General features: G+C 43.0%; 62 protein-coding genes, 1 rRNA gene and 1 pseudogene (1 of these 64 running past the window's edge). 3 read left to right on the forward strand and 61 right to left on the reverse strand.

Features of this window, described 5'->3' with window-relative positions; translation table 11 throughout:
• Both F9B85_RS14645 and F9B85_RS12340 read right to left on the reverse strand, forming a co-directional pair.
• Nucleotides 1-82 (reverse strand): 16S ribosomal RNA (locus tag F9B85_RS14645); the annotation flags it as partial.
• A 615-nt stretch (nucleotides 83-697) separates the two neighbouring features.
• The gene (locus tag F9B85_RS12340; protein ID WP_151621401.1) at nucleotides 698-2,251 is read right to left on the reverse strand and encodes a phytoene desaturase family protein; all 1,554 of its coding nucleotides are present in this window, start codon (nucleotides 2,249-2,251) and stop codon (nucleotides 698-700) included.
• 273 nt (nucleotides 2,252-2,524) lie between these two features.
• On the opposite strand from F9B85_RS12340, the gene F9B85_RS12345 reads away from it, so the two are divergent.
• Both F9B85_RS12345 and F9B85_RS12350 read left to right on the forward strand, forming a co-directional pair.
• Nucleotides 2,525-3,805 (forward strand): DUF2157 domain-containing protein, encoded by a 1,281-nt coding sequence (locus F9B85_RS12345; protein ID WP_151621403.1) that lies wholly within the window; start codon nucleotides 2,525-2,527, stop codon nucleotides 3,803-3,805.
• Complete coding sequence (locus F9B85_RS12350; RefSeq protein ID WP_170270520.1) at nucleotides 3,798-4,394, forward strand: GDYXXLXY domain-containing protein; 597 nt, start codon at nucleotides 3,798-3,800, stop codon at nucleotides 4,392-4,394. Before F9B85_RS12345 ends, F9B85_RS12350 begins: the two co-directional genes overlap by 8 nt.
• A gap of 125 nt (nucleotides 4,395-4,519) precedes the next feature.
• Here F9B85_RS12350 and F9B85_RS12355 read toward each other — a convergent pair whose 3' ends face one another.
• From F9B85_RS12355 to argC, 9 genes are all read right to left on the reverse strand, one after another.
• Entirely contained in the window at nucleotides 4,520-6,106 is a 1,587-nt protein-coding gene (locus F9B85_RS12355; RefSeq protein WP_151621407.1) for an exo-beta-N-acetylmuramidase NamZ domain-containing protein, read from the reverse strand.
• Nucleotides 6,107-6,272: 166 nt separating this feature from the next.
• Nucleotides 6,273-7,484, reverse strand: coding sequence for an argininosuccinate synthase (locus F9B85_RS12360; RefSeq protein ID WP_151621409.1), 1,212 nt, complete (start codon nucleotides 7,482-7,484; stop codon nucleotides 6,273-6,275).
• A 29-nt stretch (nucleotides 7,485-7,513) separates the two neighbouring features.
• Entirely contained in the window at nucleotides 7,514-8,482 is a 969-nt protein-coding gene (gene argF / locus F9B85_RS12365) for an ornithine carbamoyltransferase (protein WP_151621411.1), read from the reverse strand.
• 28 nt (nucleotides 8,483-8,510) lie between these two features.
• Complete coding sequence (gene carB, locus F9B85_RS12370; protein WP_151621413.1) at nucleotides 8,511-11,771, reverse strand: carbamoyl-phosphate synthase large subunit; 3,261 nt, start codon at nucleotides 11,769-11,771, stop codon at nucleotides 8,511-8,513.
• Nucleotides 11,772-11,785: 14 nt separating this feature from the next.
• Nucleotides 11,786-12,997 carry a glutamine-hydrolyzing carbamoyl-phosphate synthase small subunit gene (gene carA, locus F9B85_RS12375; protein WP_243138208.1) on the reverse strand — a complete coding sequence of 404 codons (1,212 nt, stop codon included), beginning with the start codon at nucleotides 12,995-12,997 and terminating at the stop codon, nucleotides 11,786-11,788.
• Nucleotides 12,998-13,003: 6 nt separating this feature from the next.
• Nucleotides 13,004-14,203 (reverse strand): aspartate aminotransferase family protein, encoded by a 1,200-nt coding sequence (locus tag F9B85_RS12380; RefSeq protein WP_151621415.1) that lies wholly within the window; start codon nucleotides 14,201-14,203, stop codon nucleotides 13,004-13,006.
• Nucleotides 14,204-14,253: 50 nt separating this feature from the next.
• On the reverse strand, nucleotides 14,254-15,141 hold the full coding sequence (gene argB, locus F9B85_RS12385) for an acetylglutamate kinase (RefSeq protein WP_151621568.1): 888 nt from the start codon (nucleotides 15,139-15,141) through the stop codon (nucleotides 14,254-14,256).
• 22 nt (nucleotides 15,142-15,163) lie between these two features.
• On the reverse strand, nucleotides 15,164-16,384 hold the full coding sequence (gene argJ, locus F9B85_RS12390) for a bifunctional glutamate N-acetyltransferase/amino-acid acetyltransferase ArgJ (protein WP_151621417.1): 1,221 nt from the start codon (nucleotides 16,382-16,384) through the stop codon (nucleotides 15,164-15,166).
• 82 nt (nucleotides 16,385-16,466) lie between these two features.
• The gene (argC, locus tag F9B85_RS12395; RefSeq protein WP_151621419.1) at nucleotides 16,467-17,522 is read right to left on the reverse strand and encodes an N-acetyl-gamma-glutamyl-phosphate reductase; all 1,056 of its coding nucleotides are present in this window, start codon (nucleotides 17,520-17,522) and stop codon (nucleotides 16,467-16,469) included.
• Nucleotides 17,523-17,769: 247 nt separating this feature from the next.
• Between argC and F9B85_RS12400 the strand changes: the two genes are divergently transcribed.
• Complete coding sequence (locus tag F9B85_RS12400) at nucleotides 17,770-19,173, forward strand: hypothetical protein (RefSeq protein ID WP_151621421.1); 1,404 nt, start codon at nucleotides 17,770-17,772, stop codon at nucleotides 19,171-19,173.
• An 86-nt stretch (nucleotides 19,174-19,259) separates the two neighbouring features.
• Here the strand turns inward: F9B85_RS12400 and F9B85_RS12405 are convergent, their stop codons facing one another.
• From F9B85_RS12405 to rpoB, 50 genes and pseudogenes are all read right to left on the reverse strand, one after another.
• Nucleotides 19,260-20,270 (reverse strand): S-layer homology domain-containing protein, encoded by a 1,011-nt coding sequence (locus F9B85_RS12405; RefSeq protein WP_151621423.1) that lies wholly within the window; start codon nucleotides 20,268-20,270, stop codon nucleotides 19,260-19,262.
• Nucleotides 20,271-20,358: 88 nt separating this feature from the next.
• Complete coding sequence (locus tag F9B85_RS12410; RefSeq protein WP_151621425.1) at nucleotides 20,359-21,117, reverse strand: N-acetylmuramoyl-L-alanine amidase; 759 nt, start codon at nucleotides 21,115-21,117, stop codon at nucleotides 20,359-20,361.
• A 105-nt stretch (nucleotides 21,118-21,222) separates the two neighbouring features.
• Nucleotides 21,223-22,857, reverse strand: coding sequence for a chaperonin GroEL (gene groL / locus F9B85_RS12415; protein ID WP_151621427.1), 1,635 nt, complete (start codon nucleotides 22,855-22,857; stop codon nucleotides 21,223-21,225).
• Nucleotides 22,858-22,882: 25 nt separating this feature from the next.
• On the reverse strand, nucleotides 22,883-23,167 hold the full coding sequence (gene groES, locus F9B85_RS12420) for a co-chaperone GroES (RefSeq protein WP_151621429.1): 285 nt from the start codon (nucleotides 23,165-23,167) through the stop codon (nucleotides 22,883-22,885).
• A 453-nt stretch (nucleotides 23,168-23,620) separates the two neighbouring features.
• On the reverse strand, nucleotides 23,621-25,207 hold the full coding sequence (locus F9B85_RS12425) for a methyl-accepting chemotaxis protein (RefSeq protein ID WP_170270523.1): 1,587 nt from the start codon (nucleotides 25,205-25,207) through the stop codon (nucleotides 23,621-23,623).
• A gap of 147 nt (nucleotides 25,208-25,354) precedes the next feature.
• A complete protein-coding gene (locus F9B85_RS12430) occupies nucleotides 25,355-26,941 on the reverse strand; it encodes a methyl-accepting chemotaxis protein (RefSeq protein ID WP_151621433.1) in 1,587 nt (528 codons plus the stop codon).
• A 71-nt stretch (nucleotides 26,942-27,012) separates the two neighbouring features.
• Nucleotides 27,013-27,345 (reverse strand): STAS domain-containing protein, encoded by a 333-nt coding sequence (locus F9B85_RS12435; protein WP_170270524.1) that lies wholly within the window; start codon nucleotides 27,343-27,345, stop codon nucleotides 27,013-27,015.
• 31 nt (nucleotides 27,346-27,376) lie between these two features.
• On the reverse strand, nucleotides 27,377-29,407 hold the full coding sequence (locus tag F9B85_RS12440; protein ID WP_151621437.1) for a chemotaxis protein CheA: 2,031 nt from the start codon (nucleotides 29,405-29,407) through the stop codon (nucleotides 27,377-27,379).
• Between the two features lie 234 nt (nucleotides 29,408-29,641).
• The gene (rpsI, locus tag F9B85_RS12445; RefSeq protein WP_151621439.1) at nucleotides 29,642-30,034 is read right to left on the reverse strand and encodes a 30S ribosomal protein S9; all 393 of its coding nucleotides are present in this window, start codon (nucleotides 30,032-30,034) and stop codon (nucleotides 29,642-29,644) included.
• Nucleotides 30,035-30,053: 19 nt separating this feature from the next.
• The gene (rplM, locus tag F9B85_RS12450; protein WP_151621441.1) at nucleotides 30,054-30,488 is read right to left on the reverse strand and encodes a 50S ribosomal protein L13; all 435 of its coding nucleotides are present in this window, start codon (nucleotides 30,486-30,488) and stop codon (nucleotides 30,054-30,056) included.
• Nucleotides 30,489-30,623: 135 nt separating this feature from the next.
• Nucleotides 30,624-31,403 carry a tRNA pseudouridine(38-40) synthase TruA gene (truA, locus tag F9B85_RS12455; RefSeq protein WP_151621443.1) on the reverse strand — a complete coding sequence of 260 codons (780 nt, stop codon included), beginning with the start codon at nucleotides 31,401-31,403 and terminating at the stop codon, nucleotides 30,624-30,626.
• 155 nt (nucleotides 31,404-31,558) lie between these two features.
• Entirely contained in the window at nucleotides 31,559-31,897 is a 339-nt protein-coding gene (rplQ, locus tag F9B85_RS12460) for a 50S ribosomal protein L17 (protein WP_151621445.1), read from the reverse strand.
• A 32-nt stretch (nucleotides 31,898-31,929) separates the two neighbouring features.
• A complete protein-coding gene (locus F9B85_RS12465; protein WP_151621447.1) occupies nucleotides 31,930-32,886 on the reverse strand; it encodes a DNA-directed RNA polymerase subunit alpha in 957 nt (318 codons plus the stop codon).
• A 52-nt stretch (nucleotides 32,887-32,938) separates the two neighbouring features.
• Nucleotides 32,939-33,565, reverse strand: coding sequence for a 30S ribosomal protein S4 (gene rpsD, locus F9B85_RS12470; protein ID WP_151621449.1), 627 nt, complete (start codon nucleotides 33,563-33,565; stop codon nucleotides 32,939-32,941).
• 30 nt (nucleotides 33,566-33,595) lie between these two features.
• A complete protein-coding gene (rpsK, locus tag F9B85_RS12475; RefSeq protein WP_151621451.1) occupies nucleotides 33,596-33,985 on the reverse strand; it encodes a 30S ribosomal protein S11 in 390 nt (129 codons plus the stop codon).
• A gap of 18 nt (nucleotides 33,986-34,003) precedes the next feature.
• A complete protein-coding gene (rpsM, locus tag F9B85_RS12480) occupies nucleotides 34,004-34,375 on the reverse strand; it encodes a 30S ribosomal protein S13 (protein ID WP_151621453.1) in 372 nt (123 codons plus the stop codon).
• Nucleotides 34,376-34,399: 24 nt separating this feature from the next.
• Nucleotides 34,400-34,513 (reverse strand): 50S ribosomal protein L36, encoded by a 114-nt coding sequence (rpmJ, locus tag F9B85_RS12485; protein ID WP_151621455.1) that lies wholly within the window; start codon nucleotides 34,511-34,513, stop codon nucleotides 34,400-34,402.
• A gap of 35 nt (nucleotides 34,514-34,548) precedes the next feature.
• Entirely contained in the window at nucleotides 34,549-34,767 is a 219-nt protein-coding gene (gene infA / locus F9B85_RS12490; RefSeq protein WP_151621457.1) for a translation initiation factor IF-1, read from the reverse strand.
• Nucleotides 34,768-34,790: 23 nt separating this feature from the next.
• Nucleotides 34,791-35,081, reverse strand: a complete 291-nt coding sequence (locus tag F9B85_RS12495) for a KOW domain-containing RNA-binding protein (protein WP_151621459.1) — start codon at nucleotides 35,079-35,081, stop codon at nucleotides 34,791-34,793.
• 6 nt (nucleotides 35,082-35,087) lie between these two features.
• Nucleotides 35,088-35,843, reverse strand: coding sequence for a type I methionyl aminopeptidase (gene map / locus F9B85_RS12500; RefSeq protein WP_151621461.1), 756 nt, complete (start codon nucleotides 35,841-35,843; stop codon nucleotides 35,088-35,090).
• Complete coding sequence (locus F9B85_RS12505) at nucleotides 35,844-36,494, reverse strand: adenylate kinase (RefSeq protein WP_151621463.1); 651 nt, start codon at nucleotides 36,492-36,494, stop codon at nucleotides 35,844-35,846.
• Between the two features lie 116 nt (nucleotides 36,495-36,610).
• On the reverse strand, nucleotides 36,611-37,870 hold the full coding sequence (gene secY / locus F9B85_RS12510; protein WP_151621570.1) for a preprotein translocase subunit SecY: 1,260 nt from the start codon (nucleotides 37,868-37,870) through the stop codon (nucleotides 36,611-36,613).
• An 11-nt stretch (nucleotides 37,871-37,881) separates the two neighbouring features.
• Entirely contained in the window at nucleotides 37,882-38,325 is a 444-nt protein-coding gene (gene rplO / locus F9B85_RS12515; protein ID WP_151621465.1) for a 50S ribosomal protein L15, read from the reverse strand.
• A gap of 18 nt (nucleotides 38,326-38,343) precedes the next feature.
• Nucleotides 38,344-38,532: a 50S ribosomal protein L30 gene (rpmD, locus tag F9B85_RS12520; RefSeq protein ID WP_151621467.1), complete on the reverse strand. Its 189-nt coding sequence runs from the start codon at nucleotides 38,530-38,532 to the stop codon at nucleotides 38,344-38,346.
• A 12-nt stretch (nucleotides 38,533-38,544) separates the two neighbouring features.
• Nucleotides 38,545-39,045 (reverse strand): 30S ribosomal protein S5, encoded by a 501-nt coding sequence (gene rpsE / locus F9B85_RS12525; protein ID WP_151621469.1) that lies wholly within the window; start codon nucleotides 39,043-39,045, stop codon nucleotides 38,545-38,547.
• Between the two features lie 25 nt (nucleotides 39,046-39,070).
• Complete coding sequence (gene rplR, locus F9B85_RS12530) at nucleotides 39,071-39,439, reverse strand: 50S ribosomal protein L18 (protein ID WP_151621471.1); 369 nt, start codon at nucleotides 39,437-39,439, stop codon at nucleotides 39,071-39,073.
• A 32-nt stretch (nucleotides 39,440-39,471) separates the two neighbouring features.
• Nucleotides 39,472-40,023: a 50S ribosomal protein L6 gene (gene rplF, locus F9B85_RS12535; RefSeq protein WP_151621473.1), complete on the reverse strand. Its 552-nt coding sequence runs from the start codon at nucleotides 40,021-40,023 to the stop codon at nucleotides 39,472-39,474.
• Between the two features lie 43 nt (nucleotides 40,024-40,066).
• A complete protein-coding gene (rpsH, locus tag F9B85_RS12540) occupies nucleotides 40,067-40,465 on the reverse strand; it encodes a 30S ribosomal protein S8 (RefSeq protein ID WP_151621475.1) in 399 nt (132 codons plus the stop codon).
• A 27-nt stretch (nucleotides 40,466-40,492) separates the two neighbouring features.
• A complete protein-coding gene (locus F9B85_RS12545) occupies nucleotides 40,493-40,678 on the reverse strand; it encodes a type Z 30S ribosomal protein S14 (RefSeq protein WP_151621477.1) in 186 nt (61 codons plus the stop codon).
• A gap of 20 nt (nucleotides 40,679-40,698) precedes the next feature.
• A complete protein-coding gene (rplE, locus tag F9B85_RS12550; RefSeq protein ID WP_151621479.1) occupies nucleotides 40,699-41,241 on the reverse strand; it encodes a 50S ribosomal protein L5 in 543 nt (180 codons plus the stop codon).
• Between the two features lie 24 nt (nucleotides 41,242-41,265).
• Nucleotides 41,266-41,595: a 50S ribosomal protein L24 gene (rplX, locus tag F9B85_RS12555; RefSeq protein WP_151621481.1), complete on the reverse strand. Its 330-nt coding sequence runs from the start codon at nucleotides 41,593-41,595 to the stop codon at nucleotides 41,266-41,268.
• A gap of 19 nt (nucleotides 41,596-41,614) precedes the next feature.
• Nucleotides 41,615-41,983 (reverse strand): 50S ribosomal protein L14, encoded by a 369-nt coding sequence (gene rplN, locus F9B85_RS12560; protein ID WP_151621483.1) that lies wholly within the window; start codon nucleotides 41,981-41,983, stop codon nucleotides 41,615-41,617.
• Between the two features lie 27 nt (nucleotides 41,984-42,010).
• Entirely contained in the window at nucleotides 42,011-42,274 is a 264-nt protein-coding gene (gene rpsQ, locus F9B85_RS12565; RefSeq protein WP_151621485.1) for a 30S ribosomal protein S17, read from the reverse strand.
• A gap of 27 nt (nucleotides 42,275-42,301) precedes the next feature.
• Nucleotides 42,302-42,505 (reverse strand): 50S ribosomal protein L29, encoded by a 204-nt coding sequence (gene rpmC, locus F9B85_RS12570; RefSeq protein WP_151621487.1) that lies wholly within the window; start codon nucleotides 42,503-42,505, stop codon nucleotides 42,302-42,304.
• Nucleotides 42,495-42,929: a 50S ribosomal protein L16 gene (gene rplP, locus F9B85_RS12575; RefSeq protein ID WP_151621489.1), complete on the reverse strand. Its 435-nt coding sequence runs from the start codon at nucleotides 42,927-42,929 to the stop codon at nucleotides 42,495-42,497. The genes rpmC and rplP overlap by 11 nt, the downstream gene beginning before the upstream one ends.
• A gap of 3 nt (nucleotides 42,930-42,932) precedes the next feature.
• Nucleotides 42,933-43,676, reverse strand: a complete 744-nt coding sequence (gene rpsC, locus F9B85_RS12580; protein ID WP_151621491.1) for a 30S ribosomal protein S3 — start codon at nucleotides 43,674-43,676, stop codon at nucleotides 42,933-42,935.
• An 81-nt stretch (nucleotides 43,677-43,757) separates the two neighbouring features.
• Nucleotides 43,758-44,096 (reverse strand): annotated as a pseudogene (rplV, locus tag F9B85_RS12585) (50S ribosomal protein L22); the annotation flags it as partial.
• Between the two features lie 26 nt (nucleotides 44,097-44,122).
• Complete coding sequence (gene rpsS / locus F9B85_RS12590; RefSeq protein ID WP_151621495.1) at nucleotides 44,123-44,404, reverse strand: 30S ribosomal protein S19; 282 nt, start codon at nucleotides 44,402-44,404, stop codon at nucleotides 44,123-44,125.
• 26 nt (nucleotides 44,405-44,430) lie between these two features.
• A complete protein-coding gene (rplB, locus tag F9B85_RS12595) occupies nucleotides 44,431-45,261 on the reverse strand; it encodes a 50S ribosomal protein L2 (protein WP_151621497.1) in 831 nt (276 codons plus the stop codon).
• 31 nt (nucleotides 45,262-45,292) lie between these two features.
• Nucleotides 45,293-45,580, reverse strand: coding sequence for a 50S ribosomal protein L23 (gene rplW / locus F9B85_RS12600; RefSeq protein WP_151621499.1), 288 nt, complete (start codon nucleotides 45,578-45,580; stop codon nucleotides 45,293-45,295).
• Nucleotides 45,580-46,203 (reverse strand): 50S ribosomal protein L4, encoded by a 624-nt coding sequence (gene rplD, locus F9B85_RS12605; protein ID WP_151621501.1) that lies wholly within the window; start codon nucleotides 46,201-46,203, stop codon nucleotides 45,580-45,582. Before rplD ends, rplW begins: the two co-directional genes overlap by 1 nt.
• A 28-nt stretch (nucleotides 46,204-46,231) precedes the next feature.
• On the reverse strand, nucleotides 46,232-46,864 hold the full coding sequence (rplC, locus tag F9B85_RS12610) for a 50S ribosomal protein L3 (protein WP_151621503.1): 633 nt from the start codon (nucleotides 46,862-46,864) through the stop codon (nucleotides 46,232-46,234).
• A 30-nt stretch (nucleotides 46,865-46,894) separates the two neighbouring features.
• Nucleotides 46,895-47,203, reverse strand: coding sequence for a 30S ribosomal protein S10 (gene rpsJ, locus F9B85_RS12615; protein ID WP_151621572.1), 309 nt, complete (start codon nucleotides 47,201-47,203; stop codon nucleotides 46,895-46,897).
• A gap of 440 nt (nucleotides 47,204-47,643) precedes the next feature.
• Nucleotides 47,644-48,846, reverse strand: a complete 1,203-nt coding sequence (gene tuf / locus F9B85_RS12620; protein WP_151621505.1) for an elongation factor Tu — start codon at nucleotides 48,844-48,846, stop codon at nucleotides 47,644-47,646.
• Nucleotides 48,847-48,925: 79 nt separating this feature from the next.
• On the reverse strand, nucleotides 48,926-51,001 hold the full coding sequence (gene fusA / locus F9B85_RS12625; RefSeq protein ID WP_151621507.1) for an elongation factor G: 2,076 nt from the start codon (nucleotides 50,999-51,001) through the stop codon (nucleotides 48,926-48,928).
• Between the two features lie 60 nt (nucleotides 51,002-51,061).
• Nucleotides 51,062-51,532 carry a 30S ribosomal protein S7 gene (gene rpsG / locus F9B85_RS12630; RefSeq protein ID WP_151621509.1) on the reverse strand — a complete coding sequence of 157 codons (471 nt, stop codon included), beginning with the start codon at nucleotides 51,530-51,532 and terminating at the stop codon, nucleotides 51,062-51,064.
• A gap of 26 nt (nucleotides 51,533-51,558) precedes the next feature.
• Nucleotides 51,559-51,954 (reverse strand): 30S ribosomal protein S12, encoded by a 396-nt coding sequence (gene rpsL / locus F9B85_RS12635; protein ID WP_151621511.1) that lies wholly within the window; start codon nucleotides 51,952-51,954, stop codon nucleotides 51,559-51,561.
• Nucleotides 51,955-52,025: 71 nt separating this feature from the next.
• Nucleotides 52,026-52,277, reverse strand: a complete 252-nt coding sequence (locus F9B85_RS12640) for a L7Ae/L30e/S12e/Gadd45 family ribosomal protein (protein WP_151621513.1) — start codon at nucleotides 52,275-52,277, stop codon at nucleotides 52,026-52,028.
• 147 nt (nucleotides 52,278-52,424) lie between these two features.
• Entirely contained in the window at nucleotides 52,425-55,973 is a 3,549-nt protein-coding gene (rpoC, locus tag F9B85_RS12645; protein ID WP_151621574.1) for a DNA-directed RNA polymerase subunit beta', read from the reverse strand.
• A 92-nt stretch (nucleotides 55,974-56,065) separates the two neighbouring features.
• Nucleotides 56,066-57,671, reverse strand: partial view of a DNA-directed RNA polymerase subunit beta gene (rpoB, locus tag F9B85_RS12650; protein WP_151621515.1) — the 3' end only. The gene runs 1,910 nt beyond the window's last position; the window shows 1,606 of its 3,516 coding nt (coding positions 1,911-3,516); its start codon lies beyond the right edge, outside the window; its stop codon occupies nucleotides 56,066-56,068.

Consider the following 57,671-nt stretch of genomic DNA (forward strand, 5'->3'; position numbering starts at 1 on the left):
TACTTAATCGACTCCGTTCGACTTGCATGTGTTAGGCATGCCGCCAGCGTTCGTCCTGAGCCAGGATCAAACTCTCCGTAAAATGGATTTTACGGAGTTAACCGCGCCATGGATGGCAATAGCGGTTAACATCCTTTATATCCTTATATTCCGGAGCTTTGACAAGCTCTAATTGACTTAAATTGATTGGTGTCTCTGCCTTTCGGCTTCGACGTTTCGCACGCTTGACTTTTTTTACAACTGTTTGATTTTCAAGGACCGGTGCCGATTCGAATATTGTTTCGCCGGCAGGAATCATAGTTTATCAAGTTTGTTCGCTTTTGTCAATAGTTTTTCGAGCTTTTTCTACTTTGCTGTAGAAATTCTGTGAAAAGATTGCCTTTGTTGCTATCTGTAGCTTTATTTGGCGAATCTTGTTTGCTCTGAAGCGACAACAAAATTGATTATGCCACATAAGTTATATAAAAGCAAGTGTTATATGTTGGTAAATTAGGATTTGGGCGCTGTTCTTGAAAAGGGTCTCTGTTTTGCCAATTTATTTCCAGAGTTAAATCGAAGAAGTTAACACAAAGTATAGGGGACTAAAAAAAACCACCTGCCTTGCTTGTTCTAACAGCAAGTGTAGGGAGGTTAAATATAAAGGGCTCTCCTTTGCACCATTTTGCAAAGAGAGCCCCTTACTTAATATAAGAAATTTCTAGGTTTCGGCAAGAACTGTTGACGCCACTTGTGCTGGTACACCGTATTCTTTTAGGATCAGTTCACTAGCAAGTTTGCCGCAAGTCATAACTACAGGGACACCACCGCCAGGATGGACACTGGCCCCAACAAAGTAGAGGTTTTTCACAGTATTTGATGTTATACTAGGTCGGAAGTAGCCCGATTGGAGTAAAGTTGGTGCCAAGCCAAAGGCTGCTCCCTGGTGAAGATTAAATCTTTGCTTAAATGTAAGGGGTGTGTAGACTTTTTCAAAATCTATTTGATTCCGTAAATCTGTTAATCCGTTCCGCTCTAATTTATCAATTACCTTATCTCTGAAAGATTCTAACTCCTTCGACCAATCGATATCACTTGATAAGTTCGGTACTGGTACAAGTACATAAATAATATCTTTGCCTTCTGGGGCAACGGAATCATCGATTTTAGTAGGCGAATAAAGATAGATTGCTGGGTCATCTGGCAGTTTGTTTTCTTTAAAAATTTGATCTAAGGTCTCTTTATAATCTCTAGTGAAGTATATGTTATGTACGTCTAGATCTTCATAACGACGATTTGTCCCTAAATAGAGCATAAGAGCACCACAAGAGTTTGTCATACTTTCTATCTTCTGATTAGTGTATTTACCTCGATAAGGTTTATCAATTAGTTTGTTCATTGTTGTCGGGAAGTCAACATTGGAAATAACAATTGATGCGTAAAGCTCTTCTCCAGAGGTTAGGCGGACACCTTTAGCTTGACCCTTGTCAATGATAATTTCGGAAACTTCACTATTTAAGCGTAAAGTACCGCCAAATTCACCAAGAAGTTTAACCATTGCTTTACCGATAGCATTCATGCCACCTTTAGGATACCACACGCCACTAATGCCGTGTTCTACGTAGGCTATGATCGTGTAGATGGACGGAGCATCAAAAGGTGATATACCTAGGTAAATAGATTGAAAAGTTAAAGCGATACGCATCCGCTCATCTTCTATGAAACGGCTAATATCGTCGTACATATTATTAAGAGTTTTAAGTTGAGCCATGCCTACTAGTGTATCTATGTTCAAAAAGTCTTCTAATTTATTAAGTGGTTTTTCAATAAATTTATTTCTTGCGGCTAAGTAACGCCCGTGAATTTGTGAAAGATATTTAAGGTATCCTTCTACATCACTAGGGTTCAAGCGACGAATTTCATCTAATAGATCTTTCATATCGCTTGGTAGAGATAGCGTTGTACCGTCTTCAAAGTGCAATTGATATAAGGGATTTAGTCTTTGCAATTCTAGATAGTCTTCTATGTTCTTACCTAGGTCTGAAAAGAATTGACGAAAGACATCGTCCATCATCATAATTGTTGGACCTATATCAATGGTATAACCATTTTCTTCTATGGCTCCGATACGACCACCTGGATTGCCTTCTTTTTCAAGAACAGTCACATCCCAACCCTGGTGAGCTAATCGAACAGCCGCACTAAGACCGCCGGCGCCAGCTCCTACAATAATGGCTGTACGAGCTGATTCATTCGTATTATTACTTTTGACCATACTTTTCTCTCCTATCTGTAAATAGTTACTTATGAGTAACTATTACTATTGATTTTATCAGTGCTTATAGCATCTAACAAGAGTAGCTTAGAAAAAAAATTCTCTCTATAATATGAGAGAAAGCATTTTTACTAGATACGCTTGGGTGTAAAATTACAATTAAAACCACACTAAAAGTGTATCTTTTTCTTCAGTACTTGACGTGAGTGCTTGAAATGAGTAAAGAGACTAAAAAGAATTGAACGGAAATCAGGTATAACGGAGGAAACTGCCATGTTGCAGTCTCAGCAAAGCTGGCTACTGAGAGAAATTGAACAGTGGCATGCGGAAGGTCTTATCTCGGAATCTCAAAAGTCCACATTAGTTAAACGTTACGAAACTTCTCCTGGTAACTCTTATTCTATTATTTTGATGCTCGCAGGACTACTTGTGGGACTGGGCATCATCTTGTTAATTGCTTCTAACTGGGAGGAATTATCCCGCTCTTTACGCATCTTTATGATACTTTCTTTTACCGTCGCTTGTTATAGCCTTGGTTATTACCTCACCTACGGTCGGCGCAACTATCCTAAAACCGGTATTGCTTTTATTTTCCTAGGTCTCTTATCTTATGGTGCTGGTATCTGGCTTATTGGACAAATGTTTCATCTCTCTGCTTACGATGCTACAGGATTGGGCCTTTGGTTTCTAGGAGCTATTGTCATGGCTCATCTCACTAAACATAGTCTTTTCTTTCTCTTCGCTTTGCTTCTATTAACTTGGGCAAACCTATCCGACTTAGCCATTAGAGAAGTTTCTCTTGTTACAGGTTCGTGGTATTATCTTCATCTCTTGCTGTGGCTATTTCCTTATCTCTACAAACATAACAATTCCCTGCACCGTACTGCCCTTGCCATCAGCTTTTTGGTAGTCTTTACTGGTCAACTGCTTACATATGGCCATTCTCTCTTCTGGCTCACTATATTGCCTCTGGGAGCATTATTGTTAGATCGTAAGTGGTCACATTGGCCTTTTCTCCAAGGATCTTCTTTTTTCAGCCCCCTTCTATTGCTCTGGCCTCTTTTTTTCATTCAACTTATCCTTATTTCGGGAGTCAATCTAATTCTTCCTTCTTCTGCATTTACTTTAATTGTATGGCTTATTTTAGCCTTTGCGGTGCTTTATAGCGGCTTTTATAACGAAATGCGCTGGGAGTCACTTGCCTTTCTTGCTCTTTCTTCGCCTCTTGTATTTTTTATTACCTCACCGTTTATGGTCTTTTCCTATGATCTAGCTAACTATGTCGATATTTTTACTATTCTACTTTTGTTTCTTGGTAGTATCTTGCTTATTCAAAGTGGTAGTGAAGGTCAGCAGGAGCTTTACATTAACTCTGGTACGTTATTCTTCTTAGGCTGTGTCATTTATGCCTACGGTAAATTTGCTTGGGGTCTTTTTGACAAGTCTCTCTTTTTCATTGGCGGCGGCCTGATCCTTTTTGCAGTCGGATACTATATGGAGAAAAAAAGAAGGATTCTTGTAGAGGAAGTCCGAGGGGGTGCTCATGGTGAGTAAGTTTCATCAAGGTGCCTTAAAATTTGGAGGTGCTGTCTTCTTACAAGTTCTCATCTTGTTGACTTTGGCTTGGACTCCTTTCATGGTTGAATATAAAGGGGAGGAAGTTTTCATAGAAACTGTGCCTGTCGATCCACGGCATATCTTTATGGGCGATTATGTAGATCTTCGCTACACTATCTCTGAATTGGATTTACTTAATATCGATCACGATCTAGATAACTGGACTGGCGAGCATTATGGTGGCTCTTTCCCGGTCTATGTAGTAGTCGCAAAAAAAGGTATAGCTCATGAAGCTATTGGCGTCTATCGTGAAAAACCTGTTATTGCGCCTGAGCAAGTTTTATTGCGAGGAAAAATATCTTCTTTTACTTACATACCTCAATGGATCGTTGACGAGGAAAAAGAGATGAATATTCAACCAATACATCGAATTGGCATTGATTACGGTTTGGAGCACTTTTATGTGCCAGAAGGTACAGGCATTTATTATGAAGACTTGATTCGTAATAATCAGCAAGTCTACGGTATAGCAAAAGTCTATCAAGGTCGCTCTGTTCTCGTTGATCTCTATGTGAAAAAAGAATAAGCTTGATCTAGCTCAATAAGTCTATATGGAAAAAAGAGCCTTTAAAAATGAACAATCTCATTTTTAAAGGCTCTTTTTGATTTACCTTACATTCTGAAGCATTTAGAATGCTCTTTCTAATGAAACTATTCTAAATCAATTAGAACGGTTCTGGTCGCTTCAATCCACTCCACAGTTGCTCCCATTGATTCGGCTACGTAACGGGTAGGAACCATAGTTCGGTCATATCGTATGACGGGATGTGTATCATAAACCATCCGCTGACCATTCACATAGGCAATTTGACTACCAATAGTAAATTGACTCATTTTATTGTCTTTGGTAATAGTTATCCCTTGGCTAGGGCCATGCCAATTTACTTGAGCTCCTAAGGCTTCTACAATAAAGCGTAAAGGTACCATGAGTCGATTGTTTTCGTCAATATATGGATCTACATCAAAGGCAATTTCTTCATCATTGACAAAAACGCTAATGCCTTTATATTCAGGGGCTTGGTAACCAGGTGCATAGCCATAGATAAGGTAATTCAGTCGTTCTGCTTTGAAACGCTCTAAAGCCGGTGCATACCGTGCTTGTATTTCTTGAGGCGATAGCTTTTGCTCTAGGTACTGTCCCATCTTGTTCGTACCCATGACTTTATCGAACATAATAATGTTGTTGTTGGTGCTCTTAGGAACTTTGAAGTCGCCAATCTGATAGGCATAGGCTAAGGCGTATATTCCACTAAGGGCTGGATTAAATTGGTGATAGTCTGTAATTTTTAAGCGTACACCACCAACTATACCGTTGTGCATAGATTCTGGGATAAAGGTAACGCCAGGCAAACCGGCGCTGTTGAGCAGGTTTGCAAAGCGCTGGGCGTCAATTCCTCTTCCACCTATCCATTTAAAAGTATCGTTCATATAGATTCCTGTTCCATCACCAAGTCCAGTAGCCATGTAGCCAAAAACGGAGTCGATATCGGGAATGTTCGGTGATGTTCGTACCCAAGTTAAGCCTGTATCTTGGAAAATCATGTTGCGATTGTATCCTTCCATGGCGACGATAGTAAGATCGGCATTGATTTTTCTATTGAAAAACAAAGCGATTTCACCCATTGTCATGCCATGAGCTTTAGGTAGGTTATCAATACCTATGAACGATTTGTATAAGTCTTCTTCCAGCATAGGCCCTTCGACAATGATCCCTCCCACGGGATTAGGACGGTCTAGAACTAGAATTGGTTTGCCGTATCTTTCGGCCGCTACCATGACATTATGTAATGTAGATATGTATGTATAGGTTCTTGCTCCAATATCTTGTATGTCGAAAAGTAATATATCGACGTTCTCTAGCATGTCTCGGGTCGGCATCCGTGTACTTCCATAAAGACTGTAAACGGGGATATTCCATGTTGGATGATTATATGATTTTACATATTCACCAGCTTTGGCTAGGCCATCAATGCCATGTTCGGGACCATAGAGAGCAACTAAGTGAACCAATTCTTCTCCCATCAAGCGGTTAATTGTACTTTCCCCTCGACTGTTCACGCCACTTTGATTAGTTACTAGTCCAACTTTTTTACCTTCTATTAGATGGCGATACTTGTCCATTAATACTTCATTACCTAGCCTAAACTGTGTCGCTTCGCTAGACTTTAATCCGTATAGGCTATGAATTGGTAGTAATAACAAAGCTACGAGTAACAAAGATAGCCATCGTCGCCTCATTCAACTTCCTCCTTTTTCAACAAAAAAATATTTCCTAACTATATATATAATTCGTTAAGTTTTAAGGTTTTCTAGACAAAAAACCCACCTTTACGGGTGGGTTTAAAAAATGGAACTGCTAGAGTAGTTTTGTTACTTTGTTGTTATTAGATTAAGCTTGCTTTTCTTATGGACGAAGGCCTGCCTTTTTCTCCATCATAGCACGAACTTTTAAAGGTAGTCCGAAGAGGTTGATGAAGCCTTCAGCGTCTTTCTGGTTATATACTTCGTCGCGACCAAAAGTAGATAGTTCTTCGTCATAGAGTGAATAAGGAGATTTAGCACCAGCAGGCGTGCAATTTCCTTTGTAGAGCTTCATGCGTACTTTTCCTGTTACTGTTTCTTGTGTTTTCTCTACAAAAGCGTCTAAAGCTTCACGCAGTGGGTGATACCATACACCATCGTAAACTAGTTCTGCATAGCGAAGAGCAATAATTTCTTTGTAGTGCATCGTTGCTCTGTCTAAGCAAAGAAATTCAAGCTCACGATGAGCATTATAAAGAACCGTTCCACCTGGTGTTTCATATACACCACGGGACTTCATACCGACTAGTCTGTTTTCAGCAATATCAACAATACCAACACCGTGAGTAGCAGCAAGATCATTTAGCTTTTCCATCAAAGCAACAGGACCAAGAGTTTCTCCGTTTACTTTTACGGGAATGCCTTTTTCAAAGTCAATTTCTACATATTCAGGTTGATCAGGTGCTTTTTCTGGTGGTACACAAATCATGTAGAGGTCATTTTTAGGTTCGTTCCAAGGGTCTTCTAGATCTCCACCTTCATGGCTTAAGTGCCATAAGTTGCGGTCCATAGAGTAAGGACGTTTTTTGGTAACTGGTACGGGAATGTTGCGCGCTTTGGCGTAGTCAATTGCATCTTCACGAGAACGAATATCCCATTCACGCCAAGGAGCAATGATTTTCAAGTCAGGGGCTAAGGCTTTGACAGTTAATTCAAAACGAACCTGATCGTTACCTTTACCGGTAGCACCGTGAGCAATTGCTTCTGCTCCTTCTTGTCGAGCTATTTCAACAAGTCTTTTGGCAATTAAGGGCCGAGCAAAAGAAGTTCCTAGGAGGTATTTTTTCTCGTAGACTGCTCCAGCTTTGAGAGTTGGCCAGATAAAGTCGGTAATAAATTCTGCCTTTACATCTTCTATGAAGATTTTGCTAGCACCACTTTGAATAGCTTTTTCGTTTAGGGGCTCTAATTCTTCTCCTTGTCCTAAGTCAGCGGCCATAGCAATAACTTCATAACCATAGTTTTCTTTGAGCCAAGGAATAATGATGGAGGTGTCTAAGCCTCCAGAGTATGCTAGTACTACTTTTTTCGACACGAAAGCAGGCTCCTTTCAGTTGCTTCGATTCACATGGTTGCGGCCATAATGGCTTTTTGGGCGTGTAGACGATTCTCGGCTTGATCAAAGACTGCCGATTGAGGACCTTCGATTACTTCATGAGTAATTTCTTCTCCACGATGGGCTGGTAGGCAATGTAATACTATAGCATCTTTTTGGGCTACTTTTAATAGTTCTTCGTTAATTTGGTAGCCTTGGAAAGCTTTGATCCTTTTTTGTGCTTCTTCTTCCTGCCCCATAGAGGCCCAGACGTCCGTGTAAAGTATGTCGGCATTACGGGAAGCTTCTAAAGGATCTTTGATCAATGTAATAGAACCACCGTTTTGCTTAGCATCTTCTGAAGCAAGACGATAAATTTCTTCTGATGGTTCATAGCCTTCCGGTGTGCAGATAACTACATCCATCCCTGTAATAGCTCCACCAAACATTATCTCGTGAGCCATGTTGTTGCCATCACCAATATAGGTGATTTTTAGGCCTTCTGTACGACCTTTGTATTCTACGATAGTTAATAGGTCAGCTAGAACTTGGCAAGGGTGTAGTAGATCTGTTAATCCATTAATGACGGGAATATCTGCATACTTAGCTAGCTCCACTACGTCTTGGTGAGCAAAGGTACGAATCATGATCCCATCAACATAACGTGATAGTACGCGGGCTGTATCGCTAATCGGTTCGCCTCGTCCGATCTGAATATCTTGTCCGCTAAGAAAGAGTGCATGTCCGCCAAGTTGGTACATGCCTACTTCAAAAGAGACACGAGTTCTAGTCGATGACTTGGTGAAAATCATACCTAAAGTCTTACCTTCTAACAAAGGGTGGGGCTTTCCTGCTTTTTGTAAGCCTTTAAGCTCCTGTGCTAGCTTAAGTAATCCTTCTATTTCTTGTCGACTAAAATCATGCAAGGAGAGAAAGTCTCGTCCTCGCAGATTTTCATCGATGGTCACTGGCAATGTTTCTTTGTGGGCTCCCTTCATGGTAGAGCCTCCTCTCAGGTCCTATCTCTTAGCTTTTTGGTCGACCTTGGCTTTTGTTATATTTCTCATGCCATAAGGCGGAGTTGGCACTCTGGAATGTTGCCATAGAGAGATGTTGTGGTCCTTCTCCTTCTTTTAACATTCTGATCGTGTCAAGCAAAGCGCCTGCTGTATCTAGAGAAGTTAAGCAAGGTACACGGTATTCTGAAGCTTGTCGACGGATTCGGAAGCCAGGCCGGCCAGCTACTTTACCGCGTGTTGGTGTGTTAATGATTAAAGAAATTGCACCGTCTTTTATCTGATCTAAGAGGGGTTGAATAGCATAACCGGCTATGTCAACAGCTGTCACAGCCAAACCTGCATTGCGTAAAGCTTGCGCTGTCTGGGTTGTTGCCATAATTGTAAAACCAAGATCGGCATAAGCTCGAGCTAGGTAAACTGCCTCTTCTTTGTCCTTTTCTGCTACTGAGATGAGCAACGTCCCACCAGTTGGGATCTTCATGCCCATGCCGATCATTGCTTTATAAAGGGCTGAAGAGAGCTGGAAGTCTACGCCCATAACTTCACCAGTTGATTTCATTTCTGGTCCTAGTGAGATGTCCACGTCGGTAAGTTTTTCAAAAGAAAAGACAGGTGCTTTAACAATTTTATAGGATGTTTCCGGCCAAAGACCAGGCTCATAGCCTAATGCTTTCAGGCTTTTGCCTAACATAACTTCAATAGCCACTTTAACCATAGGAACGCCTGTTACTTTAGATAAGATAGGAACGGTTCTTGAAGCTCTCGGGTTTACTTCTAAGACATAGACTTTACCTTTATCTACCACATATTGAATGTTCAGCAAGCCTACCACACCGAGGGCTTTGGCTATGCGCATTGTATAGTCCACAATTGTATCTGTCTCAGTTTGTGTTAATGATTTGTGCGGATAGACTGCCATAGAGTCACCGGAGTGTACACCAGCCCGCTCAATATGCTCCATAATACCAGGAATAAGAGTGTCTTGACCATCGCTGATGGCATCAACTTCTACTTCTTTACCTCTGATGTATTTATCAATCAAGATAGGATGCTTAGGGCTGATGCGGACGGCATTCTCCATGTAAGATTCTAAGTCAGCTAGGTTTTCAACAACTTCCATGGCTCGACCGCCGATTACATAACTTGGACGAACAAGGACAGGGAAACCTAGTTCTTCGGCAATTTTCTTAGCTTCCTCTGCTTTTGTTGCTGTTCTACCTTCTGATTGTGGAATCTGTAAGCTCTTGAGTAAGCTTTCGAATTTCTTACGATCTTCTGCTCTATCGATTCCATCTAAGGATGTTCCTAGAATTTTAACGCCATGTTCATCTAGGCCAGCGGCTAAGTTAATGGCTGTCTGTCCACCGAATTGTACAACTACACCCCTAGGTTTTTCTTTATCTACAATGTTTAACACATCTTCAAGTGCCAGCGGCTCAAAGAAAAGTTTGTCAGCCGTATCAAAGTCTGTAGATACTGTTTCGGGATTGTTGTTGATAATGATTGATTCTATACCTTCTTCTTTCAAGGCCCATGCGGCGTGCACAGAGCAATAGTCAAACTCAATGCCTTGTCCAATGCGGATCGGACCTGAACCAAGTACGATTACTTTATCGCCTTCAGTTTGCTTCACTTCGTCTTCTGCTTCATAAGTGGAGTAGTAATAAGGCGTTAAGGCTTCAAACTCTGCGGCACAAGTGTCGACAATTTTATAAACTGGGGTGATATCGTAGGCTTTACGTAAGTCACGAACTTTTTGAGTTGATTGTTCTGCTATTTTGGCAATTTGGTAGTCTGAGAAACCTAGCACTTTAGCTTTTCTCAAGCTCTCAGCAGAGATAGGCCATTGTTCTAGCTCTTTCTCCATATCGATGAGACCTTTGATTTTTACTAGAAACCAAGGATCGATCTGAGAGTTCTGATGTATTTCGCGAACTGTCCAATCGCGGCGGAAAGCTTCAGCGATAGCAAAGAGACGTTCATCGTCAGCGTGGGTAATCTTGTCTTCTAATTCCATCTCTGTCCAAGTAGCGGCACCAGGATAACGAAGACCGTAGACGCCGATTTCTAAGGAGCGCACTGCTTTTTGCAAAGCTCCTTCAAAAGTTCGGTCAATAGACATTACTTCGCCTGTAGCTTTCATCTGTGTAGTCAAGCGACGATCAGCCGTAACAAACTTGTCAAAAGGCCATCTAGGAATCTTGAATACTACGTAGTCAAGGGCAGGCTCAAAACAAGCTGTTGTTTTGCCTGTTACAGGGTTTTTGATTTCGTCAAGTGACAAACCCAAAGCAATCTTGGCGGCCATTTTGGCAATGGGGTAACCTGTTGCCTTAGAGGCAAGAGCTGAAGAGCGGCTGACGCGAGGGTTTACTTCAATGACTATATAATCGTTGCTATGAGGGTTAAGAGCATACTGAACGTTACAACCGCCTTCTACTTTTAGTGCTCGTATAATTTTCAAAGAGGCAGTTCGTAACATTTGATATTCTTTGTCTGTTAAGGTTTGAGACGGCGCTACAACGATAGAGTCACCAGTATGAACGCCTACAGGATCGAAGTTTTCCATGTTACAGATGGTGATACAGTTATCAGCACTGTCACGCATCACTTCATACTCAATCTCTTTCCAACCAGCTACGCTTTGTTCGAGTAAGACTTGACCAATCATGGATTTTTTTAAGCCCATATCGCAGATGGTACGTAATTCTGTTTCGTTATGAGCAATACCACCACCAGTTCCACCTAAGGTATAGGCAGGACGAATGATGAGTGGATAGCCAGTCTTATTGGCAAAAGCTACTGCTTGATCGATAGTCGATACAATGTCAGAGAGGGGAATTGGTTCTCCTATTTCTAACATCGTTTTCTTGAAAAGCTCTCTATCTTCAGCTTTTTTGATCGTTTCTAGGTTTGTGCCGAGCAAACGTACATTATACTTTTCCAGTACACCAGCTTCTGCTAAAGCCACAGCTAAGTTTAGCCCCGTTTGCCCTCCTAAGGTCGGTAAAAGTCCATCGGGACGTTCCTGAGCAATAATTTTTGTTAAGGTGGGAACGTCTAGAGGTTCTATATAAACATGATCGGCAATGTTTGCATCAGTCATGATTGTAGCCGGGTTTGAGTTGACAAGAACTACTTCTAGTCCTTCTTCTTTTAAGGACTTGCAAGCTTGTGTCCCCGCATAATCAAACTCGGCGGCTTGACCAATTATAATAGGTCCTGACCCAATCACAAGGACCTTATGTAAATCTTGAGCTTTTGGCAAGGTCAGCACCTCCTCTATTTCGTTCCTGTCTGCATATGCTCGATAAATTCATCAAAAAGATAGGCTGTATCTTCTGGTCCTGGCGCGGCTTCTGGATGAAACTGCACTGAGTAGACAGGAAGGGTTCGGTGACGTAGTCCTTCTACAGTGCCATCGTTAGCATTGCGGTGACTTATTGCTACATCTGCTGGTAAGGAATCTTCTATGATAGTATATCCGTGATTTTGCGAAGTGATATAAACACGACCTGTACGCAAATCTTGAACGGGATGGTTGCCACCACGATGGCCGAACTTCATTTTATAGGTATCACCGCCAAAAGCAAGGGAGATAAGTTGGTGTCCTAAGCAAATACCAAAAACAGGTATGGCACTTTCAGGTTTTAGAAATTCCTGTATCGCCTGCACAGTAGCCTTGGCATCTTTGGGGTTACCTGGTCCATTGCTTAGAAAAATACCTTGTGGTTTTGCCGCTCTTATTTCTTCCGCTGTAGTGTGAGCTGGGAAGACCGTTAGGTGCAAGTCTAATGCTTTTAGCATTCGTAAAATGTTTTCTTTGATTCCTAAATCAATTACAGCAACTCGAAAGCTTTCGCCAGGTATGACATAAGATTGTGGCGTTGTTACTGTTTCAATCAGATGTGGTCCTGCTACTTGATGTTGCTGAAGTTTAGCGAGCTGTTCTTGCCACTTTTGATAAGATTCTACAGGAAGGCTTGCTTTCATTTCCTCGAGAGTCATCAATGCACCTAAAGGTTTAGTTGCAATAGCCTCTCCTTCCCAGCAAGGTTCTTGTTTACTGCCTACTAAAATAGCGCCCCGTAATGTGCCTGCTATGCGAATACGACGAGTTAAGGCTCTGGTATCGACACCCTCAATCCCTGGAATGCCATGCTGTGCCAAGTAATGCTCAATTGTTTTTTCTGAACGATAGTGCGAAGGTCTAGCACAAGCTTCACGAACCACAAAGCCACGAACTTGAGGTTTTACTGATTCCGCATCTTTGGCATTAACTCCATAGTTCCCGATCAAGGGATAGGTCATTGTTACGATCTGCCCGCAATAAGAAGGGTCTGTTAAGATTTCTTGATACCCTATCATGGCTGTGTTGAATACGACTTCTCCAACCATATCACCTTGGTAACCAAATGAACGGCCCTTAAAGATAGTGCCATCTTCAAGCAATAGATAAGCATTCTTGTGATTTTTTTGCATTTCTTTACTCATATTTTTTCACCCATTCCCTTGGGCCATGAATGCTGTATCAAGAATTGTTATGGCTTGATCAATATCATGGCGATTTATAGTTAGAGGAGGCAAGAAGCGCAATACTTTGCCAGCTGTGCAATTGATAATCAAGCCTTTTTCTAGACAGGAAGAAACAATAGCTGTTCCTTCTCGGTCAAGTTGACAAGCTACCATAAGTCCCAGTCCACGAACTTCTACGATTGAACTGTGCTTTTGAGCCATTTTATTTAACTGTTCTTGTAGATAAGATCCCATTTCTTGTACACGACTTAAGAAGCCTTCTTCTAGCATAACTTCCATAACAGCCAGTCCCGCAGAAGTTACTAAAGGGTTGCCGCCAAAGGTAGAAGCATGATCTCCTGGAGAAAAAGCGGAAGCTACTTCATCTGTAGCCGCCATAGCTCCAATTGGTACACCACCACCAAGTGCTTTTGCCAAAGTCATGATATTAGGTTGAAGGCCATAATGGTCATAAGCAAAAAGTTTTCCTGTCCGTCCCATACCGCTTTGAACTTCATCAACAATCAAAAGTAGATTGTGCTCTGCTACGATTTGGGCTAGACCTTCCCAGTAGGTTTTGTCAGCAATGTTTACGCCGCCTTCACCTTGTATAGGCTCTATCATGATGGCGCAAGTATGGCTATTAATCGCTTCTGCAAGAGCCTTTAAGTCACCAAAGGGTACATAGCGGAAGCCTGTAGGTAGAGGAGCAAAACCTTCTTGGTACTTCCGTTGCCCTGTTGCTGTAAGTGCGGCCAATGTTCTACCGTGAAAAGAATGTTCCATTGTGATAATTTCGTACTTTTCTTCTCCCCAAGTCTTTTTCGCATATTTGCGAGCTAATTTGATAGCGCCTTCATTAGCTTCAGCACCGGAGTTGCAGAAAAAAACTTTATCGGCAAAAGAATTATTAACGATAGCTTGGGCTAATTTGTTTTGTCCTTCAATCCAATAAAGGTTAGAGACATGAAGCAGTTCTTCTGCTTGCTTTTGAATAGCTTGCACGACTTTCGGATGGCAGTGTCCTAAAGAGTTAACTGCCAGACCAGAAAGAAAGTCCAAGTATTCTTTCCCATCACTATCCCAGAGACGAGCTCCTTGCCCACGAACGAAGGCTATAGGAAGCCGGCCATAGGTGTTCATTACATACTGCCGACCTAGTTCAACATGTTCTTGATTGGTCATCACAATGGACGCTCCCTTCATTTCTTAAACTCAAACTAGCAATAATTTTTTTATTTTACAACCATTGTTCCGATCCCTTGATCGGTAAATACTTCAAGTAAAAGTGAATGAGGTAGGCGACCATCGATAATATGGGTTGTGCCCACTCCACCTTGTAGAGCTTCTACGCAACAACGAACTTTAGGAATCATACCGCCGCTGAGGATACCTTCTTCCATCAGTGGCTCTACTTGATTAATTTGAAGCGATGAGATCAGGCTATCGGGATTGTTGCGATCTCGCAAGATGCCTTCTACATCGGTAAGCAAGACAAGTTTATCAGCTTCTAAGGCTTGGGCAATCTCACCTGCCGCTGTATCAGCATTAATATTATAAGCTTCTCCTGTTTCACCAGCGCCGATAGGTGCTATTACTGGAATATAGCCTTGATCAATTAGGCCAAAAAGTAAATCTGGTTGTATCTTCACGACATCACCGACGTAACCGATGTCGGTAGGAATGCGGTCACCTGCTTCATTCTTTACTAATTCAAAGCGCTTTTTGGCTTTAATTAAGCCACCATCTTTGCCACTGATACCTACTGCTTTGCCACCCTGGCGCTGTAATCGTGCTACGATTTCTTTATTTACTTTGCCAGCTAGCACCATTTCAACTAGTTCCATAGTAGCTTCATCGGTGACGCGTAAGCCTTGAATAAATGTTGATTCAAGGCCTACTCTTTTCAGTAGACTGTTAATCTCAGGACCGCCACCATGGACGATGACTGGATTGATGCCTACATATTTCATGAGTACTATGTCCTGAATAACCGCTTCTTTAAGATCGTCGTTAAGCATTGCGGCACCGCCGTATTTTATCACAACTGTCTTTCCGGCAAATTTCTTTATGTAAGGCAGGGCTTCTACAAGAATCCCTGCCTTTTCTAGTGCGCTATTCAAAGACTCATCTCCCATCTTCTCTTTAGGTTCGATAATCTGCATTAATTTTAACGTATTCATAAGTTAAGTCACAGCCCCAAGCTCTTGCTTCGGCCTGACCATTTTTTAGGTCTGCTGTAATGGTTACTTCTCTTTGGCTTAGTATAGATACTGCTTTTTCTTCTGAAAAGTCTAGAGCTTCACCATCTCGGGCTGTCTGAATATCACCAAGATAAATATCTACTGTAGAAGGATCGAAGTCCGCGCCAGAATAGCCAATAGCACATAAAATGCGACCCCAGTTGGCATCAGCTCCGAAGATTGCTGATTTGAAGAGGCTAGAACTGATCACGGTACGGGCCGCTTTCTGTGCGTCCTCTTCTGTTTTTGCTCCTTTAACGTGAACTCCTACGAGCTTAGTAGCCCCTTCTCCATCTCGAGCTATTGCTTTAGCTAGGTGGACGGAAAGTTCGATAAGCCCTTTTTCAAAAGCATCGTATAAAGGTCCTTCTGCTTCAATAGCTGGAGCTAAAGATGTTCCATTAGCTAAGATTAAGGCCATGTCATTAGTGGAAGTATCACCGTCAACAGAGATCATGTTATAGGAAACTTTGGTCGCTTTCTTCATGGCTTTTTCCAGTAATGGCTTACTTATCTTAGCATCAGTAGTATAAAAGGCTAGCATGGTAGCCATATTGGGATGGATCATACCAGAACCTTTAGCCATAGCACCGATCGTAATTTTTTGTTCACCTATGGATAATTCAACTTTTCCTGTTTTGGGCACAAGATCAGTCGTCATAATTGCTTCTGCCGCTTGGTAGCCTTCGTTGGACAAGGATTGGGACAGTTTCTCAATGCCAGCTACAATACGCTCCATAGGCATTTGCTGTCCTATTACACCAGTAGAAGATACAGCCACTTCTTGCGCTTTAAGGCCTAATGCTATACCTGCTTTCGTGGCCATTGTACGAGCATTTTCTAATCCTTGTTCTCCTGTACAAGCGTTAGCATTTCCTGCATTAATCACAACAGCACGCAAAGCTCCTGCGGCGATGTGCTCTCTTGTAACTGTTAGTGGAGCCGCTTGTACTTTATTAGTCGTATACACAGCGGCGGCATTACATGGTTTTTCACTATATATTAAAGCCATATCAAGACGGCCTGGCTTTTTGATCGCCGCGGCTACGCCACTTGCTTGAAAGCCTGACGGCGAGGTGACATTGCCTGTTTCTTGAAAAGTAACTGTAATGGTATCTTTCATCGCTTTTCCCGCCTTATTTATTTTTTATCCTAGACAATTCATAATTTGATCGTCTCAGCTGTTCTATCTCAAATCTAGAATATTAAGGCCAGATACCTGGTCTTTCTAAGGCTTTTGTCTCCGGTAAATCAAAAAGAATATTCATATTCTGTATAGCTTGCCCCGCAGCTCCTTTGACTAAGTTGTCTATAGCTGTCGTTACAATAACTCGGTGCGTACGAGGGTCAACAGTTAGGCCAATAAAGACATGGTTAGAACCGTAACACCACTTAGTCTGTGGCCATTGATCTTCTTCTGTTATATGAATAAAGGGTTCTTTATCGTAAAAGTCCTTATAAATCTGGCGCAGTTCTACTGCTGATATTTGAAGGTTTTCTAATAATTCTCCGTAGATAGTTGATAAAATACCTCTCGTCATAGGCATCAAATGAGGTGTAAAAGAGAGCTTTACTTTTTCTGCTTCCATACCTAGTAAAGCCGCTATTTCTTGTTCTATTTCTGGTGTATGACGGTGTGTTGCTACGCCGTATGCTTTTACGTTTTCATTCACTTCACCATATAAAGAGCCTAGCTTAGCACTTCTTCCTGCACCGGATACACCTGATTTGGCATCAATGATGATCTTTTTGGGGTTAATAACTTTAGCTTGTAAAAGGGGAGCTAGACCAAGGATAGACGCTGTAGGGTAACAACCGGGGTTGGCGACTAAGACGCTTTCGCGAATTTTATGACGATTCAATTCGGGCAGTCCATAAACCGCTTGAGATAGTAAGTCCGGTGCTTCATGCTTCGTCTTATACCAATTCTCATACGTTTGGACTTCTCTAAAACGAAAGTCTGCCCCTAAGTCAATTACTTTCTTACCTTGTCGGTAAGCCTCTTGTGCCCAGGGTACAGACAGTCCATGAGGTAGTGCTAGAAAGACTACGTCAGCCTCGTTCATAAGCGCTTCTATGTCTTGAGCTTGACAGGAAAGACCTACTTGACCTGTTAAGCTTGGGTATACTTCTTCGTATGCTTGATCAACATAACTCTGTGATGTTAGAGCTACTATTTCCACTTCAGGATGATGACTGAGAAGGCGCACTAGTTCCGCACCTGTATAACCTGTTGATCCTACAATAGCAACTTTTATCATCTTCTGTCGCCTCCTCGTTTTACTGTTAGTACAAAATACATTGGGTATAATTATACATCCCTTAGAATATTCATTCAACATTTTTCAAGCTTCTTACGCTAAATTACTTAGACTCTTTGTACCTTTATTACATAATGTCGGGAATTGCAGAAATAATAAATTCGCAGACAAAAAAATGGAGGTGAAATAGAAAGCACACTAAGCTACCGAGCATTGAAAAATCCAATAAAAGGAAGGGTTTTTACAAATGCCAGAGTTGACGATTTTACATTGGATCTATCTACTCGTTGTACTTTGGGTTGTCGGTTCCATGATTTTTCGCAGAGATGTTGTTGTTCCCTGTATTGTCGGTATATTTCTTATCGGCTGGGTCTTCGCAGAGTATCAACTAGTTGGAGCGGCACAAACTGTCTTCCGCGCTCTAGAAACAGCAGGTACAGAACTCTTTGACATCATGCTTGTCATTGCGCTTATGGTTTCTATGTTAAAAGCTTTGCAAAGTATTGGTTCTGATGTCTTAATGGTTGCTCCTGCTAAGCGTTTTATGACTAAGCCTACTGTTGCCTTTATTACATTAGCGGCAGTCATGTACATCGCAGCGACCTTCTTCTGGCCCACACCTGCCGTGGCATTAGTCGGTACTATTCTCATTCCTGTAGCCATCAGTGCTGGACTTGCACCTATGGCGGCCGCTATGGCCTTAAACTTAGCAGGTCATGGTATGGCCCTTTCCGGTGACGTTGTCTTGCAAGGTGCACCTGCTATTACAGCTAGAGCGGCTGATGTTGATGTAGCTCTCATCTTTACTACAGCATGGATGTTTGCTCTGATCACCGGTCTTATTGCTCTCACCGTAGCCTACTTTACCTTACGTAGAAGAGGCGAGCTAGAAGCTTCACCTGATGAAGCTAAGAAAAACGAGCTTCTAAAAGCTAGTGGTGAAATCAAACCTACAGGTGTATCTAAGTTTTTTGCCGCCGCTGTTCCTGCCATTTTCTTTTTGATTATCATTGTTATGATTCGTTCCAACTTAAACCCCGATCTTCCCGATATTAAAGGTGGCGGAGCTACGTCACTACTCGGTGGTACAGCCGCTTTCTTCCTCTTGGCTGTAAGCCTCGGTGGTCATGGTAGTGCGGCCTTGGAAAAAGTGGTTGGATTCTTGCGTGAAGGTTTTCTATTTTCTATCAAAATCTTCGCCGCTGTTATTCCCATTGCAGGTTTCTTCTTCTTAGGTGCTCCTGGCCTTGCTCCCGCCATTTTAGGTGAAGGTGCTCCTGGGTTTATGTTTGATCTTGGTACTGCCTTAGCCAATGTCTTGCCACTAGGTACTGTTCCTTTGGCTTTTGGTATTGTGCTAGTTGGTATCATGACAGGTCTCGACGGTTCGGGATTCTCAGGTTTGCCTCTTGTGGGTTCTCTAGCTAACGCTCTTGGCGGACCAGCAGGCGTCGATGTAGCTACTTTAGCCGCTTTAGGACAAGTTGCCGCCATTTGGACAGGTGGAGGTACTTTAACAGCCTGGGCCTTCGGTGTTGTTGCTGACGCTGGTATTGCTGGGGTAAGCCCTATTGAGTTGGTGAGGCGAAACTTCGCTTGTGTTGGTGCCGGTTTATTTGTAACAACGCTTGTAGCCATAATGATTATGTAAGAGGGCACTGTAGGCCCTCTTTTTTTGTTTAAAAAGAAGGAGAGGCAAAGTAATCCTCGCCCCTAACTTATCAAGATAGGTCTGCTTTACTTTGCCTCTTCCATCTTATATATCTTCCATTGTCCATTTTGCTTTCGCAGTGAGTAATCTATTGTTTCCGCTATAATCCCGCTTTGTTCTAAATCATTTGTTTGTAGCCTTACTTTGTAGTGGTACTTATATCTAACTTTTGCTGTAAACCTGCTTTTCTCGAAAACTCTAGCTTCTTGAGCTACAGGTTCAATCGTTAGTCTTACTTGTGATAATTCCGTTTCTTTCTTCAATTGTTCGCTTTGATAGATAGTCATCTCTCTAGCTAAACCAATGGTGTAGCCTAAGGAGGCAGTTAAGCTATAGCTTTGGCGATTTGTTTCTTCAATACCGGCATTTTCAAAGTCTATAACTACTTGCATTAGCTTTTCATCATTCGGTAAATATTCAGGGTTTTGAAGGCTCTGTAAGGCTTTAGTTAACAAGGTAGCCGCTTCTGCACGTGTAGCTTGTCGTTGAGGATGGAAAAGTCCATCTACATAACCACTAACAATCTCTGCTTGAACAGCTAAAGCAATCGGTTCTTCCATCCATGAACCTCTCGATACATCGGGAAAATATCTTTTTTGACCTGATGGTACTAGACTCTCTCCTGCCGCTCTAATGACCATAGTCACCATTTCAGCTCGATTTACTGGTCTCTGTGGTTCAAAGTTCCCACGCTCATCACCTTGCACAATTCCAGCTTCTTTAGCCGCTACTGCCTCGGCACGAAACCAATCGTTAGCTTTTACATCTGGAAAAGGTAATTCAGCAGAACCTGTAGGTAAATCAAAAGCTTTCACTAGGAGTGTTAAAAATTCTGCTCTTGTAATCATGGCATTAGGTCGAAAAGTTCCGTCGGGGTAGCCTCGTGTAATATCCATATCAACAAATTCTTGTATAGATTTTTCAGCCCAATGACCTTTATGATCTTTGATCCCTGCGTTATTTTGCGCGAGAGCTTGTCCAGGAAAAAGTAAAAAAAAGAAGAGGACGAGCCAACTCCACTTTTTGCTTATGATCATTTCGACACTCCTCGACCACTTTTACTTATATGGTAGCAGAATCGTTCCTGAAAAATCTATAGGAAATGATTGACTGTTGCTGTTGCGATCAGGGTTTTTCCATAAAAAATGTTTTTTTCTCAGGTGCCGCCTTTCCTTCTAAAAAGCGTAAAATACCTTCTGTAATGCCTAGCGCAATTTGCTTTTGATGGTTTTCAGTTTTTAAAAGAGCTTCTTCTGTTGGATTCGACAGAAAACCAATTTCTGTCATAACAGCAGGGCAATGAGATGTGCGCAATACAAAGTAGTCTTCTGCTTTGGCCTGTCTCTTATCTTTATTACCGACTCTCCTGGTTATTTCATTCTGAATATGTAGGGCTAATCTCTTGCCCTCTTCTGAACCAGGTTGATAAAAAGTTTGATGACCAGACCAGCGCGGTGATGGAAAGCTATTACAGTGAATGGCAACATAAATATCGGCTTGAGCTTCTCGCGCTTTTTCCACGCGCTTCGTAAGTTCAGCTCGTTGACTCCATCGTCCTGTAACAAGATTGTTGTCATCTTCACGGGTCATGAGGACTGTTACGCCATATTCTTCTAAGTAATTAGCTACTTTTTTGGCTACTTGCAAATTAATTTCTTTTTCTAAAGTTCCTTGGCGACCTTTAGCTCCCCCATCTTGACCACCATGACCAGCATCAATTACAACTACTTTGCCTTTTACTGAATTGCTTATGGCTTGCGCTGTCTGTCCTTCTATTCCTTTGTACCATTGATAAGCCCCAAAAGACAGCACTAGGACAACTAGTACTGTTAGGGCTATGGTAAGGAGCTTTCTCACCCTACCAATAAATAAAATAACAGACATAAGCACACCTCCTTCTCACACAAACTTATGCGCTTTAAAGAGGCGGCAAAACAAAAAAACGCCGAACCGATTAAGGTTCGACGTTTTTTCGAAGTAGTCTAAAGACTACATCATATCCATTCCGCCCATGCCGCCCATACCTGGTGGCATTGCAGGAGCATCTTTCTTCTCTGGCTTGTCAGCTACAATTGCTTCTGTAGTTAAGAGCATGGAAGCAATAGAAGCGGCGTTTTGTAGAGCAGAGCGAGTTACTTTGGCAGGGTCAACGATACCAGCGGCAAACATATCTTCATAAGTTTCTGTGGCCGCGTTAAAGCCTTGACCAGTGCTGAGGTTCTTCACTTTCTCTACAATAACAGAGCCTTCTAGACCAGCGTTGTTGGCAATTTGACGAATAGGCTCTTCGAGAGCTCTCTTGATAATAGCTACACCAGTTGCTTCGTCACCAGCATTTGCCTCCACAGCTTCTAGAGCTTTTTGGATGTTCAATAGTGCTGTACCACCACCAGGAACAATACCTTCTTCTACAGCGGCACGAGTTGCATTCAGAGCATCTTCAATACGAAGCTTCTTCTCTTTGAGCTCTGTTTCAGTAGCGGCGCCAACTTGAATAACAGCTACACCACCAGCTAATTTAGCCAGACGCTCTTGGAGCTTTTCTTTGTCAAACTCAGAAGTGGAGTCTTCGTATTGTTTGCGGATCTGAGCAATGCGGGCTTTGATGCTATCTTGAGAACCAGCACCATCAACGAGAATTGTTTCTTCTTTGGTGATACGAACTTGGCGAGCGCGACCAAGCATTTCTACAGTAGCGTTCTCGAGCTTGAGACCTACTTCTTCAGTGATTACTTGACCACCGGTGAGAATAGCAATGTCTTCGAGCATAGCTTTACGACGATCGCCAAAACCTGGTGCTTTTACGCCTACGCAAGTGAATGTACCACGAAGTTTGTTGACAACTAAAGTAGCTAAAGCTTCGCCTTCTACGTCTTCAGCAATAATCATTAGTTGCTTACCGCTTTGAACAATACGCTCTAATACAGGCAGAATGTCCTTAATAGCGGAAATCTTTTTATCAGTAATCAAGATGTAAGGCTCGTTGAGAACTGCTTCCATCTTGTCTGTGTCAGTAACCATGTAAGGGGAGATGTAACCACGGTCGAAGTTCATGCCTTCTACTACTTCTAGATCAGTAGTGAAGCCTTTTGATTCTTCTACAGTGATAACGCCGTCTTTGCCTACTTTTTCCATAGCTTCAGCAATGAGGCTACCAATGTTAGCATCAGCCGCGGAGATGGAAGCAACTTGAGCAATTGCTTCTTTGCTTTCGATAGGCTTAGCAATGTTTTGGATTTCTTCTACGCAACATTCAACTGCTTTTTGAATACCGCGCTTAAGAACCATAGGGTTAGCACCAGCCGCTACGTTTTTCATGCCCTCACGAATGATAGCTTGAGCTAAGATAGTAGCAGTAGTTGTACCATCACCAGCAACATCGTTAGTTTTGGTAGCAACTTCTTTAACTAGTTGAGCACCCATGTTTTCGATTGGATCGTCTAGCTCGATCTCTTTAGCAATGGTAACACCATCGTTAGTGATCAAAGGAGAGCCAAACTTTTTCTCTAATACAACGTTGCGTCCTTTTGGTCCAAGGGTTACACGAACGGCTTCTGCCAGTGTGTTCACGCCTCTTTCTAGGCCGCGACGAGCTTCTTCATTAAAAACAGTCATTTTCGCCATGATTATTAATTACCTCCTTCTGATTTTACAGTACAGCCAGGATGTCACGCTCATTGAGGATCAGATACTCTGTACCTTCTAGTTTTACTTCTGTACCAGAGTACTTGCTGTAAATTACACGGTCACCTACAGCAACTTCTAGTGCGGCTCTTTCGCCGTTGTCAAGGATACGGCCAGAACCTACTGCCACGATCTCTCCTTGTTGAGGCTTTTCTTTGGCTGTGTCAGGCATAATGATGCCGCTTGCCGTTTTTTCTTCTGCTTCTAAAGGCTTTACGACAACACGATCAGCGAGAGGCTTGATGTTCATACGGAAAGGAACCCTCCTTGCAAATATGTTTGATTTGTTTAGAGTTTGCATTCTTCTTGTTAGCACTCAGTTAAAGCGAGTGCTAACACACATTTATTATAATAGGGAGCGCTCTTGAAGGATGCAAACTCCTTTTTCGCCAATTTAGCGAAATTAGCTCCCGCAGATAAATATTTCCCTCTTTTTTTACCAATATACACCTTCAGAAAATTTTTTTTGAAAAAGACGGCAAAGTATGAAAAATAACGCTATAAAGGTGAGAAGATAGCGGCTATAGCTTGACAAAATAGATTATCTGGTTAATCAAAACAAAAAAAGTGCAAGCTTTTATGCTCGCACTTTACTTTTTTTGTTTATTTTCTTTTGGCATGCTTACCTGTTTTGTAATCTTTTTTTGTTAGGTGTTAGGTTTTGCTTCTTACGGCTTATAAAAACTTCTTAGACAGGTAATTATTAGATCTTAAATTGCTTAGCAGATTCTTGTAACTCCATAGCTTGGTTGGCTGATGCTTGAGTAGCACTAGCTGTTTCTTGGGCAGCTGCTGATGTTTCTTCTGTAATAGCCGCTACACTTTGGACAGCGTTGGCTGATTGTTCTGAGAGAGCCGCTTGCTCTTCTGCCGCCGCAGCAATTTCACTTACTTCGCTACCTGTCTCGTTAACTTGCCCTTGTATCTCGTCAAAAGCTTGACCTGCTTGCTGAGCTAGTAAACGACCTTCATTAGCTGACTGTACAGCTTTCTCTGTAATTGATTGAATAGTTTTGATTAGAGTCGCAATTTCTTTCGTTGCACCACCAGAACGCTCTGCTAATTTACGTACTTCTTCGGCCACTACAGCAAAGCCTTTGCCTGCATCACCGGCTCGCGCCGCTTCGATGGCGGCATTTAAAGCTAACAAATTAGTTTGAGAAGCGATATCGTCGATCATTTCAACAATTTCGCCAATTTTGCCTGAGTTTTCACCAAGCTTTGTAACGTGAGTAGCAATTTCATCCATGCCATCAATTGTTTGAACTATTGTTTTTCCACCTTCATGCGTTGTTTTGGTGGCTTTTTCAGAAGCAAAAGCTGCTTTTTCGGAAGATTGAGCCATTTGATTGGCCGCTTTGGCCATTTCGGATAATAGGGTTGACAAGGATTGTACTTGCTCTGCCTGTGATTGTGCTCCCGCAGCCATTTCTTCTGTAGAAGCTGAGATTTGCTGACTAGTAGCGGCAACAGATTGTGCACCATCTTGAACTTGTCGTACGAATTTTTGCAACTGATCCATCATTTGATTGAAAGATTGGGTTAAGTTGCCTGTTTCGTCAACAGACATAATCTCTCCTTTTCCAGTAAGATCTCCCTCTTTGGATCGTTCCATCAATTTATCTAACTGTTGAATCGGTTGTACAATTATTCTGGAAATATATAGCCCTAAAATGCTACTTATTACGATAGCTAATAAAGTTATTCCTATCATGATTATTAAAGCACTTTGAAAAGCTTCTGCTGAAGTAACTTGTAGTTCCTCGGCAACGTTAGCATTAAAAGTTGCTAATTCTAATAGAACTTTGTTGGCTTGTTCTATCTGTGGTATCGCTACTTCATCATAATAGCGGTGAGCTTCATACTGTTGACCTTGAGAAGCAAGTGCAATAATTCTTTCTTGCTCCGTCTGATACCGTGATAATGCATCCTTAAGTATAGGCACTCTTTCTCTTTCATAAGCTAACAGATAGGTTTGCTCGAAATCACTTATAATACCCTCGATTTCGGCATTTTCTTGTCTCATCACTTGAACAATTGATTGGATTTGATTAGCATCTCGAGCATCAAAAAGTTGCTGTGACAAAAGTTCAATAGACTTTAATGAAGTTAATGCTTCATTCAACTCTTTAACAGGTACAAGGCGATCAAAGTACATTTCTTGAGCATTTTCATTCATGTTACTCATGTAGTAGTAACCTATATATCCTACGGCAGAAAGTGATAGAGCTGTTAAGACAATAAGAAGCAACAGCTTCTTAGCTATTTTTAAGTTGCGTAGCCAATTCATATACAACACCTCTTTTTCTGTACTATTCTGTGAATTTGTTTTGTTGAAAAAAATAAGCATAAATCGTTCTGAAAACCGACTTATGCTTATTTTTATTAGAAAATGCCTAAATCACTAACTTCTTTTTATTCGTTTATGAATTGTTAGTTACACCTTGTACTTCGTAGCCGCTTCCTGAAGCTCTGTAGCTAGATGTGACATAGATTGAATAGCGCCAGCCATTTCTTCTACACCAGCTGATGTTTCTTCAGCAATAGCCGCTACATTTTGGACAGCTTTGGTTGCTTGATCTGATGTTGCCGCTTGCTCTTCTGCGGCGGCGGCAATTTCACCTACTTCACCAGCTGTCTGCCTCACTTGGTCTTTAATTGTTTGAAAAGCTTCGCCTGCTTTTTGAGTATATTCACGTCCGTCTTTAACAGCATCTACAGCTTTACCTGTGTCAGCTTGAATACCTTTGATTAAAGTTGCGATCTCTTTAGTAGCTGTTCCGGAGCGCTCTGCCAGCTTGCGAACTTCATCTGCAACGACAGCAAAGCCTTTGCCTGCGTCACCTGCACGAGCCGCTTCTATAGCAGCATTGAGTGCCAATAAGTTGGTCTGAGATGCAATATCGTCGATCATTTCTACGATTTCTCCAATTTTTTCGGAGCTCTGACCAAGGCTCATAACGTTTTTGGCCACATTGTCCATACCTGATACAGTTTTCTCAATAATGGCGCCGCCTTCTAAAGTCGAAGCAGTTGTGCTTTCTGAAGAAAGAGCCGCTTTTTGAGCCGACTGTGCCACTTGTGTGGCGGCACCTGCCATGTCGCTCATCATGTTAGAAATACCTTGTGCTTCTTCTGCTTGAGCTTGAGAACCACTAGCCATTTGTTGTGAAGAAGCAGAAATCTGCTGACTAGAAGCAGCTACAGCTTCAGCACCTTCTTGTACTTTCTTCACAAAGTTACGCAGATTGTTAACCATTAAGTGAATGGAGCGAGAAAGTGAAGATAGTTCATCATCACCTTGTGTATTTCCTGCATTTTCTGTCAAGTCACCTTGAGCTATTTTTGTAGCTATCCTTTCTAATTCACCTAAAGGTTTAGCTATACTACGTGAGAGTAAGACACCTAAGCCGAAGGAAACAATTACGCCAACAGCAATAATGATGATAGTTGTGGTAACTGTAGAACCATAGAGGTTATCAGTGTAAACTTTTTTCTCATCAGCTACGCGTACTTGCATACTAACCAGGTTGTCTAAGCTTCCATCAAGAGTAAAGGCTATGTTACGAGCCTGACCAGCGATTTGCATTGCGCCAGCAACATCACCATTTAAACTTGCTTGTAAGCTTCTTTCAACTATAGCTACATATTCTTGAAGAGCTGATTCAATTTCGTTAACTGTTCTTAGCTCATCAGCATTTATGTTTGTTTGTTTGTATAGAGATAAGTTTTCTCTGAAATTTTTGAGATAATCACTACCTCTTTGATACCATACTTGTTTGTCTTCTATGTTGTTTGCAAGAAAATGGTTGTAGGTGGTAACGCGATAGCCTTGCAAGTTAGTTCTTACTTCTCCTAAGTAGCGAGTTGGTAGTAAACTCTCTTCATAGAGCTGGTCTACTTCATCGTTCATAATGTTCAAGTTATACATTCCAAAGATCCCAATCGATAAAAGCACAATCGTCGAGAATAGAATGACTAGCAGAATACGTGTTCCTACTTTGAATTTTAAGAATCGCTCCATCAAATCACTTCCTTTACTTTTATTTTTTCTTTCTTTGTAAATTGTTAAATTGTTTTATATGTTCATTATCATTAGCTCAAACGTTCTAACGCTTTTTCTTCGCTTTCTAGAATCGTAATTACTTTATTAAGACGTATCATCTCTAAAACGGTACGTACGTTGCCTGAGACATTACATAAAATGACCTCACCTTTTTTTTCGCGATATTTTTTGTAGATTTGAATTAGGTAGCCTATGGCCTCACTGGTAATAAAGCTAACACCTAGATTAATAACCAGCTTATGATTCTCTTCTGGCAGAGTCTGAAAAGCTTTTTTTAGCTTCTGGGCATTCTCTGCACCGATACTGCCGTAAAAACGAATCACCAGTATCTCTTCTTTTTCTATAATCTCGTAATCTAACAATCCGCTCACCTTCCTTTTGCTTATCCCAATTCTAAGTAGATGTACAACGTGCAAATAAGGTAGCTACGTTAATAATTAGTGATACTCTGCCGTCTCCTAAAATAGTTGCTCCTGCAAAAATTTCCATCTTCAACCATGGTGCGTTTACTGTTTTGATGACTATTTCTCGTTGTCCTAGCAATTCATCTACTTCTAATCCCATTCTCTGTTCTGCTAATCCAATCATAACTACAGAGCGATACTTCCTTTTTGCTTTGTTTGCTTGTTTGTCAATTTGCAAGACTTCCTGTAGTGCCTTGATAGGAACAATACTGCCTCGGACAGTGAAAACTTCGTTACCACCTATAGAGTCAATATCTTGATCTCTTAATTGAAAGCTCTCTAGGACATTATCTAGTGGAATAATGAATTTTTCACCTTCAGAAGAAACGAGAAGACCTTGTATAATAGCCAAGGTAATCGGTAATTGAATGATAAAGCTACTGCCTTGTCCTTTTTCCGATTGAACTTCAATCATGCCATTGAGAGCCATTATGTTACGTCGAACTACGTCCATGCCGACGCCTCGTCCTGACACATCAGTTACTTTCTGTGCCGTACTGAGACCTGCTGAAAAGAGTAAATTGTAAATCTCTTGTTTTGTCAACTCTTGTCCTTCCTCGACAAGATTCAAGCGACGAGCTTTAGCCAGAACTTTTTCTTCATCTATGCCTTTGCCGTCATCAGCTACTTTGATCAAAATCCGACTGCCCTCATGGCTTGCTGATAAGATAACTGTTCCCTCTGGTGGTTTACCAGCGGCCATTCGCTCTTCTGGTGTCTCAATTCCATGGTCAATAGCATTACGTAGCAAGTGCATTAAAGGCTCGCCAATCAAGTCTACCATTGACTTATCTAGTTCTGTTTCTTGCCCTTCTACAACTAGGTTAATTTTTTTATGAACTTTTCTGGCGAGGTCACGAACTAAGCGAGGAAAGCGGTTAAAAACTGTTCCAATAGGTACCATTCTAGTCTTCATTAGACCATCTTGTAATTGACTAGTGAGCCTAGCTAAATGGTGGGTTTCTTCCGCCATGTCAGCTCCTAAATTGCTGTTGCCATGTTGTTCAATATAACTTTCTTGTATACGAGCAAAACGAGTCTGGCTAATTAGCAATTCACCAATTAAATTCATCAAGTAGTCAAGACGAGATGCTTCTACTTTGATGAGCTCAGTTCCTTTTTCACTTACTTTATCGGCTGTTTTGGCTATACTTTTTTCACTTTGAAGAACAACAGCTTTTGGTGGTACTTCTTCAACTGTCTTAGCATCACCGAGTTCAGAAATAGCCTGCAAGTCTGAAAGTAATTTGATTTTTATGTCACTTACATCGGCTACGTTAATGACTTTATAAAGCTCTTCTGTTGTGCCTTTCTTCCAATCAAAAAAGATATGAAAGCTATTAACGTTTTCTTCACATGTTTCTAGATCATCTTGAGCAGGAAAGCTTTCTAATACTTCTCCAAATTCACTAAGGTTGTTCAGAATCAAAAAAGCCCGTACTGCTTTCATAATACAGTCGTTCTGAAAGACTATTTCAATTTCTCTAGCTGATGAAATAGTAGCATACCGATCTCTGATATGTGCTAAGTCTTCATCTTTACTTACCTTATGTTCTATTGTACTAGACTCTTCTTTTTTTTCTAAGCTGGCTTCTTCTAATTGCTTTATTAGTTCCTCAGCTTTTTCTGGGTCAACTTCTTGAGCTTGGAAAAGGATAGCTTGGATAAAATCTAACGCATTGAAAATGGCATCAATACCTCTGGCATCAAGAACAAGCTGACCTTCACGAACTTTGCCGAGTAAGTCTTCAATGTTATGAGTAATATTAGCTACGACTTGAAATCCGACAGATGCACTAGCTCCTTTTAGTGAGTGTGCCGCTCGAAACATTTGATGAATTGTTTCTTCATCTGATGTTCCTGACTCTATAGATAACAAGTCTCGAGAAAGTATCTCCAGCTGTTCTTTTGCTTCAGAGTAGAATAGGTCTAGATACTCATCCATAAAGCTTTTATCCACGACCGAGATTCCCCCTTTTTTGAAGCATTTTTACATCTCATTTATTTCTTTATTAATAAGATTACTACTGTATAGTTCTTCATAGATCAATCTTTTTCCTTTTTCTTTGTATACTGATATCGTTTAATTGCTTGGTACTTTTTTCATTTCTTGTTATTTTCATATAAAAAAGAAAGAGAACCCATTCTACATAGGTTCTCTTTCTTAATTTGCCTTTTCTGACAGCAACCCCAATTAGCGCTTGGAAAACTGAGGAGCACGACGAGCGGCTTTGAGTCCGTATTTCTTTCTTTCTTTCATGCGTGGGTCACGCGTTAGGAATCCTGCGCGCTTTAAGGCAGGACGTAATCCAATGTCAGCTTTTAACAATGCTCTTGCAATACCTAAGCGAATAGCACCTGCTTGACCAGTTGTACCACCGCCGTGTACGTTGCAAAGAATGTCAAAGCGACCTTCTGTCTTGGTTAGATCGAGAGGTTGACTAACGATCATTTCCAAAGTCTTTTTGCCAAAGTATTCTGTTAAAGAACGATTATTGATTAAGAACTTTCCATCACCAGGAAGCAGTCGAACGCGAGCTACTGATTTCTTCCGGCGACCTGTTCCAAGATATTGTACTTGAGCCATTGTTTACAACCTCCCTTCCCTACTCACCGAAGTTCCAAACTTCTGGCTTTTGTGCCTCGTGGGGATGCTCTCCGCCTTTATACACTTTCAGCTTACGATACATTTGGGCGCCCAAACGGTTTTTTGGAAGCATGCCTTTAACAGCTTTTTCCATGGCCCGTTCTGGACGAGTTTTCATCAATGTACCATAGCTGATCAATTTCATACCACCGGGATAACGTGAATGATGGTAAAACATCTTTTGGCTTAACTTCTTACCTGTTAATACAGCTTGTTCTGCATTAATGACAATCACGTGGTCACCCGTATCAACGTGTGGAGTAAAAATTGGCTTATGCTTGCCGCGTAATAATCTTGCGGCTTCCGATGCGACTCGACCAAGAGGCTTACCAGCCGCATCAATGACGTACCATTTCCGTTCAACTTCATTGGTCTTCGCCATGAAGGTGCTCATTATAGTCCCTCCTTGGGAGTCTTTGTCTTACTGCTTCACCCACATTGCCGGGTGTGTCGACAAAAGAATCAAAATATATAAAGCTCCAGAGAACTTGGGGCTAGTAAGCGCTCTGCAAAAGCTCACCCCAATATTTTATGACAATGTAAAAGGAAAGTCAAGCTCATTATACCAAACTTTAATTAAACATAATCCTTGTGGGGGAGCGGTTGTTCCTGCTAAAGCTCTCTTCTGAGATTGAATAATTCTTTCCAACTGTGATGGTTCAATTTTACCTTTTCCTACATCAATTAAAGTTCCGGCAATAATGCGCACCATGTTGTAAAGAAAGCCGTTTCCCATAATATCGAGCTGAAAAATTCCCTCTTCTGGTTCTGTTATCTCACAATGCCATATAGTGCGAACAAAGTTTTTTACAGATGTACCTGCCGCACAAAAAGCTGAAAAGTCATGCGTTCCTACAAAGGCTCTAGCACCTGCAAACATCGCATCTCGATTCAGTTTTGGATAAATTTGATAAGTGTAATAACGATGAAAGGGAGAGGGAATGGTGTTGTTATATATGCTGTAGCGATAATGCTTTCCTAAAGCATGAAATCGTGAATGAAAGTTATCGTGCACTGTCACGGCATTGATAACAGCAATATCTTTAGGCAATAAAGAATTCATGGCCAGATGGAATTTCTCATCTGGTATTCTTGATGAAGTTGCAAAATCAATTACTTGTCCCCGTGCGTGAACACCTGCATCGGTTCGACCTGCACAGGTAATTGTAACTTCTTCGTTAGTTAAAGTTTTGATAGCAAGCTGTAATTGATCTTGGATCGTTGGTAAAGCAGGATTATCCTGCGTTTGAAAACCATGGTAATAAGTGCCGTCATAGGCTACTATAAAGCGCACTCTACGATTATTCATGTATGATATCTCCATAGGAGGGTCAGGATAAACGAAACAAGATGCTATACAATTCTAAGTTAATTTGATTCTTCCCTAGGGAAAAGGAAAGCCAGGAAACTAACCCTAATTAGGGTTGCTCCTGACCTGACGTTTTCTTATGGTCCTTTGGTTAACTACACCAATTCAACAATACACATGGGAGCAGAATCTCCTCGACGATACCCTGCTTTCATCAGGCGGGTATATCCACCTTGACGAGTTGCATACTTTGGAGCAGTTTCGTTGAAAAGCTGTGTAACGACTGACTCTTCTTGCAAGTAGGAAAGAGCTTGACGTCTAGCATGGAGGTCTCCACGCTTCCCAAGTGTGATCATTTTCTCGGCAATACGGCGCAATTCTTTTGCTTTAGGTTCTGTCGTTGTTACTTTGCCGTGCTTAAGAAGAGAAGTTACGATATTGCGCAGCATGGCACGACGATGACCTGTATGACGTGAAAATTTACGATATGCCATTCTATTCCCTCCTTTGCGGCAGGGTACCATTATCAATCATCAGATTTACGTAGTGAAAGACCTAAGCTAGTAAGCTTTATGTCCACTTCTTCTAGAGACTTACGTCCCAGATTGCGTACTTTAATCATGTCTTCTTCTGTCTTCATTGTTAAGTCTCTAACAGTATTTATGCCTGCTCGTTTCAGACAGTTAAAAGAACGTACAGAAAGATCTAATTCTTCGATAGTCATATCTAGAATCTTATCCTGCGGGCGTTCTTCTTTTTCCACCATGATGTTGCCTGTGCTTTCATCATCGGGATTCTCTGTAAGACCTACAAAGAGTTTCAGGTGTTCAATCATGATTTTAGCAGATAAACTGGTCGCTTCTTCGGGACTAAGACTGCCATTGGTCCACACTTCTAAGATCAACCTGTCGTAGTCAGTAATCTGTCCAACCCGAGTATCTTCCACACGGAAATTTACTTTTCTCACAGGAGCAAAGTTAGCATCCACAGGAATAACACCAATAACATGTTCCGACTTTTTATGTTTTACGGCCGAAACATAGCCTCTACCTTTTTCCACTGTAATCTCCATGTACAGGCGTGCGCCTTTGGATAAAGTGGCTATGGGTAGCTCTGGGTTAAGAATTTCTACTTCTGAGTTGATCTGGATATCGCTTGCTCTTACTACACCTTCTTCTTCCTTTTCGATGCGAAGAACTTGTAATTCATCGGTAAACATCTTCAGGGAAAGAAGTTTTAAGTTGAGAATGATATCCGTTGTGTCCTCTACAACTCCGGGGATAGTGGAGAACTCATGGAGAACCCCATCGATCTTTACCGAAGTAACGGCAGCCCCGGGTAAAGAGGACAGAAGAATTCGCCGCAGCGAATTGCCCAGGGTTACGCCGTATCCACGCTCCAGGGGCTCCACAACAAATTTCCCATATGTGGCATCCTCGCTGCTAGCGACACATTCGATCTTCGGCTTTTCGATTTCCAGCATGTACTGCTGAACCCTCCCTTGGCAATAGTCGGATGAACCTCGAGTTTACCCTTTACCGGGAGTACAATTCAACGATGAGATGCTCTTGTACATTGGTGTCAATGTCTTCCCGGTTAGGCAAAGCAAGGACCCGTCCGGATAAGGTGTTGACATCTAGTTCTAACCAAGCTGGAGCAGTTTTTTGTCCAAGCGCAGCCAGAATCTCTTGAAAAATTGGGCTGTCTTTGCTTTTTTCTTTCAGTTGAATAACATCACCTACACGAAGTTGAATCGAGGCGATGTTAGCTTTTTTACCGTTTAAGGTGAAATGGTTATGAAGCACCAACTGGCGCGCCTCGTTACGAGAACGAGCAAAACCAAGACGATAAACGATATTATCAAAGCGACGCTCTAAAAGGCGTAACAGATTGTCACCTGTAATACCTTTTTGACGTTCTGCCTTGTCAAAGTAGTTACTAAAAGGACGCTCTAGTATACCGTAGATACGACGAAGCTTTTGTTTTTCACGAAGCTGTACGCCATACTCAGATACCTTCTTACGACCTTGACCATGTTGTCCAGGTGCGTAAGTACGACGATCTACTGCGCACTTGCCAGTATAACAACGCTCACCTTTTAGGTAAAGCTTCGTCCCTTCACGTCTACAGAGTCGACATACTGGGCCGTTATAACGAGCCATTCAGTGGATGCACCTCCTGCTATATGAGAATTAAACGCGACGGCGCTTTGGTGGCCGACATCCGTTATGAGGAATTGGTGTAACATCTTTAATCATGTTTACTTCAAGTCCTGCAGCTTGTAAAGAACGGATGGCCGCTTCACGTCCAGCACCAGGCCCTTTTACTAAGCATTCTACTTCTCTCAAACCATGTTCCATTGCTTCTTTGGCTGCTCTTTCTGCGGCCATTTGAGCGGCAAAGGGGGTTGATTTACGAGAGCCTTTAAAGCCAAGAACGCCAGCAGATGCCCATGATAGAGTGTTCCCTGTAAGGTCTGTAATCGTAACAATTGTGTTGTTAAAAGTAGAACGAATGTGTGCTATGCCACGATCAACCTGTTTACGTTCTTTACGTTTAGTGCGTGTTACACGACGTGCCATTGCTCAATATCCCCCCCTTTACTTCTTCTTCTTGCCAGCTACTGTACGAGCTGGGCCTTTGCGTGTACGTGCGTTTGTCTTAGTCCGTTGTCCACGAACTGGAAGACCACGACGATGGCGTAAGCCACGGTAACATCCGATCTCCATCAGTCGTTTAATATTGAGTGACACTACCCGTCGGAGATCACCTTCAACGGTAAGGTTTTTGTCAATATACTCTCTGATACGGGCCACTTCGTCATCGGTAAGTTCTCTTGTTCTAGTGTCAGGGTTTACTTCTGCACCTTTGAGAATCTCGATGGCGGTTTGGCGCCCGATCCCAAAAATATAAGTCAATGCGATCTCAATCCGCTTATCACGGGGTAGGTCGACACCGGCGATACGTGCCATATAGGGAAATGCACCTCCCGCTTATTAACCTTGTTTTTGCTTGTGCTTCGGATTCTCGCAAATGATCATGACTTTGCCTTTACGGCGGATGATCTTGCATTTGTCACAAATGGGTTTTACCGAAGGCCGTACCTTCATGTGAAAATCCCTCCTTGGGGGGACAATGAATGTTCCTATTTAAATCGATAGGTAATTCTTCCGCGGGTAAGATCATAAGGTGAAAGCTCTACAGTCACCCTATCCCCGGGGAGAATACGAATAAAATTCATACGAATTTTGCCTGATACGTGGGCTAACACTTTATGCCCATTATCAAGCTCCACTGTAAACATTGCATTTGGTAAGGGTTCAACAACTCGACCCTCAACTTCAATAACGTCCGTTTTGGACATAAGGAATTCCAGCCTCCTTAAATTTACGATCCAAGCTCTAGATTCACCAACATCTGTTGGACTGCACTGGCAGCCTGGGCGTTTGTAGGAGTTTTGCCCTTTTGGAGCATTTCACCAATATCTTTAGCCACAGAATCGATAACCTCTATATGCTTAAGCTTTTTCTTTTTTGGCTTCTCTACTTTCCTGTAGAGCCCGTCTGTAATTAACAAGTGCTTCTGATCAAGAGCTTTAAGCACCAAGAAGTATCGATTCACATCTCTTCCTGATATAGATCGTACTAATTGACCTGGTACAACCTCAGACGTCTCCATAGAGCTCTAACCTCCACTGGAGAGGGTGAGTATTTCCGGCCCCTTTTCCGTAATGGCGATGGTGTGCTCAAAATGGGCTGACGGTTTTAAGTCTTTTGTAACAACCGTCCACTGGTCTTCCTTGGTTTCTACCTCCCAGGTTCCGGCGTTTACCATGGGTTCGATAGCCAGGGTCATCCCTTCTTGAAGTCGGGGACCACGGCCAGCAGGTCCAAAATTAGGAACTTGTGGTTCCTCGTGCATTTTTTTGCCGATGCCATGACCAACAAATTGACGCACGACTGAGAAATTATTTTTCTCTACGTATTCCTGAATCGAATTCGATATGTCGTAGAGCCTATTTCCAACTCTGCTTTTCTCGATACCTATATGGAGTGAATCGCGAGTTACATCTATTAATCGTTGTAACTCTTCATCAATCTCACCGACTGGTAAGGTAACTGCTGCATCTCCATGGTAATCATTTACAACTGCGCCGACATCAATACTGATAATATCCCCATTTTGGAGTCGACGTATACCAGGAATTCCGTGGACGACTTGCTCATTGATGGAAGCACATATAGTTGCAGGAAAACCTTGATACCCTTTGAAAGCTGGCTTAGCACCTCGGGATCTAATGTAGTCTTCTGCGATTTTATCCAGTTCAGCTGTGCTAACTCCTGGTGCTACAGCCTTTTCCATCTCCCGATGAGTATCGGCCACGATCCGCCCTGCATCTCTCATATAGTTGAGCTCACGAGCGGTTTTTAGAATGATCATCTAGGATTCTCTCCCTAAGATGTTAACTATATCTTGGAAAACCTCTTGCATCTCTTGTTCGCCATTGATTTTATGAAAAAGACCTTTTGCTTGATAGTACTCAATTAAAGGTGCTGTTTGATTGTTATACACTGTAAGTCTGTTTTCTGCCGTCTCTTTAGAGTCATCACTGCGTTGATATAGTTCGCCGCCACACTTTTTACACTTTCCTTCTTCTGCAGGTGGGTTAAAAAGAACGTGGTAAGTTGAACCACAACTTCGACAAATACGTCGACCTGTTAATCTATCAATCAGTTTGTCATGGCTTACTTGTATATCAATAACAGCGTCTAGTTGCATATCTAAGTCTTGCAATGTCTTTTCCAGTGCATCAGCTTGAGGTGCTGTACGAGGGAAGCCATCAAGCAGAAAACCTTTTTTGCAGTCTTCTTGGCTGAGGCGTTCACGAACAATGCCTATCGTCACTTCGTCAGGTACAAGCTGACCTGCATCCATATATGCTTTTGCTTGCAATCCTAGCTCCGTGCCATTCTTGATGGCTGCCCTGAACATATCACCTGTTGAAATATGAGGAATGCCAAAATGTTGGATTAACATCTCCGCCTGGGTTCCTTTTCCAGCTCCTGGCGGTCCCATTAGTAATGCTTTCATGGATATATCCCTCCAAAACAGTTGGGCAAGTCCATTGAGCAGCATTTGTTGGGACATCATAATATCATAGTTGTAGTACTTCGAGGACATGCCCTTTTTTTATCGTTTTTCTAGACTTATTTCATAAAGCCCTGATAGTGGCGCATGAGCAGGTTGGATTCAATCTGTTTCATAGTGTCGAGAGCCACACCAACGACAATTAGTAGAGCCGTGCCTCCGAAATAAATATTACTAATTCCAGTTGCCATGATGACAAATACAGGCATTAGTGATATTACAGCCAAGAACATACCACCGACAAGAGTGATTCGTGACATTACTTTTGTAATATAATCAGCCGTCGGCTTCCCAGGTCTCAATCCGGGAATAAAACCACCGTACTTCTTCATGTTATCAGCTACATCAACTGGGTTGAAGGTTATGGCCGTGTAGAAATAGGTGAAAAAGATAATCAGGAATATATAGAAAAGGCTGTGAAGGAACGAGCCAAAGTTAAAGTAGTTGGCAAACCATGCTCCTAAGAATGTATCAGGGAAGAATGCAGCGATTGTTGTAGGAAATGCGAGAATAGATGATGCAAAGATTACTGGAATAACACCTGCTTGGTTTACCTTCAGAGGAATATGGGTGCTTTGCCCGCCATAGACACGACGTCCTACTACACGCTTAGCGTAGTTTACAGGAATACGTCTTTGGCCTTCATTAATATATACGATCCCGGCAATTGCGATGGCAGCTATGATGATGAAGAAAGTCGCACCGAGGATGTTTGCTGTACCGACCTGAATATATTCATATAATGTGACCAGACCGGAAGGTAAGGCAGAAACAATACCTGCAAAGATAATCAATGAGATACCGTTGCCTATTCCTTTTTCAGTAATCCTTTCGCCGATCCACATTAAGAAAGCCGTTCCTGCTGTTAAGGTTACTGCAATTAAGAGATAGTTCCAGATAGTGGGGTTAATAACGGCTCCTTTGAGACCATAGGACAAGCCTATAGCTTGAATAAAAGCCAGCACAATGGTGAAGTAACGGGTGTATTCGGTGATTTTCTTCCGACCTTCTGCGCCTTCTTTAGCCAGTTGTTCCAATCTGGGAATGACAACTGTTAGAAGTTGCATAATAATCGAGGCATTAATGTAAGGTGTAATACTCATGGCAAAGACAGAAAAGTTTCTAAAAGAACCTCCTGATATGACATCAAAAAAGCCAAAAAGTGCACCTGTTGCTAGCAGATCCTCGATTACCTGTCGGTTGATGCCGGGAACAGGAATGTGGGCGCCTATTCGGAAAACTAGAAACATCATCAGTGTGAATAAAATCTTATGACGCAATTCCGTTGCTTTCCAGGCGTTCTGCAGGGTGCCCACCACAGTGGACATGCTTACATCACCTCTACTTGGCCGCCGGCTGCTTTAACTTTCTCTGCTGCAGCTTCGCTTACACCATGCAATTTAATCGTTAAAGCTTTGTCAATTTCACCATTAGCCAAAAGTTTAACCCCATCATTAATCTTCTTAATGACTCTTTCTTTGATCAGCAGTTCTGGGGTTACAACAGTACCTGCTTCAAAGCGAGCCAAATCTTTTACATTGATAATTGTAAAGATTTTTTTAAAGGGGGCGTTGCTGAACCCACGTTTGGGAAGCCGTCTTTGAAGTGGTTGCTGACCACCCTCAAAGCCTGGACGAACGCCACCGCCGGAGCGTGCTTTTTGCCCTTTATGGCCTCTGCCAGATGTTTTCCCAAGACCGGAACCAATGCCTTGTCCTTTACGGGTAGGCTTTTGGCGCGATCCAGGAGCTGGCTTCAGGTCATGGATTTGCATATTGACACCTCCTTCTTATTAGGCTTCCAACTCTTCCACGGCTACAAGGTGAGAAACGGTTTTTACCATGCCGCGAATTGCTGGGGTATCATCATGTATAACTGTTTGATTCAGTTTTTTTAATCCCAGGGTGGCCACTGTGAGTTTCTGGTTTTTGGGATACCCAATGGCACTCTTCACCCAGGTGATCTTTAGCTTGCTGGCCATAGGATAATCCTCCTAACCAATAATCTCTTCTAGCCTTTTACCACGGAGCTTCGCAACTTCTTCAGCGCGCTTGAGACTCTTTAGCCCTTCCATGGTAGCTCTTACCATGTTGTTGGCGTTGTTGGAGCCTAAAGACTTCGTTAAGATGTCGGAAATTCCAGCTAACTCTAATACTGCACGGACAGGTCCGCCAGCAATAACTCCAGTACCTTTTGCAGCTGGCTTAAGTAATACTTTACCAGCACCAAATCGGCCTAGAACCTGGTGAGGGATCGATGTTCCGACCATGGGAACATTGATAAGGTTCTTTTTCGCATCTTCAACGCCTTTGCGAATGGCTTCTGGTACTTCGCCAGCTTTCCCTAGACCAAAGCCTACATGGCCCTTTCCGTCACCTACTACCACCAGGGCACTGAAGGAGAAACGGCGTCCACCTTTGACAACTTTGGCGACACGGTTGATATAGACAACCTTTTCTGTTAACTCCAGACCACTCGCGTCTATTCTTGCCACTTTTTTCCCTCCTTTATGCGGTAGCTTAAAATTGAAGCCCCGCTTCCCGGGCAGCTGATGCCAAGGCAGCAACGCGTCCATGATAAATGTATCCGCCTCTATCAAAAACGACTTTGTCAATACCTTTATCTAACGCTTTTTTGGCGATAAGAGCACCAACTTTTTTAGCGCCTTCGATATTTCCACCGGAGACGTTTTCTCCCTTTAACTCGGCATCAAGACTCGAGGCTGCCACGATGGTCTCACCTGTTTCATCATTGATGACCTGAGCGTAAATATGATTAAGGCTACGGAAAACAGAGAGACGCGGACGCTCTACTACACCTGCTACGTTTTTGCGAACACGTAGATGTTTTCTTTTCCGTACTTTGTTGCGGACCTCTTTCTTGATCATTGCGGGTTCACTCCCTTCAACCTCGGTCAGGACTACTTCTTACCTTTCTTACCGCCTGTCTTACCAACTTTACGACGAACAACTTCGCCTTCGTATTTGATCCCTTTACCTTTGTATGGCTCAGGCTCACGAACCTTACGAATGTTGGCTGCCAGTGCACCAACTTTTTCTTTGTCAATGCCTTTGACAGTAATCTTTGTTGGTGCTGGAACTTCAATCTCTAAGCCTTCTTCTGGCTCAATCTCAACTGGGTGGCTGTATCCCACGGTAAGAACAAGTTTTTTGCCCTGTTTTGTAGCCCTATAACCGACCCCTACGAGCTCCAGGTTTTTGCTGAAGCCATTGGTCACGCCATCAACCATGTTGGCGATCAGGGTGCGGCTTAGGCCGTGGAGGCTTCGATGGAGCTTTTCGTCACTAGGACGGGAAATATTGATCACATTGTCTTCAATGTTGACAATGATATCGCTGTGCATCTCCCGGCTCAACCGGCCTTTGGGGCCTTTGACCGTGACCACATTCCCGTCAACGGTTACTTCCACCCCGGCTGGTATTGCCACGGGCTTCTTGCCGATCCGTGACATGGTCACACCTCCTGCTTTTCAGTTTCACAAAAATGCCCCAGTATTACCAAATGTAGCAAAGTACTTCTCCACCAAGGCCTGCTTGACGCGCAGACTTGTCTGTCATAATACCTTGTGATGTAGAGATAACAGCTACACCTAGACCACTTAATACTTTGGGGATCTCATCTTTTTTAGCATAAACACGAAGACCTGGTTTGGAGATACGCTTGATTCCCGTGATAACCTTTTCACGGTTAGGACCAAATTTCAAGTAGATACGAATCAAGCCTTGTTTATTGTCTTCGATATATTCTACATCCTTAATGAAGCCTTCACTTTTGAAAATCTCAGCAATTCCACGTTTTACTTTGGAAGCTGGAATTTCTACTTTATCGTGAAAGGCCATGTTGGCATTTCGGATACGAGTCAGAAAATCCGCGATTGGATCGGTCATGACCATCCTGGGTTCTACCCCCTTCCCTGTATCTTACCAACTAGCTTTTGTTACGCCAGGGATTTCCCCTTTGTAAGCCAGTTCGCGGAAGCAGATCCGGCACATCCCAAATTTACGCATATAAGCGTGTGGGCGTCCGCAAATTTTGCATCGGTTATATTGACGGACCACAAATTTAGGAGTCCTTTGTTGTTTTACTTTCATGGACGTTTTGGCCACGTGGTTCCCTCCATTATCGATTATTCGGAGCGGAATGGCATACCCATGAGCTTCAGCAGTTCGCGGGCTTCTTCGTCAGTTTTCGCTGTTGTTACGAAGGTAATATCCATCCCGCGCAGGCGGTCGATCTTATCGTAATCGATCTCCGGAAAAATCAATTGCTCTTTCAGGCCTAAGGTATAGTTGCCTCGACCATCGAAAGACTTAGGACTCACACCGCGAAAATCACGTACGCGGGGGAGTGCTAAATTGACTAGCTTATCAGTAAAGTCATACATACGCTCTCCGCGTAGAGTTACTTTACAACCAATTTTCATTCCTTCACGAAGCTTAAAACCTGCGATAGACTTTTTCGCTGTTGTTACAACTGGCTTTTGGCCTGTAATTAAGGTCAGATCACCAACTGCAGCGTCTAGTGCTTTCGGGTTCTGTACAGCTTCGCCCAGTCCCATGTTAACAATAACCTTCTCCAGCTTAGGGATTTCCATTACGCTATTGTAGCCAAACTTTTGCATCATTGCTGGAGCAACTTCACTAAGGTATTTTTCTTTTAATCGGGCCAATCTGCTGACCTCCTCTCTCGAGGGTTACTTATCAAATACTTCTCCGCATTTGCGGCAGATACGTACTTTATTGCCATCGTCTTTAATCTTTTTACCGATTCGAACGGGCCTTGCACATTTTGAGCAATAAATCATCACGTTCGATGCATCGATAGGTGATTCTTTTTCCATAATCCCACCCTGGGGCATGGCCTTTGTGGGCTTGGTGTGACGCTTGACAATGTTCACCTTTTCTACAACCACTCTGTTCTTATCACGAATGACTTCGATGACTTTACCTTTGGTACCAGCATCTTTGCCAGTGACAACTTGAACAGTATCACCTTTTTTGACGTGAACTTTCGGGTTGGCCATAGGTGCTTTCACCTCCACCCTACAGTACTTCTGGGGCTAAAGATACGATTTTCATGAAATCGCGATCTCTAAGCTCTCGAGCTACGGGCCCGAAAATACGAGTGCCCCGTGGGTTTTTTTGTTCATTAATGATAACTGCAGCGTTTTCACTAAAGCGAATGTAGGATCCATCTTTGCGCTTGATTGATTTGCGAGTGCGCACGACAACGGCTTTAACTACATCGCCTTTTTTAACAACGCCGCCAGGAGCCGCTTCTTTGACAGAGGCTACGATGATGTCGCCTACTGAAGCGTATCTCCGAAAAGATCCACCCAACACACGGATGCATAATAGCTCTTTTGCACCTGTGTTGTCACCGACTTTAAGTCGTGATTCTTGTTGGATCACGGGATATACCTCCTATCCTGGGGGAAATTAGACGATGACGGCCTTCTCAACGACTTCAACTACACGCCAACGTTTTTCTTTAGACATGGGACGAGTCTCCATGATTAAGACAACATCGCCGATGTTACAGCTGTTGTTTTCGTCGTGAGCTTTGAACTTTTTACTTCTAAGTACAGTCTTTCTGTAAAGTGGATGTTGCACCCGATCTTCTACAGCAACAACGACCGTTTTATCCATTTTATTACTGACTACTTTGCCAGTAATTGTCTTGCGTTCAGCTCTTTCTGACACTTCATATACCTCCTTACCCACCCGGACTTAAGCCTTTTTGGCTTCCAGTTCTCGTTGACGGAGGACAGTCTGAGTCCGGGCAATGTTGGTACGCACTTCCCGGATCCGCATTGGGTTCTCCAACTGTTGGGTAGCTAGTTGAAAGCGGAGGCGGAAGAGTTCGTCTTTGAAATCATTGAGCTTTTTACGCAATTCATCAGTACTCAAATCACGTAAGTGCTTAGCTTTCATTGGCTTCACCACCCACTTCCTCGCGTTTTACGAATTTGCATTTGATGGGCAGTTTGTGCATGGCCAAACGCATGGCCTCACGGGCTACCTCTTCTGGTACTCCAGCTAGTTCAAACATAATGCGGCCAGGTTTTACGACAGCCACCCAGTACTCAGGAGAACCTTTACCGGAACCCATGCGGGTTTCAGCTGGCTTTGCTGTAACAGGCTTGTCGGGGAAAATCTTAATCCATACCTTACCGCCCCGTTTGATGTAACGGGTCATGGCAATACGAGCAGATTCAATCTGACGGCTAGTTATCCAGGCTGGCTCAAGAGCTTGTAATCCGTATTCTCCAAAAGCAACTGTGTTGCCTCTAGCAGATTTGCCCTTCATTCTGCCTCGGTGAACTCGACGCCATTTCACTCTTTTTGGCAATAGCATGGTCTATTTCCCTCCTTCCGCAGAAACGGGTCCACGACGCTCTCCTCGCGGGCGACGCTCGCCTCTTTCCCGGCGCTCTGGGCGTTGTTCAGATTCTTTGTTATCTGTTCGAGGAACTGCTCCTGGCAAAACCTCTCCCTTATAGATCCATACTTTCACGCCAATGACACCGTAGGTTGTATGAGCTTCTGCAAAACCGTAATCAATGTCTGCACGTAGTGTGTGCAAGGGTACTTTTCCTTCGTTATACCATTCCGTACGTGCAATCTCTGCACCACCAAGACGACCCGATACCATGATTTTGATGCCTTCAGCACCTAATCTCATCGTACGACCAACTGATTGTTTCATGGCACGTCGGAAGGAAACTCTTTTCTCCAGCTGAACAGCAACGTTTTCAGCGACCAATTGTGCATCAAGCTCTGGCTTTTTGACTTCGCTGATGTTTACATTCACAGCGCGTCCTGTCATTTTCTCCAGCTCTTTACGCAGATTTTCAACTTCTGCACCGCCGCGGCCAATGACGATTCCAGGCTTCGCTGTGTGAATGGTCACTTTCACCCGATTCGCAGCTCTCTCGATTTCAACTCGAGAAATTCCAGCTATATAGAGTTTCTTCTTGATGAACTTACGGATTTTAAGGTCTTCGTGCAGGAGTTCAACATAGTTCTTGTCAGCAAACCATTTTGCCTCCCAGTCTTTGATGACTCCAATTCGAAATCCCTTCGGATGGACTTTCTGACCCACAGGTTATCCCTCCTTTGTCTCGGCCGTAGCCGCTGCTTTTACCTTGCCTGCTCCTTTTTGGGGAGCTGTTGTTTTTGCTGGCTTTTCTGCAACAACAACTGTGATGTGAGATGTACGCTTGCGAATTACGTCTGCACGTCCCATAGCACGAGGCTTAATACGCTTAATGCTTGGTCCTTGATCAACATAACAAGCTTTTACGATTAATTGTTCAACATCCATATCGTAGTTGTGTTCCGCATTGGCGATAGCAGATTTTAATACTTTCTCCACGTCTACAGCGCTTTTTACAGGCGTAAACTTTAGTATGGCCAGTGCATCAGCGACTGCCTTCCCACGAATAAGGTCAATAACTTGTCGAACCTTTCGGGGAGAGGTACGAACGTACTTGGCCACCGCTTGTGCTGTTTTGGCTTCCATTGGCCTTCCTCCTCTTCCGATGGCTACTAACGTAGTCGACTCGATTTTTCCGAGCCTGCATGACCTTTATAGGTTCGGGATGGGGCAAATTCTCCTAATTTGTGACCGACCATGTCTTCCGTTACATACACAGGAATGTGCTTTCTTCCGTCGTGTACCGCGAAGGTGTGACCGACGAATTGTGGGAAGATAGTGGAACGGCGAGACCAGGTCTTGATAACTTTTTTCTCGCCTTTATTATTCATTTCCTCAACCTTTTTGAAAAGGCTTCCTTCAACATAAGGACCTTTTTTAAGGGAACGGGCCATGCGCGATCCTCCCTTCTTTCTAGTCGCTACTTACGGTTACGACGTTTAACGATAAGTTTATCAGAAGCTTTTTTGCGACGAGTCTTACCACCGATGGCCACTTTACCCCAAGGTGTAACAGGCGCTTTGCGTCCAATCGGGGAGCGACCTTCACCACCACCATGTGGGTGATCGTTGGGGTTCATTACGACACCGCGAACGGTTGGTCGTATACCCAGCCAACGCTTCCGGCCGGCTTTACCAATGGTAATGTTCTCGTGCTCGAGATGTCCAATCTGACCAATTGTAGCTCGGCAAGTGATGTGTACTTTACGCATTTCACCAGATGGTAAGCGTAATGTTGCATAGTTGCCTTCTTTCGCCATCAATTGTGCTGATGTACCTGCGGAGCGACAAAGTTGTCCTCCTTTTCCAGGACGCATCTCGATATTGTGTAACACTGTACCGACAGGAATATTAAGAATCGGTAGAGCATTACCTGTCTTAATATCCGACTCTGGACCGGAAAAAATAGTATCTCCTGCTTTTAGCCCATCGGGTGCTAAGATGTAGCGCTTTTCTCCATCATGATAGTGAAGCAATGCAATGCGTGCACTACGGTTTGGATCGTATTCAATTGCCGCTACTTTTGCAGGGACGCTGTCTTTATTGCGCTTGAAATCGATGATACGATACATGCGCTTGTGTCCGCCGCCTCTGTGACGAACTGTCAGCTTACCCTGGTTGTTACGACCTGCTTTTCTCTTCAGGGGTTGAACAAGTGATTTTTCAGGTTCACTTTTTGTGATTTCGGCAAAGCTCGCCACCGTCATCTGGCGTCTACCTGGTGAGGTGGGTTTAAACTTTTTTACAGCCATTGCGTTTCACTCCTTCTGGTCCGACCAGGGATTATACGCCTTCGAATATTTCGATTTTATCGCCATCACGAAGTTTGACGATAGCTTTTTTCCTATCCGATGTACGTCCCACAAATTTGCCCATACGCTTTTTCTTGCCTTTGACGTTCAAAGTCCAAACGTCAAGGACTTTTACTTTGAAGAGCTGTTCGACAGCATATTTAACTTCAATCTTGTTAGCATCGGGGTTGATGATAAAGGTGTATTTGTTATCAGCCGTCAGGTCCATTGATTTTTCTGTAATGACTGGCTTAAGCAATACATCATATGGACTGCGCATTAGGCGAACACCTCCTCAACCTTAGCCACTGCATCTTTGGTAATAACCAGTTTGTCATGCTTTAGAATATCATAAACGTTAATGCTTACTGCATCTAAAGGCTTGACACCTGGAATGTTACGTGCTGATTTGAAAATGTTTTCGTCATTAATAGCTGTAACGATTAAAGCTTTACGATCAGCTTGCAACTTATCAAGGACAGTTGCCATTGCTTTAGTTTTGGGTGCTTCCATCGTTAATGTATCTAGAACAACGATATTGCCTTCTTGCACTTTAGCAGATAAAGCTGACTTCAGGGCAAGACGACGGACTTTTTTTGGGAGTGTAATCTTGTAATCGCGAGGTTGTGGACCAAAGGTAATTGCTCCACCGCGCCACAAGGGAGATCGAATGGTACCAGCTCTAGCACGACCTGTACCTTTTTGTCTCCAGGGCTTTCTCCCACCCCCGGAGACTTCGCCACGGGATTTTACTTTATGAGTGCCTCGACGCCAGGAGGCCAGTTGAGCTACTACAGCCTGGTGAAGCACAGCTTCGTTCGGTTCGATACCAAAAATTTCTTCTTTTAGGTCAATCTCTCCGACTTGACTGCCTTCCATGTTGTATACCGCTACTTTTGGCATTGTATATCCTCCTTTCTCCGGGGGGTTATCAGTTCGCTTTTACAGCGTTTTTAATCATTAACAAAGTTTTCTTTGGCCCTGGTACAGCACCTTTAATTAATAGAAGGTTGCGTTCACTGTCTACAGACACTACCGTGAGGTTCTGCACAGTAACGCGTTCTGCACCCATGCGACCTGGCATTTTACGACCTTTGAAGATTCTAGCAGGGCCTTTAGCTCCAGCAGAACCTGGGCGACGGTGATATTTCGAGCCGTGCTGCATTGGTCCTCTGTGGAAGTTGTGTCGTTTAATACCGCCGGCAAAACCTTTACCTTTGGAAGTTCCTACGACATCAACAATGTCGCCAGGAGCAAAGATATCTGCTTTCAATTCTTGACCTACTTGATATTCACCTGGGTTTTCTATTTTGAATTCGCGTAAGTGCCGAAGTAATTTGACGCCTGCTTTTTTTAAGTGACCTTTTTTAGGTTTATTAACAAGCTTTTCTCTTATGTCTCCATAACCGATCTGTATGGCTTCGTAACCATCGTTCTCAAGTGTTTTCTTTTGAACAACGATACAAGGTCCTGCCTCTACAACTGTAACAGGAACTAATTCACCATTATCGCCAAAGACTTGTGTCATGCCAATTTTCTTGCCTAGAAGTCCTTTACGTAACACCTACTACACCTCCCATCTCTACAAAAAGGTTTACAGTTTGATTTCGATATCGACACCCGCTGGTAAGTCCAAGCGCATAAGAGCGTCTACTGTCTTCGGGTTGGGCTCTAAGATATCGATTAGACGCTTATGTGTACGCATTTCAAACTGCTCACGGGAATCTTTGTTGACGTGAGGAGAACGTAGGATTGTAAAAATGCTCTTCTCAGTCGGCAGGGGAATGGGCCCCGATACAGAGGCACCCGTCCGTTTGGCCGTATCCACGATTTTTTCAGAAGACTGATCTAGAATTCTGTGATCAAAAGCCTTCAGTCGTATACGAATTTTTTGTTTACCCATTGTAGGTAGTCCCTCCTTTAACTCGCCCGATTGATTACGGACCTTCTCCATGAAAATTACCCCAACAACGCTCTCGGGTGTGTCCTAAAATAGTCTTAAAAAATGAGACCTCAAGAGGGGTCTGTCAGGCAACCTTTCACTTCATCGCAAATCCAACCCACGATATGTAAGTCTATCACTTTAGTTCTCAATTTGCAAGAGCAAATTCATTTTTTATTATATTTTTTTCTGTTTTTTTATAATTTAATTGTAAAAAGGTACATTCTAGATTATGTCTAAGAATATAATACTTAATTCATCTTCATCAAAGGAGGCTAAAGACTCTACAATTAAAAGTTATAGAAAAGAGTTATGGCTTCAAATTCCTACTAGGTGAGTAACTTTGGATATCTGCAAAAGACCGGGCTACCTGCGGTAACCCGGTCTTTTTTTGTTCATTCTTACTCGATAACTTTTGTTACAACACCAGCGCCTACTGTACGGCCACCTTCGCGAATCGCGAAGCGAAGACCTTCTTCAATAGCAATGGTTTTGTGAAGTTCAATAATCATTTTAACGTTGTCACCAGGCATGCACATTTCAATACCATCAGGAAGTTGAACGAAGCCAGTTACGTCAGTTGTGCGGAAATAGAACTGTGGACGATAGCCGTTGAAGAAAGGAGTGTGACGTCCACCTTCTTCTTTGGAAAGAACGTATACTTCAGACTCAAACTTGGTGTGAGGCTTAATAGTACCGGGCTTGGAGAGAACTTGACCACGCTCGATGTCTTTACGCTCAACACCACGAAGCAGTGCACCAATGTTGTCACCAGCTTGTGCTTGATCGAGAAGCTTACGGAACATTTCAACGCCTGTACAAACGGATTTGCGAGTTGCTTCAGCAAGACCCACGATTTCAATTTCGTCGCCCACTTTAACAATTCCACGCTCTACACGGCCTGTAGCAACAGTACCACGACCAGTGATGGTGAAGACGTCTTCTACAGGCATTAAGAAAGGCTTGTCAACGTCACGCTCAGGCGTAGGAATGTAGCTATCTACTTCATCCATAAGAGCCCAGATTTTTCCGCACCATTCGCAAGAACGCTCAGCGCATCCACACTCAAGTGCTTTTAGTCCAGAGCCTGTTACAACAGGAATATCGTCACCAGGGAATTCATAGGAGGAAAGAAGTTCACGAACTTCCATCTCTACGAGTTCCATAAGTTCTTCGTCATCAACCATGTCGGCTTTGTTAAGCCATACAACGATGTAAGGAACACCAACCTGACGAGCTAGCAAAATGTGCTCGCGAGTCTGAGGCATGGGGCCATCAGCAGCGGAGCAAACGAGAATTGCGCCGTCCATCTGAGCAGCTCCAGTGATCATGTTTTTGATGTAGTCAGCGTGACCTGGGCAGTCAACGTGAGCATAGTGACGAGTTTCTGTTTCATACTCAACGTGAGCAGTGTTAATGGTAATACCGCGTTCACGCTCTTCTGGTGCAGCGTCAATCTCGTCATACTTCTTGAACTCTGCTCCGCCAGCCTTAGAAAGAGTTAATGTAATAGCAGCTGTTGTTGTAGTTTTACCGTGGTCAACGTGACCAATTGTTCCAATGTTTACGTGAGGCTTTTTGCGCTCAAATTTGGCTTTTGCCATTTTTTACTCATCCTACCTTTCGAGGAAATGTTAGGTGGCTTGGCCACCTTTCTATATGGCGAAAACCGTTATTAACGGTTTAGCCTTGCCTTTTGGCCATAATTCCTTCTGCGATGTTTTTGGGTACTTCTTCATAATGATCAAATTGCATTACATATTGACCACGACCTTGCGTACGAGAACGCAGATCTGTAGCGTAACCAAACATTTCAGAAAGGGGTACAAAGCCACGGACTACTTGGGTGTTAGCCCGAGCTTCCATGCCTTCAATACGTCCCCGACGTGAGTTCATGTCACCAATGACATCACCCATGTATTCTTCGGGAACAACAACTTCTACCTTCATGACAGGTTCTAGAAGTACAGGGTTACACTTTCTGGCACCCTCTTTGAACGCCATAGAACCAGCAATTTTGAAGGCCATTTCAGAGGAGTCTACATCGTGGTAAGAACCGTCAACCAGAGTTACGCGAAGGTCAAGGGTTGGGTATCCAGCGAGAATACCGTTTGCCATGGCTTCACGAATTCCGTTATCAACAGCAGGTATATATTCTCTAGGAATAACACCACCGACGATTTTGTTGACAAACTCATAGCCACCGCCTGCATCGATAGGTTCCATCTCGATAACGCAATGACCGTATTGACCACGACCACCAGACTGCCGTACAAACTTGCCTTCCACTTTAGCTTTGCCACGGATGGTTTCTTTGTAGGCAACTTGAGGACGACCTACATTGGCGTCTACCTTAAATTCCCTCTGCATACGGTCAACAATGATTTCTAGGTGAAGCTCACCCATACCAGAGATGATTGTTTGACCTGTTTCTTGATCTGTATACATACGGAAAGTTGGATCTTCTTCCGATAGACGTTGTAATGCCACACTCATTTTATCTTGGTCAGCTTTTGTCTTAGGTTCAATAGCAACAGAGATTACAGGCTCAGGGAATTGCATAGACTCTAGAATAATAGGATTTTTCTCATCACAAAGTGTATCACCTGTGGTAGTATCCTTTAATCCTACAGCAGCTGCAATATCTCCGGTGTAAACTTGCGCAATTTCTTCACGATGGTTGGCATGCATCTGAAGAATACGGCCAATCCGCTCTTTCTTCCCTTTGGTTGAATTGAAAACATAAGAACCTGAATTCAAAACACCAGAGTAAACACGGAAGAAAGCAAGCTTACCTACGTATGGGTCAGCCATAATCTTAAAGGCTAGTGCCGCAAAAGGCTGTGCATCAGAGCTTTCGCGCTTATCATCGTCACCTGTATCAGGGTTTACACCTTTAATAGCAGGAACGTCTGTTGGAGCTGGCATATATGCAACGACAGAGTCCAACAGTGGTTGTACACCTTTGTTCTTAAAGGATGAACCACAGATAACTGGTATCATCTTAACACCAATAGTGCCTCGACGAATACCTTCACGAACTTCCGCTTCTGTTAGCTCTTCGCCCTCAAGATATTTCATCATCAGTTCTTCGTCTGTTTCTGCAACAGCTTCTAGAAGTTTCTCTCTATATTCGTTGGCCAAGTCAACGAGATCTTCTGGAATTTCGGCTAAGTCACTGGTTTTTCCTAGATCGTCAACGTAAACAACAGCCTTCATAGTGACGAGATCAATTATTCCTTTAAATTGGTCTTCTGCACCAATCGGAATTTGAAGAGGTACAGGATTAGCACCGAGCCTGTCCTTAATCATGGATACTCCACGGAAAAAGTCAGCGCCGACGCGATCCATTTTGTTGATATAAGCTATTCTAGGAACACCATATTTATCGGCTTGTCGCCACACAGTCTCAGATTGAGGTTCTACACCACCAACTGAGCAGAATACAGCAACAGCCCCATCCAAAACCCTAAGGGAACGTTCAACTTCTACTGTGAAGTCCACGTGCCCGGGTGTGTCGATAATGTTAATACGATGTCCTTGCCATTGACAGGTCGTAGCAGCTGAAGTGATAGTGATACCACGTTCTTGCTCCTGTACCATCCAGTCCATGGTTGCGGCTCCATCGTGGACTTCACCAAGCTTATGAACACGACCGGTGTAGAAGAGGATACGCTCAGTTGTTGTCGTTTTTCCAGCATCAATGTGAGCCATGATACCGATATTACGAGTTTTCTCTAATGGAAACTGTCTCGACACGTTCGTTCCCCCTTTCTAGCTATCTTGGGGCATAGAGTAAACTTGAAAAGTTTTTCTATTCTACCAACGATAGTGCGCAAATGCTTTGTTAGCTTCTGCCATTTTATGAGTATCTTCTTTTTTCTTCACGGAAGCACCTACATTGTTGGCGGCATCCATGATTTCACCGGCTAGTTTATCAACCATACTTTTACCGGAACGCTCGCGAGCATAACGAATTAGCCAACGAATTCCTAAAGTTTGTCGACGATCGGGGCGTACTTCAATAGGAACTTGATAGTTCGCACCACCAACACGACGCGCTTTTACTTCAAGTAATGGCATGATGTTTTTCATAGCGGTTTCTAAGACTTCCATGGGGTTTTTATTGGTTTTTTCTTGAACCAGATCAAAGGCCCCATAGACAATTTGATCGGCAATGCTCTTTTTCCCGTCCAACATGATCTGGTTGGTTAATTTGGTTACCAACTTGGATTTATATATTGGATCAGGGAGAACATCCCGCTTCGGGACTGAACCACGACGTGGCATTCTTTTCCCCCCTTACAATTTATGAATTACCTTTTCGCAGCGGCAGCGCCTTTCTTAGGACGCTTAGTACCATATTTTGAACGGCCCTGGTTGCGGTTCTGAGTACCTGCTGTATCTAAGGCACCTCTAACGATGTGGTAACGGACACCAGGAAGGTCTTTAACCCGGCCTCCCCGCACAAGAACGACGGAGTGTTCTTGGAGGTTGTGCCCGATGCCGGGGATGTAGGCTGTAACTTCTATCCCATTCGTCAGACGAACCCTCGCTACTTTACGAAGTGCAGAGTTAGGCTTCTTGGGTGTAGTTGTGTATACACGCGTACATACGCCTCTTTTCTGCGGACTTTCTTTCAACGCTGGCGCCGTAGATTTTTCCACAAGTTTCTTTCTACCTTTGCGTACCAATTGACTAATCGTTGGCATGAACATGCACCTCCTTCCAGGTCTTCTTCAGCTTACAACTCACCCATGCGTATCCTTATCCGAGGAAAATACTATCCTTTCAATATGGCTGCCGAAGCTGAACCAACTTTGATTCCACAAGCCACTCCTAGAGTGTCCATGGTATCGATTTGAATGACAGGTATTGCTCTTTCCTCACATTTCTTCATTAAAGGAATAATGACGTGAGGGTCAGCATCCTGAGCCACATAGACAACTTCTACCTGACCCTTTTCAACAGCCTTCAGGGTTTGCTTGGTTCCCACCGTCCTCTGGCGAGCTGTTTTCAAGCGCTCTAAAGGCATCGGTATCCTCCTTTAACGAATCACACACTATATTATCGTATCACTTATTAGCTTAACTGTCAACAAGAAGTCTTTTTCCTCTGCGAAGTCAATTTCTTGACTCCGCAGAGGAATTAAAGTCAATAAGACAGTCTTATTTATGAAGACTTACTCTTCAAAAAGTACTTCATTATTATTTTCAGCTTGCACTTCACCATCTACAACAACACGAATGTTTCGATAACGAGACATTCCTGTTCCAGCTGGTATGAGCTTGCCGATAATAACGTTTTCTTTTAGGCCTAATAAGGGATCTACCTTCCCTTTAATTGCCGCTTCTGTAAGAACTCTTGTTGTTTCTTGGAAAGACGCGGCTGAGAGGAATGAATCGGTAGCTAGCGATGCCTTAGTGATACCAAGTAACACTGGTCGTGCAGTCGCTGGTTCTCCACCTTCTTCTATAGCTCGCAGGTTTTCCAGTTCGAAATCGGCAATGTCGATAAGTCCTCCTGGAAGAAGACTTGTATCGCCTGATTCTTCGACTTTAACTTTACGCATCATCTGACGGACCATTACTTCAATGTGTTTATCATTAATATCAACACCTTGAAGACGATAAACCCTTTGTACTTCTTTGAGCAAATAGGTTTGTACGCCTTGAATGCCTTTGACACGTAGTAGATCGTGAGGGTTCACTGAGCCTTCTGTTAGTTCTGTACCAGCTAGTACTCTTTGACCTTCATCTATCTTGATCCTAGAGTTGAAAGGTACGCTGTATTGATGAGTTTCACCATCATCGGTGATGATTTCAACGTCTTTCCGACCTTTGTTTTCTACGATTTTTACGATACCATCTTCTTCAGCAATGATCGCCTGGCCTTTTGGCTTTCTTGCTTCAAATAGCTCTTCAATACGCGGCAAACCTTGTGTAATATCATCACCTGCAACACCGCCGGTGTGGAAGGTACGCATAGTTAACTGGGTACCAGGTTCACCGATAGATTGAGCCGCGATAATACCAACAGCTTCGCCAATTTCAACGGCTTTGCCAGTTGCTAGATTGCGTCCATAACATTTTCTACATACACCATAGCGAGTTTTGCAAGTAAGAACTGCACGGATGTAGATTGGACGATTAGGTAGCACTTGACGTTTTATCAACTCTTCAATCCGATCAGCCGCTTCATTGCGAATCTCTTCATCTATGATGGTAAGTTTCTCACCTGTTTCAGGATCCACCACTTCTTCCATAGCATAGCGACCAGCTAGTCGATCGGAAAGTGGTTCAATAACTTGTCTTCCATCAACAATAGCATCTACAGGAACTCCTTCTTCCGTACCGCAATCGATTTCGCGCACGATCACGTCCTGCGAAACGTCAACGAGACGACGAGTCAGATATCCCGAGTCAGCTGTCCGTAAGGCTGTATCAGCAAGACCTTTCCGCGCACCGTGTGTAGAGATAAAGTACTCTAAGACCGTAAGGCCTTCACGGAAGTTAGCTTTAATAGGCAAGTCGATGATGCGTCCTGAAGGATCTGCCATGAGACCCCGCATGCCTGCTAACTGACGGATCTGTTGAATATTACCACGGGCGCCCGATGTAGCCATCATATAGACAGGATTAAATTTATCTAATGTCTCTAATAGTGCTTTCGTTACTTCGTCTGTAGTTTTATTCCAGATGTCAATAATCTTCTGGTATCGCTCTTCTCCAGTAATGAGTCCTCGTCGGAACTGCATCTCTACTTTTTCAACGTGACTATCTGCTTCTTGGAGTAGCTTTGCTTTTTCATCTGGTACTTCTACATCAGTAATACCAACAGTAATACCTGCTTTTGTTGAGTATGAGTAGCCAAGTTTTTTGATGCCATCTAACATAGCAGCAGTGTTGCCAATGCCCATTCGTTCGTAACAATTTGCAACAATTTGACCTAATTGCTTTTTACCTGCTACTTCGTTAACGTAGCCAACAGCAGGAGGTATAACGGAGTTAAAGATAAGTCTCCCAACAGTCGTCTTGAGGAAGCCTTTTTCATCTCGTTGTGCTGCTTGATCTTTACTATGGCTTAGTGCTTCTTCCAGCTTAGCATTAGTCCTTACACGAATAGATGCTTGTAAGTGAAGCTCTTTTGCTTCGTAAGCAGCTATAGCTTCTTCGGGATAGGCAAAAACTTTCCCCTCACCAAAGACGTTTTCTCGTTCTACAGTGAGATAGTATGCTCCAATAACCATATCTTGCGTAGGAGTAGCAACTGGTCGACCGTCTTTGGGGTTAAGGATGTTGTGAGCTGACAACATCAAGTTCCGTGCTTCTGCTTGTGCTTCTGCTGATAGAGGCACGTGCACAGCCATTTGGTCTCCGTCAAAGTCAGCGTTATAAGCTGTACAGACGAGAGGATGGATTTGCAAGGCTCTACCTTCTACAAGTACAGGTTCAAAAGCTTGAATCCCTAGACGGTGTAAGGTAGGTGCGCGGTTCAGTAAGACAGGATGTTCGGCAATAACTTCTTCTAATACATCCCATACTTCGTTTTTGACTCTTTCAACCATACGCTTTGCGCTTTTGATGTTATGGGCATGGCCTTCTTCTACCAGCTTTTTCATAACAAAGGGCTTAAAAAGCTCCAGCGCCATTTCTTTGGGTAAGCCACATTGGTGCATAGACAGTTCCGGTCCTACAACGATAACGGAACGACCAGAGTAATCAACCCGCTTACCTAGTAGGTTTTGACGGAAGCGACCTTGTTTTCCTTTGAGCATATCTGATAAGGACTTAAGAGGTCGGTTGCCTGGTCCTGTTACGGGACGACCACGACGTCCATTATCAATCAGTGCATCAACTGCTTCTTGAAGCATTCGTTTTTCGTTGCGAACAATAATATCTGGTGCCCCTAAATCAAGAAGCCTCTTCAATCGATTATTACGGTTAATAACTCGACGGTAGAGGTCGTTAAGATCTGAAGTGGCAAAGCGCCCACCGTCAAGTTGCACCATCGGTCTCAGTTCAGGTGGAATTACGGGGATAGCGTCCATGATCATCCATTCTGGTCGGTTACCAGAATGTTTGAATGCTTCTACGACTTCAAGTCTCCTAATGGCTCGAACTTTTCTTTGTCCTGTAACTTCTTTAAGCTCTTGCCTCAGTTCTTGACAAAGTTTTTCGAGATCCATTTCCGCCAATAATTCTTTTATCGCTTCGGCACCCATACCGGCTCTGAAACGATTGCCGTACTTCTCTCGATGCTCACGATACTCTGTTTCTGTAAGAAGTTGTTTTTTCATTAAGGTTGTGTCGCCTGCATCTATAATGATGTAAGAGACAAAGTATAATACTTTTTCCAGAGAGCGAGGCGACATATCGAGAATTAGTCCCATTCTGCTGGGTATACCTTTGAAGTACCAAATATGAGAGACTGGAGCGGCTAATTCAATATGACCTAGTCTCTCACGTCGAACTTTCGATCTAGTAACTTCTACACCACAGCGATCGCATACAATTCCTTTGTAACGGACTCGCTTATACTTTCCGCAGTGACATTCCCAATCTCGGGTAGGTCCAAAAATCCGTTCACAAAACAAGCCGTCTCTCTCAGGCTTTAAGGTACGATAGTTAATTGTTTCTGGCTTCTTGACTTCTCCACTTGACCAGAATCTGATCAGATCGGCTGATGCCAACCCTATGCGCATGCGATCAAAATTATTGACGTCGAGCAACGGTTTCTCTCCCTTCCGGGTCGTCACTAGGGGTACCTTTCGACAGGCACCCCTTTAGATTTGCTATCAAAAAACATTATCTTATGGTGTTATTAGTCATCTAGTTCATCGACAGCTTCTTCTAGCATAGCCGCCGAATCATCAGATTCTTCTAAGTCTTCTTCTAATTCTGCTTCTTGGCTTTCTGTTTTGACAGGTCCTTTGCGTTTCTCTTCTCCTTGAATGTCAATGCCTAGCTCTTTAGCTGTTTCTGCCACATCTTCATCAGCTTCTTTGATTTCTATTTCTTGTTCATCTTCAGAGAGAATTTTGACATCAAGACCAAGACTCTGTAATTCCTTAATAAGAACTTTGAAGGACTCCGGAACGCCAGGTTCAGGAATATTCTCACCTTTTACAATAGCTTCGTAGGTTTTCACACGTCCTACAACGTCATCTGATTTTACGGTCAATATCTCTTGTAGTGTATAAGCGGCACCATATGCTTCTAAAGCCCAAACTTCCATCTCTCCAAAGCGCTGACCACCAAACTGCGCTTTACCTCCGAGAGGCTGTTGTGTAACAAGTGAGTATGGTCCTGTTGAGCGTGCATGAATCTTGTCGTCAACAAGGTGGGCTAGTTTTAGAACATACATGTAACCAACGGTAATGGGGTTGTCGAAGGGCTCACCTGAGCGTCCATCGTAGAGTATTGTTTTGCCCAGCGGCACGCCTGCAATAATATGGGGATTTTCTGCTTCGTTGTCTTCCCCTTTGTAGTTTATAGTTTGGCGCAACGGCTCTGTACGTTTGTCTGACATAGCCATTTTGCCAAACTCAGGGATGCCTGCTTTTTTCAAGAAGTCAAAGATATCGTTTTCCGTAGCTCCATCAAAAACAGGGGTAGCTACGTGAATGCCTCTGCCTCCTGTTGGCTCTTCTTGTTCCATCAAATATCCCGGATCCATATACTTAGAAGCTAAGCCAAGGTGACATTCTAGTACCTGACCGATGTTCATACGAGAAGGGACACCAAGAGGGTTCAAGACAATCTCTACAGGGGTCCCATCGGGCAAATATGGCATGTCTTCTTCAGCCATAATACGTGAAATAACACCTTTGTTACCATGGCGTCCAGCCATTTTGTCGCCTTCAGAGATTTTACGTTTCTGCGCAATATAGACTCTAACAAGTTGGTTTACACCTGGTGGTAATTCATCTCCGTTTTCCCGTGAAAAGACTTTGACATCAACAATCTTGCCTGCTTCACCATGAGGAACTCGCAAAGATGTATCTCTAACTTCTCTAGCTTTCTCTCCGAAAATTGCTCGTAAAAGTCGTTCCTCTGCTGTTAGCTCTGTTTCACCTTTCGGTGTTACTTTCCCAACAAGTATATCGCCAGGTCTTACTTCTGCACCTACTCGAATGATTCCCCGATCATCTAGATCTTTGAGTACTTCGTCACCTACATTAGGAATGTCTCGAGTAATTTCTTCAGGCCCTAGCTTAGTATCACGAGAATCACATTCATATTCTTCAATATGAATGGACGTGAAGTAGTCTTCTTTCACCAGTTTCTCATTGACCAGAATAGCATCCTCGTAGTTATAACCTTCCCAGGTCATAAAAGCGACAAGGATATTTCGTCCTAAAGCGAGCTCGCCTTGATCAGTGGAAGGACCATCTGCAATAATTTCTCCTGCTTTAACACGCTGTCCC

It is taken from the genome of Heliorestis acidaminivorans (assembly GCF_008933955.1).
In the GTDB taxonomy this organism is placed as follows: Bacteria; Bacillota; Desulfitobacteriia; order Heliobacteriales; family Heliobacteriaceae; genus Heliorestis; species Heliorestis acidaminivorans.

Excerpts from the sequence above, each read along its gene's own strand:
- F9B85_RS12340 (WP_151621401.1), bottom strand. The coding sequence starts at position 2,251 with ATGGTCAAAAGTAATAATACGAATGAATCAGCTCGTACAGCCATTATT.
- F9B85_RS12345 (WP_151621403.1), top strand. The coding sequence starts at position 2,525 with ATGTTGCAGTCTCAGCAAAGCTGGCTACTGAGAGAAATTGAACAGTGG.
- F9B85_RS12355 (WP_151621407.1), bottom strand. The coding sequence starts at position 6,106 with ATGAGGCGACGATGGCTATCTTTGTTACTCGTAGCTTTGTTATTACTA.
- argF (WP_151621411.1), bottom strand. The coding sequence starts at position 8,482 with ATGAAGGGAGCCCACAAAGAAACATTGCCAGTGACCATCGATGAAAAT.
- carA (WP_243138208.1), bottom strand. The coding sequence starts at position 12,997 with ATGAGTAAAGAAATGCAAAAAAATCACAAGAATGCTTATCTATTGCTT.
- F9B85_RS12380 (WP_151621415.1), bottom strand. The coding sequence starts at position 14,203 with ATGACCAATCAAGAACATGTTGAACTAGGTCGGCAGTATGTAATGAAC.
- argJ (WP_151621417.1), bottom strand. The coding sequence starts at position 16,384 with ATGAAAGATACCATTACAGTTACTTTTCAAGAAACAGGCAATGTCACC.
- argC (WP_151621419.1), bottom strand. The coding sequence starts at position 17,522 with ATGATAAAAGTTGCTATTGTAGGATCAACAGGTTATACAGGTGCGGAA.
- F9B85_RS12400 (WP_151621421.1), top strand. The coding sequence starts at position 17,770 with ATGCCAGAGTTGACGATTTTACATTGGATCTATCTACTCGTTGTACTT.
- F9B85_RS12405 (WP_151621423.1), bottom strand. The coding sequence starts at position 20,270 with ATGATCATAAGCAAAAAGTGGAGTTGGCTCGTCCTCTTCTTTTTTTTA.
- F9B85_RS12410 (WP_151621425.1), bottom strand. The coding sequence starts at position 21,117 with ATGTCTGTTATTTTATTTATTGGTAGGGTGAGAAAGCTCCTTACCATA.
- groL (WP_151621427.1), bottom strand. The coding sequence starts at position 22,857 with ATGGCGAAAATGACTGTTTTTAATGAAGAAGCTCGTCGCGGCCTAGAA.
- groES (WP_151621429.1), bottom strand. The coding sequence starts at position 23,167 with ATGAACATCAAGCCTCTCGCTGATCGTGTTGTCGTAAAGCCTTTAGAA.
- F9B85_RS12425 (WP_170270523.1), bottom strand. The coding sequence starts at position 25,207 with ATGAATTGGCTACGCAACTTAAAAATAGCTAAGAAGCTGTTGCTTCTT.
- F9B85_RS12430 (WP_151621433.1), bottom strand. The coding sequence starts at position 26,941 with ATGGAGCGATTCTTAAAATTCAAAGTAGGAACACGTATTCTGCTAGTC.
- rpsI (WP_151621439.1), bottom strand. The coding sequence starts at position 30,034 with ATGGCTCAAGTACAATATCTTGGAACAGGTCGCCGGAAGAAATCAGTA.
- rplM (WP_151621441.1), bottom strand. The coding sequence starts at position 30,488 with ATGAGCACCTTCATGGCGAAGACCAATGAAGTTGAACGGAAATGGTAC.
- truA (WP_151621443.1), bottom strand. The coding sequence starts at position 31,403 with ATGAATAATCGTAGAGTGCGCTTTATAGTAGCCTATGACGGCACTTAT.
- rplQ (WP_151621445.1), bottom strand. The coding sequence starts at position 31,897 with ATGGCATATCGTAAATTTTCACGTCATACAGGTCATCGTCGTGCCATG.
- F9B85_RS12465 (WP_151621447.1), bottom strand. The coding sequence starts at position 32,886 with ATGCTGGAAATCGAAAAGCCGAAGATCGAATGTGTCGCTAGCAGCGAG.
- rpsD (WP_151621449.1), bottom strand. The coding sequence starts at position 33,565 with ATGGCTCGTTATAACGGCCCAGTATGTCGACTCTGTAGACGTGAAGGG.
- rpsK (WP_151621451.1), bottom strand. The coding sequence starts at position 33,985 with ATGGCACGTCGTGTAACACGCACTAAACGTAAAGAACGTAAACAGGTT.
- rpsM (WP_151621453.1), bottom strand. The coding sequence starts at position 34,375 with ATGGCACGTATCGCCGGTGTCGACCTACCCCGTGATAAGCGGATTGAG.
- rpmJ (WP_151621455.1), bottom strand. The coding sequence starts at position 34,513 with ATGAAGGTACGGCCTTCGGTAAAACCCATTTGTGACAAATGCAAGATC.
- infA (WP_151621457.1), bottom strand. The coding sequence starts at position 34,767 with ATGTCCAAAACGGACGTTATTGAAGTTGAGGGTCGAGTTGTTGAACCC.
- F9B85_RS12495 (WP_151621459.1), bottom strand. The coding sequence starts at position 35,081 with ATGGAGACGTCTGAGGTTGTACCAGGTCAATTAGTACGATCTATATCA.
- map (WP_151621461.1), bottom strand. The coding sequence starts at position 35,843 with ATGATCATTCTAAAAACCGCTCGTGAGCTCAACTATATGAGAGATGCA.
- F9B85_RS12505 (WP_151621463.1), bottom strand. The coding sequence starts at position 36,494 with ATGAAAGCATTACTAATGGGACCGCCAGGAGCTGGAAAAGGAACCCAG.
- rplO (WP_151621465.1), bottom strand. The coding sequence starts at position 38,325 with ATGCAAATCCATGACCTGAAGCCAGCTCCTGGATCGCGCCAAAAGCCT.
- rpmD (WP_151621467.1), bottom strand. The coding sequence starts at position 38,532 with ATGGCCAGCAAGCTAAAGATCACCTGGGTGAAGAGTGCCATTGGGTAT.
- rplR (WP_151621471.1), bottom strand. The coding sequence starts at position 39,439 with ATGATCAAGAAAGAGGTCCGCAACAAAGTACGGAAAAGAAAACATCTA.
- rplF (WP_151621473.1), bottom strand. The coding sequence starts at position 40,023 with ATGTCACGGATCGGCAAGAAGCCCGTGGCAATACCAGCCGGGGTGGAA.
- rpsH (WP_151621475.1), bottom strand. The coding sequence starts at position 40,465 with ATGGTCATGACCGATCCAATCGCGGATTTTCTGACTCGTATCCGAAAT.
- rplX (WP_151621481.1), bottom strand. The coding sequence starts at position 41,595 with ATGGCCAACCCGAAAGTTCACGTCAAAAAAGGTGATACTGTTCAAGTT.
- rpmC (WP_151621487.1), bottom strand. The coding sequence starts at position 42,505 with ATGAAAGCTAAGCACTTACGTGATTTGAGTACTGATGAATTGCGTAAA.
- rplP (WP_151621489.1), bottom strand. The coding sequence starts at position 42,929 with ATGCTATTGCCAAAAAGAGTGAAATGGCGTCGAGTTCACCGAGGCAGA.
- rpsS (WP_151621495.1), bottom strand. The coding sequence starts at position 44,404 with ATGGCCCGTTCCCTTAAAAAAGGTCCTTATGTTGAAGGAAGCCTTTTC.
- rplB (WP_151621497.1), bottom strand. The coding sequence starts at position 45,261 with ATGGCTGTAAAAAAGTTTAAACCCACCTCACCAGGTAGACGCCAGATG.
- rplW (WP_151621499.1), bottom strand. The coding sequence starts at position 45,580 with ATGCGCAGTCCATATGATGTATTGCTTAAGCCAGTCATTACAGAAAAA.
- rplD (WP_151621501.1), bottom strand. The coding sequence starts at position 46,203 with ATGCCAAAAGTAGCGGTATACAACATGGAAGGCAGTCAAGTCGGAGAG.
- rpsJ (WP_151621572.1), bottom strand. The coding sequence starts at position 47,203 with ATGGGTAAACAAAAAATTCGTATACGACTGAAGGCTTTTGATCACAGA.
- tuf (WP_151621505.1), bottom strand. The coding sequence starts at position 48,846 with ATGGCAAAAGCCAAATTTGAGCGCAAAAAGCCTCACGTAAACATTGGA.
- rpsG (WP_151621509.1), bottom strand. The coding sequence starts at position 51,532 with ATGCCACGTCGTGGTTCAGTCCCGAAGCGGGATGTTCTCCCTGATCCA.
- rpsL (WP_151621511.1), bottom strand. The coding sequence starts at position 51,954 with ATGCCAACGATTAGTCAATTGGTACGCAAAGGTAGAAAGAAACTTGTG.
- F9B85_RS12640 (WP_151621513.1), bottom strand. The coding sequence starts at position 52,277 with ATGCCTTTAGAGCGCTTGAAAACAGCTCGCCAGAGGACGGTGGGAACC.